The sequence below is a fragment of the Pseudomonas sp. GW823-FHT01D03 genome (assembly GCF_058798255.1).
In genome coordinates, this window is the sequence record NZ_JBXAKK010000001.1 from 3543151 (window position 1) to 3599487 (window position 56337).

General features: G+C 59.4%; 54 protein-coding genes and 1 pseudogene (2 of these 55 cut by a window edge). 30 read left to right on the forward strand and 25 right to left on the reverse strand.

All coding sequences use genetic code 11. The features are described from left to right. The 8 genes from AC1RBR_RS15245 to AC1RBR_RS15280 all read right to left on the reverse strand — a co-directional run. Nucleotides 1-72 carry the 5' end (the start) of a hypothetical protein gene (locus AC1RBR_RS15245; RefSeq protein WP_492565307.1) on the reverse strand. The gene continues 186 nt to the left of window position 1, outside the view, so the window shows 72 of its 258 coding nt (coding positions 1-72); its start codon is at nucleotides 70-72; its stop codon lies off the left edge, out of view. After that, nucleotides 69-278: a hypothetical protein gene (locus AC1RBR_RS15250; protein WP_095136379.1), complete on the reverse strand. Its 210-nt coding sequence runs from the start codon at nucleotides 276-278 to the stop codon at nucleotides 69-71. The genes AC1RBR_RS15245 and AC1RBR_RS15250 overlap by 4 nt, the downstream gene beginning before the upstream one ends. Before the next feature lie 260 nt (nucleotides 279-538). Next, nucleotides 539-718 (reverse strand): hypothetical protein, encoded by a 180-nt coding sequence (locus AC1RBR_RS15255; RefSeq protein WP_095136380.1) that lies wholly within the window; start codon nucleotides 716-718, stop codon nucleotides 539-541. Nucleotides 719-875: 157 nt separating this feature from the next. Continuing rightward, entirely contained in the window at nucleotides 876-2051 is a 1176-nt protein-coding gene (locus AC1RBR_RS15260; protein WP_492565309.1) for a lactonase family protein, read from the reverse strand. Continuing rightward, a complete protein-coding gene (locus tag AC1RBR_RS15265) occupies nucleotides 2048-2347 on the reverse strand; it encodes a DUF5629 family protein (RefSeq protein WP_492565311.1) in 300 nt (99 codons plus the stop codon). The genes AC1RBR_RS15260 and AC1RBR_RS15265 overlap by 4 nt, the downstream gene beginning before the upstream one ends. A gap of 167 nt (nucleotides 2348-2514) precedes the next feature. After that, complete coding sequence (locus tag AC1RBR_RS15270) at nucleotides 2515-4095, reverse strand: aldehyde dehydrogenase (NADP(+)) (RefSeq protein ID WP_492565312.1); 1581 nt, start codon at nucleotides 4093-4095, stop codon at nucleotides 2515-2517. Between the two features lie 9 nt (nucleotides 4096-4104). Next, nucleotides 4105-5097: an AraD1 family protein gene (araD1, locus tag AC1RBR_RS15275; protein WP_492565314.1), complete on the reverse strand. Its 993-nt coding sequence runs from the start codon at nucleotides 5095-5097 to the stop codon at nucleotides 4105-4107. A 158-nt stretch (nucleotides 5098-5255) separates the two neighbouring features. Beyond that, a complete protein-coding gene (locus AC1RBR_RS15280) occupies nucleotides 5256-6578 on the reverse strand; it encodes an MFS transporter (RefSeq protein ID WP_204896339.1) in 1323 nt (440 codons plus the stop codon). A 194-nt stretch (nucleotides 6579-6772) separates the two neighbouring features. Between AC1RBR_RS15280 and AC1RBR_RS15285 the strand changes: the two genes are divergently transcribed. Both AC1RBR_RS15285 and AC1RBR_RS15290 read left to right on the forward strand, forming a co-directional pair. Beyond that, a complete protein-coding gene (locus AC1RBR_RS15285; RefSeq protein WP_027613081.1) occupies nucleotides 6773-8509 on the forward strand; it encodes an IlvD/Edd family dehydratase in 1737 nt (578 codons plus the stop codon). A 186-nt stretch (nucleotides 8510-8695) separates the two neighbouring features. Next, the gene (locus tag AC1RBR_RS15290) at nucleotides 8696-9415 is read left to right on the forward strand and encodes a FadR/GntR family transcriptional regulator (RefSeq protein ID WP_007917986.1); all 720 of its coding nucleotides are present in this window, start codon (nucleotides 8696-8698) and stop codon (nucleotides 9413-9415) included. A 182-nt stretch (nucleotides 9416-9597) separates the two neighbouring features. On the opposite strand, the gene AC1RBR_RS15295 is transcribed toward AC1RBR_RS15290, so the two are convergent. After that, nucleotides 9598-11982: an efflux RND transporter permease subunit gene (locus tag AC1RBR_RS15295; protein ID WP_253151345.1), complete on the reverse strand. Its 2385-nt coding sequence runs from the start codon at nucleotides 11980-11982 to the stop codon at nucleotides 9598-9600. After that, nucleotides 11979-13022, reverse strand: a complete 1044-nt coding sequence (locus AC1RBR_RS15300; protein ID WP_115984927.1) for a WD40/YVTN/BNR-like repeat-containing protein — start codon at nucleotides 13020-13022, stop codon at nucleotides 11979-11981. The genes AC1RBR_RS15295 and AC1RBR_RS15300 overlap by 4 nt, the downstream gene beginning before the upstream one ends. Before the next feature lie 460 nt (nucleotides 13023-13482). On the opposite strand from AC1RBR_RS15300, the gene AC1RBR_RS15305 reads away from it, so the two are divergent. From AC1RBR_RS15305 to AC1RBR_RS15335, 7 genes are all read left to right on the forward strand, one after another. Beyond that, nucleotides 13483-14073, forward strand: a complete 591-nt coding sequence (locus AC1RBR_RS15305; protein WP_095136389.1) for an amino acid synthesis family protein — start codon at nucleotides 13483-13485, stop codon at nucleotides 14071-14073. A gap of 31 nt (nucleotides 14074-14104) precedes the next feature. Then, the gene (locus tag AC1RBR_RS15310) at nucleotides 14105-14938 is read left to right on the forward strand and encodes an alpha/beta fold hydrolase (RefSeq protein ID WP_492565317.1); all 834 of its coding nucleotides are present in this window, start codon (nucleotides 14105-14107) and stop codon (nucleotides 14936-14938) included. Then, entirely contained in the window at nucleotides 14935-16416 is a 1482-nt protein-coding gene (locus AC1RBR_RS15315; RefSeq protein WP_492565318.1) for an aldehyde dehydrogenase, read from the forward strand. The genes AC1RBR_RS15310 and AC1RBR_RS15315 overlap by 4 nt, the downstream gene beginning before the upstream one ends. A 12-nt stretch (nucleotides 16417-16428) precedes the next feature. Next, nucleotides 16429-16914, forward strand: coding sequence for a flavin reductase family protein (locus AC1RBR_RS15320; protein WP_204896335.1), 486 nt, complete (start codon nucleotides 16429-16431; stop codon nucleotides 16912-16914). A 134-nt stretch (nucleotides 16915-17048) separates the two neighbouring features. Next, nucleotides 17049-17438: a carboxymuconolactone decarboxylase family protein gene (locus tag AC1RBR_RS15325; protein ID WP_027613073.1), complete on the forward strand. Its 390-nt coding sequence runs from the start codon at nucleotides 17049-17051 to the stop codon at nucleotides 17436-17438. Nucleotides 17439-17496: 58 nt separating this feature from the next. Further along, a complete protein-coding gene (locus AC1RBR_RS15330; protein ID WP_007968636.1) occupies nucleotides 17497-18249 on the forward strand; it encodes a GntR family transcriptional regulator in 753 nt (250 codons plus the stop codon). Nucleotide 18250: 1 nt separating this feature from the next. Further along, on the forward strand, nucleotides 18251-18814 hold the full coding sequence (locus AC1RBR_RS15335; RefSeq protein WP_095136393.1) for an NUDIX hydrolase: 564 nt from the start codon (nucleotides 18251-18253) through the stop codon (nucleotides 18812-18814). 123 nt (nucleotides 18815-18937) lie between these two features. Here AC1RBR_RS15335 and AC1RBR_RS15340 read toward each other — a convergent pair whose 3' ends face one another. Next, entirely contained in the window at nucleotides 18938-19234 is a 297-nt protein-coding gene (locus AC1RBR_RS15340) for a DUF1330 domain-containing protein (RefSeq protein WP_492565321.1), read from the reverse strand. Nucleotides 19235-19303: 69 nt separating this feature from the next. Between AC1RBR_RS15340 and ribBA the strand changes: the two genes are divergently transcribed. The 5 genes from ribBA to AC1RBR_RS15365 all read left to right on the forward strand — a co-directional run bounded on the left by ribBA (nucleotide 19304) and on the right by AC1RBR_RS15365 (nucleotide 24661). Continuing rightward, entirely contained in the window at nucleotides 19304-20413 is a 1110-nt protein-coding gene (ribBA, locus tag AC1RBR_RS15345) for a bifunctional 3,4-dihydroxy-2-butanone-4-phosphate synthase/GTP cyclohydrolase II (RefSeq protein ID WP_492565323.1), read from the forward strand. Nucleotides 20414-20736: 323 nt separating this feature from the next. Continuing rightward, nucleotides 20737-21762 carry an ABC transporter substrate-binding protein gene (locus AC1RBR_RS15350; protein ID WP_492565325.1) on the forward strand — a complete coding sequence of 342 codons (1026 nt, stop codon included), beginning with the start codon at nucleotides 20737-20739 and terminating at the stop codon, nucleotides 21760-21762. Then, nucleotides 21759-22673 carry an ABC transporter permease gene (locus AC1RBR_RS15355; protein WP_492567245.1) on the forward strand — a complete coding sequence of 305 codons (915 nt, stop codon included), beginning with the start codon at nucleotides 21759-21761 and terminating at the stop codon, nucleotides 22671-22673. The genes AC1RBR_RS15350 and AC1RBR_RS15355 overlap by 4 nt, the downstream gene beginning before the upstream one ends. A 6-nt stretch (nucleotides 22674-22679) precedes the next feature. Beyond that, nucleotides 22680-23489, forward strand: coding sequence for an ABC transporter permease (locus AC1RBR_RS15360; protein WP_346833922.1), 810 nt, complete (start codon nucleotides 22680-22682; stop codon nucleotides 23487-23489). Nucleotides 23490-23506: 17 nt separating this feature from the next. Beyond that, complete coding sequence (locus AC1RBR_RS15365; protein WP_492565328.1) at nucleotides 23507-24661, forward strand: ABC transporter ATP-binding protein; 1155 nt, start codon at nucleotides 23507-23509, stop codon at nucleotides 24659-24661. A 130-nt stretch (nucleotides 24662-24791) separates the two neighbouring features. Here AC1RBR_RS15365 and map read toward each other — a convergent pair whose 3' ends face one another. Both map and AC1RBR_RS15375 read right to left on the reverse strand, forming a co-directional pair. After that, nucleotides 24792-25583 (reverse strand): type I methionyl aminopeptidase, encoded by a 792-nt coding sequence (map, locus tag AC1RBR_RS15370; RefSeq protein WP_492565330.1) that lies wholly within the window; start codon nucleotides 25581-25583, stop codon nucleotides 24792-24794. Next, nucleotides 25580-25807 (reverse strand): ParD-like family protein, encoded by a 228-nt coding sequence (locus AC1RBR_RS15375; RefSeq protein WP_025111624.1) that lies wholly within the window; start codon nucleotides 25805-25807, stop codon nucleotides 25580-25582. The genes map and AC1RBR_RS15375 overlap by 4 nt, the downstream gene beginning before the upstream one ends. A 399-nt stretch (nucleotides 25808-26206) precedes the next feature. On the opposite strand from AC1RBR_RS15375, the gene AC1RBR_RS15380 reads away from it, so the two are divergent. Beyond that, nucleotides 26207-27142 carry a Ppx/GppA phosphatase family protein gene (locus tag AC1RBR_RS15380; RefSeq protein WP_492565332.1) on the forward strand — a complete coding sequence of 312 codons (936 nt, stop codon included), beginning with the start codon at nucleotides 26207-26209 and terminating at the stop codon, nucleotides 27140-27142. Between the two features lie 328 nt (nucleotides 27143-27470). On the opposite strand, the gene metE is transcribed toward AC1RBR_RS15380, so the two are convergent. Next, nucleotides 27471-29759 carry a 5-methyltetrahydropteroyltriglutamate--homocysteine S-methyltransferase gene (metE, locus tag AC1RBR_RS15385; protein ID WP_492567246.1) on the reverse strand — a complete coding sequence of 763 codons (2289 nt, stop codon included), beginning with the start codon at nucleotides 29757-29759 and terminating at the stop codon, nucleotides 27471-27473. Between the two features lie 391 nt (nucleotides 29760-30150). On the opposite strand from metE, the gene AC1RBR_RS15390 reads away from it, so the two are divergent. The 3 genes from AC1RBR_RS15390 to AC1RBR_RS15400 all read left to right on the forward strand — a co-directional run bounded on the left by AC1RBR_RS15390 (nucleotide 30151) and on the right by AC1RBR_RS15400 (nucleotide 33652). Beyond that, the gene (locus AC1RBR_RS15390; protein WP_492565333.1) at nucleotides 30151-31527 is read left to right on the forward strand and encodes a pyridoxal-phosphate dependent enzyme; all 1377 of its coding nucleotides are present in this window, start codon (nucleotides 30151-30153) and stop codon (nucleotides 31525-31527) included. Then, on the forward strand, nucleotides 31524-32696 hold the full coding sequence (locus AC1RBR_RS15395) for a cystathionine gamma-synthase (protein WP_492565335.1): 1173 nt from the start codon (nucleotides 31524-31526) through the stop codon (nucleotides 32694-32696). The genes AC1RBR_RS15390 and AC1RBR_RS15395 overlap by 4 nt, the downstream gene beginning before the upstream one ends. Before the next feature lie 131 nt (nucleotides 32697-32827). Continuing rightward, a complete protein-coding gene (locus AC1RBR_RS15400) occupies nucleotides 32828-33652 on the forward strand; it encodes a hypothetical protein (RefSeq protein ID WP_492565336.1) in 825 nt (274 codons plus the stop codon). Nucleotides 33653-33675: 23 nt separating this feature from the next. Here AC1RBR_RS15400 and AC1RBR_RS15405 read toward each other — a convergent pair whose 3' ends face one another. Continuing rightward, the gene (locus tag AC1RBR_RS15405) at nucleotides 33676-34509 is read right to left on the reverse strand and encodes a hypothetical protein (protein ID WP_492565337.1); all 834 of its coding nucleotides are present in this window, start codon (nucleotides 34507-34509) and stop codon (nucleotides 33676-33678) included. Between the two features lie 985 nt (nucleotides 34510-35494). On the opposite strand from AC1RBR_RS15405, the gene AC1RBR_RS15410 reads away from it, so the two are divergent. The 3 genes from AC1RBR_RS15410 (at nucleotide 35495) to yecR (ending at nucleotide 37061) form a co-directional block, all read left to right on the forward strand. Further along, nucleotides 35495-36220 carry a hypothetical protein gene (locus tag AC1RBR_RS15410; RefSeq protein ID WP_492565338.1) on the forward strand — a complete coding sequence of 242 codons (726 nt, stop codon included), beginning with the start codon at nucleotides 35495-35497 and terminating at the stop codon, nucleotides 36218-36220. A gap of 184 nt (nucleotides 36221-36404) precedes the next feature. Then, nucleotides 36405-36719 (forward strand): hypothetical protein, encoded by a 315-nt coding sequence (locus AC1RBR_RS15415; protein ID WP_027613061.1) that lies wholly within the window; start codon nucleotides 36405-36407, stop codon nucleotides 36717-36719. A 33-nt stretch (nucleotides 36720-36752) separates the two neighbouring features. Next, nucleotides 36753-37061, forward strand: coding sequence for a YecR family lipoprotein (gene yecR / locus AC1RBR_RS15420; RefSeq protein WP_047598372.1), 309 nt, complete (start codon nucleotides 36753-36755; stop codon nucleotides 37059-37061). A 1-nt stretch (nucleotide 37062) separates the two neighbouring features. Here yecR and AC1RBR_RS15425 read toward each other — a convergent pair whose 3' ends face one another. Continuing rightward, the gene (locus AC1RBR_RS15425; protein ID WP_492565340.1) at nucleotides 37063-38688 is read right to left on the reverse strand and encodes an ATP-binding response regulator; all 1626 of its coding nucleotides are present in this window, start codon (nucleotides 38686-38688) and stop codon (nucleotides 37063-37065) included. 113 nt (nucleotides 38689-38801) lie between these two features. On the opposite strand from AC1RBR_RS15425, the gene AC1RBR_RS15430 reads away from it, so the two are divergent. The 3 genes from AC1RBR_RS15430 to AC1RBR_RS15440 all read left to right on the forward strand — a co-directional run bounded on the left by AC1RBR_RS15430 (nucleotide 38802) and on the right by AC1RBR_RS15440 (nucleotide 42035). After that, nucleotides 38802-39407 (forward strand): LuxR C-terminal-related transcriptional regulator, encoded by a 606-nt coding sequence (locus tag AC1RBR_RS15430; RefSeq protein WP_204896323.1) that lies wholly within the window; start codon nucleotides 38802-38804, stop codon nucleotides 39405-39407. An 85-nt stretch (nucleotides 39408-39492) separates the two neighbouring features. Then, nucleotides 39493-41736 carry a hypothetical protein gene (locus AC1RBR_RS15435; RefSeq protein ID WP_492565342.1) on the forward strand — a complete coding sequence of 748 codons (2244 nt, stop codon included), beginning with the start codon at nucleotides 39493-39495 and terminating at the stop codon, nucleotides 41734-41736. Between the two features lie 104 nt (nucleotides 41737-41840). Continuing rightward, nucleotides 41841-42035, forward strand: a complete 195-nt coding sequence (locus AC1RBR_RS15440) for a PLD nuclease N-terminal domain-containing protein (protein ID WP_027613057.1) — start codon at nucleotides 41841-41843, stop codon at nucleotides 42033-42035. A 96-nt stretch (nucleotides 42036-42131) separates the two neighbouring features. On the opposite strand, the gene AC1RBR_RS15445 is transcribed toward AC1RBR_RS15440, so the two are convergent. After that, nucleotides 42132-43130, reverse strand: a complete 999-nt coding sequence (locus AC1RBR_RS15445; protein WP_204896321.1) for a bile acid:sodium symporter family protein — start codon at nucleotides 43128-43130, stop codon at nucleotides 42132-42134. An 85-nt stretch (nucleotides 43131-43215) separates the two neighbouring features. Here AC1RBR_RS15445 and AC1RBR_RS15450 point away from each other — a divergent pair, with 85 nt between their 5' ends. The 4 genes from AC1RBR_RS15450 (at nucleotide 43216) to AC1RBR_RS15465 (ending at nucleotide 47821) form a co-directional block, all read left to right on the forward strand. Beyond that, nucleotides 43216-44004, forward strand: a complete 789-nt coding sequence (locus tag AC1RBR_RS15450) for an AraC family transcriptional regulator (RefSeq protein ID WP_492565344.1) — start codon at nucleotides 43216-43218, stop codon at nucleotides 44002-44004. Nucleotides 44005-44143: 139 nt separating this feature from the next. Beyond that, nucleotides 44144-45856, forward strand: coding sequence for an amidase (locus AC1RBR_RS15455; protein ID WP_492565345.1), 1713 nt, complete (start codon nucleotides 44144-44146; stop codon nucleotides 45854-45856). Between the two features lie 225 nt (nucleotides 45857-46081). Next, nucleotides 46082-46570 (forward strand): hypothetical protein, encoded by a 489-nt coding sequence (locus AC1RBR_RS15460; RefSeq protein WP_492565347.1) that lies wholly within the window; start codon nucleotides 46082-46084, stop codon nucleotides 46568-46570. Nucleotides 46571-46843: 273 nt separating this feature from the next. Next, nucleotides 46844-47821 carry a TerC family protein gene (locus tag AC1RBR_RS15465; protein WP_456019882.1) on the forward strand — a complete coding sequence of 326 codons (978 nt, stop codon included), beginning with the start codon at nucleotides 46844-46846 and terminating at the stop codon, nucleotides 47819-47821. 507 nt (nucleotides 47822-48328) lie between these two features. Here the strand turns inward: AC1RBR_RS15465 and AC1RBR_RS15470 are convergent. Together AC1RBR_RS15470 and AC1RBR_RS15475 are read right to left on the reverse strand one after the other, a co-directional pair. Then, nucleotides 48329-49429: a polyamine ABC transporter substrate-binding protein gene (locus tag AC1RBR_RS15470; RefSeq protein ID WP_492565348.1), complete on the reverse strand. Its 1101-nt coding sequence runs from the start codon at nucleotides 49427-49429 to the stop codon at nucleotides 48329-48331. Between the two features lie 295 nt (nucleotides 49430-49724). Further along, on the reverse strand, nucleotides 49725-51146 hold the full coding sequence (locus AC1RBR_RS15475; protein ID WP_492565350.1) for a purine-cytosine permease family protein: 1422 nt from the start codon (nucleotides 51144-51146) through the stop codon (nucleotides 49725-49727). A gap of 323 nt (nucleotides 51147-51469) precedes the next feature. Between AC1RBR_RS15475 and AC1RBR_RS15480 the strand changes: the two genes are divergently transcribed. Further along, nucleotides 51470-51955, forward strand: a complete 486-nt coding sequence (locus tag AC1RBR_RS15480; RefSeq protein ID WP_492565352.1) for a flavin reductase family protein — start codon at nucleotides 51470-51472, stop codon at nucleotides 51953-51955. A 158-nt stretch (nucleotides 51956-52113) separates the two neighbouring features. Beyond that, nucleotides 52114-53157 (forward strand): LLM class flavin-dependent oxidoreductase, encoded by a 1044-nt coding sequence (locus AC1RBR_RS15485; protein WP_492565353.1) that lies wholly within the window; start codon nucleotides 52114-52116, stop codon nucleotides 53155-53157. Between the two features lie 90 nt (nucleotides 53158-53247). On the opposite strand, the gene AC1RBR_RS15490 is transcribed toward AC1RBR_RS15485, so the two are convergent. The 6 genes and pseudogenes from AC1RBR_RS15490 to AC1RBR_RS15515 form a co-directional block, all read right to left on the reverse strand. Further along, a complete protein-coding gene (locus AC1RBR_RS15490) occupies nucleotides 53248-53556 on the reverse strand; it encodes a hypothetical protein (protein WP_492565355.1) in 309 nt (102 codons plus the stop codon). Nucleotides 53557-53858: 302 nt separating this feature from the next. Beyond that, nucleotides 53859-54143: a hypothetical protein gene (locus AC1RBR_RS15495; RefSeq protein ID WP_492565357.1), complete on the reverse strand. Its 285-nt coding sequence runs from the start codon at nucleotides 54141-54143 to the stop codon at nucleotides 53859-53861. Then, on the reverse strand, nucleotides 54143-54343 hold the full coding sequence (locus AC1RBR_RS15500) for a hypothetical protein (protein ID WP_492565359.1): 201 nt from the start codon (nucleotides 54341-54343) through the stop codon (nucleotides 54143-54145). Before AC1RBR_RS15500 ends, AC1RBR_RS15495 begins: the two co-directional genes overlap by 1 nt. Before the next feature lie 469 nt (nucleotides 54344-54812). Next, nucleotides 54813-55004 (reverse strand): hypothetical protein, encoded by a 192-nt coding sequence (locus AC1RBR_RS15505; protein ID WP_492565361.1) that lies wholly within the window; start codon nucleotides 55002-55004, stop codon nucleotides 54813-54815. Between the two features lies 1 nt (nucleotide 55005). Continuing rightward, on the reverse strand, nucleotides 55006-55698 hold the full coding sequence (locus AC1RBR_RS15510; RefSeq protein ID WP_492567247.1) for a toxin C-terminal domain-containing protein: 693 nt from the start codon (nucleotides 55696-55698) through the stop codon (nucleotides 55006-55008). A 60-nt stretch (nucleotides 55699-55758) separates the two neighbouring features. Next, a pseudogene (locus AC1RBR_RS15515) lies at nucleotides 55759-56337 on the reverse strand (two-partner secretion domain-containing protein) (its annotated part continues 10144 nt past the right edge of the window); the annotation flags it as partial.

Here is a 56337-nt window from a genome sequence, read left to right on the forward strand (position 1 = left end):
GAAGCCGAGTAACGCCGCGCCATTGGTCATCAGTGCCAGGCTGGCGATGACCCATAGTCTGTAGCCTTTCATGCGCCGCCCACTCCTGCGAGTTCAGCGCGATCAACCAGCACGTCTGCGCGGTGTTCGAACTGGATGCCGGGGTGTGCGACTTCGATCGGTGCGTCGAAGCTGTGTTGGGTTTGCGCGGCGATGCTGACAAACAGCACCAGGGCCAGGTAAAGACCGATGGCCAGGTAGGCGCCGCGCTTGGCTGAGGTGATGATTGAACTGGCCATGATGTGCTCCGTGGGCATGTTTCAGTGCCGTCAGGATCAATCAAAAAAGCCGCGGTAACCACTCAGGGTTTGCCATAGTAAACATCAGCTTGGTTGATTATTTAGGCCTTCTATCTCAGCGTTGGGGAAAACCTATCGAGCCGAGATTTTTGATCACGCATACGTGTAGGAGCTGCCGAAGGCTGCGATCTTTTGACTTTCAAGATCAAAAGATCGCAGCCTTCGGCAGCTCCTACAGGGAGTTGTTCGAAGCGGGCATTTCAGTGTTGGGCTTTGTGATCCAGTGCGGCGTAGAAGTTGGCGCTCTGTTGCAGGTATTTCTGGGTGTAGCTCTGGGTGTGGGATTTTTTGCCGGCGATTTCGGCGTTGGCACTGGCTGGCAATGCAACGGTGGCGGAGATGGCGGAAGCGGCGATGACAGAGAAAAGATTGAAGTTCATGGCGGTAACCCTCGTGTTCGGTTGGCTTGCTTTGCCCGGTTGGGCCGTGAAGCAAACTTAACGCTCGAGGGTTGATCGCTTGAAATGCTTTGTAGCATTACCGGATATCAGCGCGATTAATACAACGAGACAGGCCCCGAATACCGGGGCCTGTGGCTTATTGTCGCACTAGAAACTTCAGGTCGCTGGGGGCGTCCATCGGCAGTTTTTGCACGGTTTTGCCGAGCAGACCGGTCTTGGCATCGCGCTCGACGACGACAATTTCGTTGCTCTTCTGGTTGGCGATCAGCAGAAACTTGCCACTCGGATCAAGGCTGAACTCACGCGGGTGATCACCTTCCACCGAACGCTTTTGCAGTTCTTTAAGCTGGCCGGTCGCCGGATCGATGCCGAACACCAGCAACTGATTGGCAGTGCCGCGGTTGCTGACGTAGAGGAACTTGCCATCGGCTGACGCATGCAGCGCGGCAGCGGCTTTGTCCGAGGTCGGCTGACCGGCAGCCAGATCGACCATTTGCGTCTGCGTCAGCACGCCGTCGTGGTAGTCGAACACCGCGACCTGTGCGCTCATTTCCATGGTCAGCCAGGCATGCTTGCCGTCAGCACTGAACAGCAAATGACGCGGGCCGCTGCCGGCCGGCAGGCTCACCGAAGCGGTTTTTGCCGGGGTCAGCGGCAGGTCTGGATTGGCTTTCGGGTCGAATTTGTAAATGAAGACCTTGTCCGCCCCGAGGTCATTGGAGAACACGTAGCGGCCATCCGGCGAGGACACCGTGGAGTGCACGTGATTCGAGGCCTGACGCTCCGGATTGACCCGGCTCGCCGGGTGCGCGCTCATCTGCACCACCGGTTTGAGTTTGCCATCGGCGCCGACCGGCAACACCGCCAGGGTGCCACCCGGATCTTCGACCACCGAATAGTTGCTGACGAACAGATGGCTGGCATCGCCGCTGAGGCTCGAATGGGTCGGCTCGTTGCCCAGGCTCTGCACTTGGTTGATCAAGGTCAGAGTGTGGGTCTTCGGATCGATCGAGTAGCTGCTGACGCGGCCGACCGGATCTTTCTGGCCGGGGCCGTTTTCGTTGACCACGAACAGCTGCTTCTGGTCTTTGGACAGGGTCAGCCACGACGGGTTTTCGCTCTCCACCACTTGCAGCGGCTGGACGGCAATCTGGCCGGTGGCGCTGTCGAAGCTCATTCGATAGATGCCTTGGCTGGTGCCCGCGGTGTAGGAGCCGACCAGCAATTGATAGGTCTCGGCACTGGCACTGGAAAGGCCCATGGCACCGACGCTGCCGGCCATCAACAGCGGCCAGAATTTACGCATGTTCATTGATTGTCATCCTCGTCATCGCTGCTGACTACATCACCGAGGCAGACCAGACGGTGCTCGCCGGTGGTTTTGGTATCGTTGGCGTAGCCAATGATGAGCCAGCTCTGCAGGTCTTCATCAAACGTTGCTGCGTCAACCTGAGCCGGCGTGAATTCCCAATGCTTGGCCTCTCGGCCGTCGATGCATTCGATGTGCAGGTTGTCGTCATCGTCGAGGGCGAACTCGAAAGCATGCAGGCCGTCGATTTCGACCATGCCGCAGTGTTCGAGGGCGTTGAGAAGGGTTTGGGCAGTCATGGCAAACAGTCTTTCTAGGGGGGAAAGGGCCAATGATAGCTCATTGTCGCTGGAGATCCCTGTGGGAGCGGGCTTGCTCGCGAAAGCGGTGTGTCAGGCAATGAATCACTGACTGAAAGAATGCCTTCGCGAGCAAGCCCGCTCCCACAGGGGGTGTGCGGCGCGATTTACAACGCGTCGCGGGACGGCTTGCCGTCGACCAGGCGCTGAATGCGCAACGGATTGCCATTCTTCAGCGGTTCCGGCAGCAAGCTGTCGGGGTAGTTCTGGAAGCACACCGGGCGCAGGAAACGATCAATCGCCAACGTCCCCACCGAGGTGCCGCGCGCATCCGATGTCGCCGGATACGGTCCGCCATGCACCATCGAATCGCACACCTCGACCCCGGTCGGATAACCATTGAGCAGGATCCGCCCGACTTTCTGTTCGAGCAGCGGCGTCAGTTCCGGGAAGCCTTCGAAGTCGGCCTGTTCGCCGATCATCGTCGCTGTCAGTTGCCCGTGCAGGCCCTGCAACGCCGCGCTCAGCTCGGCCTTGTCCGCTACCTCGACGATCACCGTGGTCGGGCCGAACACTTCTTCCTGCAGCACTTCATCACCGTTGACCAACAGGCTGACATCGGCCTTGAACAGTTGTGGCTGCGCCTGGTTACCCTGCTGCGGATTACCCGCCAGATGCTCGATGCCGGAATGCGCCAGCAACTTTTTCAGACCTTTGCCGTAACTGCCGAGGGTGCCGGCGTTGAGCATGGTTTGCGCCGGTTGGTCGCCAATCAGCCCGGCGAGTTGCTGGACGAAGGCGCTGAACTGCGGCGAGCGAATACCGATGACCAGTCCCGGATTGGTGCAGAACTGCCCGCAGCCTTGCACCACCGAAGCGGTCAGGTCGCGGGCAATGGTTTCCGAACGCTCGGCCAAGGCTTGCGGCAGAACGATCACCGGGTTGATGCTCGACATCTCGGCAAACACCGGGATCGGTTGCGGCCGCGCCGCTGCCATGTCGCACAGTGCCCGACCGCCCTTCAGCGAACCGGTGAAACCGACCGCCTGAATCGCCGGATGCTTGACCAGCCACTCGCCGACGCCAGCGCCGTAGATCATGTTGAACACACCGGCCGGCATCGCGGTTTTTTCGGCGGCACGAATCAGTGCATCGGCGACAAGTTCAGCGGTAGCCATATGACCCGAGTGCGCCTTGAACACCACCGGGCAACCGGCGGCCAGCGCCGCAGCGGTATCGCCACCGGCCGTAGAAAACGCCAGCGGAAAGTTGCTCGCACCGAACACGGCCACCGGGCCGAGGCCGATGTGGTACTGGCGCAGATCAGGGCGTGGCAACGGCTGGCGATCCGGCAACGGCAGGTCGATCCGCGCGCCGTAGAAATCACCGCGCCGCAGGACTTTGGCGAACAGGCGCATCTGCCCGCTGGTGCGCCCGCGCTCGCCCTGAATCCGCCCCGCCGGTAGTGCGGTTTCACGGCAGACCAGCGCGACGAAATCATCACCCAAGGCATCCAGCTCATCGGCAATCGCGTCGAGAAACTGTGCGCGGCGCTCGGCGCTCAGGCTGCGAAAGGCCGGGTACGCTGCGGCGGCGGCTTTGGCGGCGGCATCGACTTCGGCTTCAGTCGCTTGAATGAAAGCGTACGGCAGCTGTTCGCCGGTGGTCGCGTCGACGCTTTGCAGTTTCACATTGCCCGCTGCGCTGCGCTGTCCGCCGATGTAGTTGTGGCCGAGAATCTGAGTCATGGGAGCTCCTTAAAGGGTACCGATGCTGTCCGGTTGAAAAGCCGCTGCTGCCGGGGCGATGCCGTTGACCAGCGGGGCGCCGAATTCGGCCTGGCTGATTTCAAACTGGTCGCCCGGTTGGGTGCGAATGCCATCGGCGAACGACAGGGTCGCGGTGCCGAAGAAGTGAATGTGCACGTCGCCCGGACGCAGGAACTGGCGATATTTGAAGTGGTGGTATTCAAGGTTGGCGAGGCTGTGGCACATGTTGGCCTCGCCGCTGAGGAATTCGTTTTGCCACAGCACCTCGCCGTTACGCAGGATGCGACTGCTGCCGGCCAGATGCTGCGGCAATTCGCCGGTGCGCAGTTCCGGGCCGTAACTGCAACTGCGCAGTTTCGAGTGAGCCAGGTACAGGTAGTTCTTGCGTTCCATGACGTGATCGGAGAACTCATTGCCCACCGCGAAACCGAGGCGATACGGTTTGCCGTCGTGGCCAATGACGTAGAGCCCGGCCATTTCCGGTTCCTCGCCGGCGTCTTCGGCAAACGGTGGCAACGGGAACGCCTCGCCCGGACGCACGACGATGCTGCCGTCGCCCTTGTAGAACCACTCCGGCTGCACGCCCGCCTGCCCCGCCGCCGGTTTGCCGCCCTCCACGCCCCATTTGAAGATGCGCATGGTATCGGTCATTTGCGCTTCGTCGCCGGCCTGCTGGTGCATCTTGTCCCGCGCCGAGGCGCTGCCCAGGTGCGTGAGGCCGGTGCCGCTGACCAGCAAGTGCGCCGGATCGGGATGGTCCAGCGGCGGCAGGATGCGCAAGTCTTTGAGCAATTGCGCATAGTCATGACTGATGCCCAGGCCATGGGTTTGTACTTGCTGCTCCAGGGTGCTGCCGGCCTCAATCGCGGCCAGCGCGAGATCGCGTACGCTGCGGGCGTCCTGCACTTCGCGGATCAGCCCGTTGTCGACCACGCCAACGCGGCGCTCGCCGTTGATCAATTCGAATTGAACCAGATGCATATGTCCTCTCCTGTAAACCAGTCTTGAATTCGGCGCCGATCCATTGTGGGAGCGGGCTTGCTCGCGAAAGCGGTGTGTCATTCAACGATGATGGTGGCTGACCCACCGCATTCGCGAGCAAGCCCGCTCCCACATGGGCTCCATGTTGTTCTGCAGATTCAGGTTCGGGTGGCGCCGCGTGCACTGGCGGCGAACTGCTCGACCGGCAGCACATGTTTACGCTCAAGCACCCGGTAAACGATTGCTGTAAGAATCAAACCGAATACCATCACCCCACTGAGGAAATACAGCCCCGAAGCCAGGTTCCCGGTGTATTCCTTCAACGCGCCGATCACGAACGGCCCGATGTAGCCGCCGAGGTTGCCCACCGAGTTGATCAAGGCAATCCCCGCCGCCGCGCTCGCCCCAGCGAAGAATCGTCCCGGCAAGGTCCAGAACACCGCCGTGCAGGAAAACAGCGCAAACGCCACCAGGCACAGCGCCGCCAGTTGCGCCACCGGCAGGGTCAGCCACGCGCTGAAGAACAAGCCCAGCGCACCCAATACATAGAGCACCGCCAGGTGGCCGTAGCGATCGTTCATGCGGTCGGAGCTGCGCGGCACGATCAGCAGGCCGACGATGCCGAAGATGTACGGTACCGACGAGACGAAACCGGTCACCAGATCGCTGCCGCCGAACTGTTTGATCAATGTCGGCAACCATAGGCCGAGGCCGTAAATGCTCAGGGTCACCGGCAGATAGAACAGCGCCAGCAGCAACACGCGTTTGTCCTTGAGTGCATGCAGCGGGTTGCCGTGACGGGTCTGGCCGTATTCCTGCAAATCCTTTTTCAGCTCGCCGGTCAGCCAGTCTTTCTCGGCCTGATCCATCCATTGCACTTGCTGCGGGCCGTCCGGCAGCCAGCGCAGTACCGGCCAGGTCAGCAGGATCGCCGGGGTGCCGATGACGATGAACAGCCACTGCCAGCCGTGCAGACCGAGGATGCCGTCCATACCGAGCAAGCCGCCGGACACCGGGCCGGTGATCATCATCGCGATCGGTTGCGAGAGGATGAACAGGCCGAGGATCTTGCCGCGATGGCGTACCGGGAACCATTGGGTGATGTAGTACAGAACGCCGGGGAAAAAACCCGCCTCCGCGGCGCCGAGCAGAAAGCGCATGACGTAGAAACTGTGCGGGCCCTGGACGAACGCCATGCCGATGGTGATCGCGCCCCAAGTGATCATGATCCGCGCGAACCAGCGCCGCGCACCGAAGCGCTCGAGCATCAGGTTGCTGGGGATTTCGAGAAGAAAGTAGCCAATGAAAAACAGCCCGGCACCGAGACCATAGGCCGCATCACCGATGCCAATGTCGGCACCCATGTGCAGCTTGGCGAAGCCGACGGCGGAGCGATCCACATAGGCGATCAGGTACAGCAGGATCAGGAAGGGAATCAGTTTCAGCGTGATGCGGCGGATCAGCCGCAGTTCCTGGCTCATGGGGTCGGTCTCCGATTGTTGTTTTTATAGAACCTCGGGGGACGCCTCTCGCGGAACACCGCCAGGGCCAATCCCTCCGTCGAAAACGACTATATAGTAATACTAATTACCCAACAACACTTCCAAACCGTCGATTTTGCGCTTATGTTTAGCCGTGACTCGTAAACAATAGTCTTACAATAAGAGAACAGATCATGTCTGAGAAGAAACCCACCCTGCGCTCGGCCCAATGGTTTGGCACTGCCGACAAGAACGGCTTCATGTACCGCAGCTGGATGAAGAATCAGGGCATCGCCGACCACCAGTTTCATGGCAAGCCGATCATCGGCATCTGCAACACCTGGTCGGAACTGACCCCGTGCAACGCGCATTTCCGCCAGATCGCGGAGCACGTCAAACGCGGAGTGATCGAGGCCGGTGGCTTTCCGGTGGAATTCCCGGTGTTCTCCAACGGCGAGTCGAACCTGCGCCCGACCGCCATGCTCACCCGCAACCTGGCGAGCATGGACGTCGAAGAGGCGATTCGCGGCAATCCGATTGACGGCGTGGTGCTGCTGACCGGCTGCGACAAGACCACCCCGGCATTGCTGATGGGCGCGGCCAGTTGCGACGTGCCGGCGATCGTCGTCACCGGCGGGCCGATGCTCAACGGCAAGCACAAGGGCAAGGACATCGGCTCGGGCACGGTGGTCTGGCAGCTCAGCGAGCAGGTCAAGGCCGGCACCATCACCATCGACGACTTCCTCGCGGCCGAGGGCGGCATGTCGCGCTCGGCGGGTACCTGCAACACCATGGGCACCGCGTCGACCATGGCTTGCATGGCCGAAGCACTGGGCACATCCCTGCCGCACAACGCGGCGATCCCGGCAGTCGATGCGCGACGTTACGTGTTGGCGCACATGTCCGGCATGCGCGCGGTGGAGATGGTTCGCGAAGACTTGCGCCTGTCGAAGATCCTGACCAAGGAAGCCTTTGAAAACGCCATTCGGGTCAACGCGGCTATTGGCGGTTCGACCAACGCGGTCATTCACCTGAAAGCCATCGCCGGGCGCATCGGCGTCGAGCTGGATCTGGACGACTGGACCCGCATCGGGCGCGGCATGCCGACCATTGTCGACCTGCAACCGTCCGGGCGCTTTCTGATGGAAGAGTTTTACTACGCCGGTGGTTTGCCGGCGGTGCTGCGCCGTCTCGGCGAGGCCAATCTGATCCCCAATCCGAATGCGCTGACCGTCAACGGTAAATCGCTGGGCGAGAACACCAAGGACGCGCCGATCTATGGCGAGGACGAAGTGATCCGCACCCTCGACAATCCGATCCGCGCTGACGGTGGCATCTGCGTGCTGCGCGGCAATTTGGCGCCGCTGGGTGCGGTGCTCAAGCCGTCCGCCGCTACGCCTGAGCTCATGCAACATCGCGGTCGTGCGGTGGTGTTCGAGAACTTCGACATGTACAAGGCGCGGATCAATGATCCGGAACTGGATGTCGATAAAGATTCGATTCTGGTGATGAAGAACTGCGGGCCGAAGGGTTATCCGGGCATGGCCGAGGTGGGCAACATGGGCCTGCCAGCCAAGCTGCTGGCTCAAGGCGTGACCGATATGGTGCGCATCTCCGACGCGCGGATGAGCGGCACCGCGTACGGCACGGTGGTTTTGCACGTCGCCCCGGAAGCGGCGGCCGGCGGGCCGTTGGCGGTGGTGCAGGAAGGCGACTGGATCGAGCTGGATTGCGCCAGCGGGCGTTTGCATCTGGATATTCCGGATGCCGAACTGGCAGCGCGCATGGCGGATCTGCAGCCACCGCAGCAATTGTTGGTGGGCGGCTATCGTCAGCTGTACATCGACCATGTGCTGCAGGCGGACCAGGGTTGTGATTTCGACTTCCTGGTGGGTTGCCGAGGGGCCGAAGTCCCGCGTCATTCTCACTGACCCCGCAGATCTACTGTAGGAGTGAGCCTGCTCGCGATAGCGGTCCGCCAGTTGGTACACATGCTGACTGACACACCGCCATCGCGAGCAGGCTCACTCCTACATTTGCTATGCATCAGCCTCAAGATCGCCGCACGCCTGCTATGATGCGCGGCATCTCCATCGCTCAGGATCGCGCCGTTCCCCATGGATTACCGCAAACCTTCCGATCGCAAAAGCATGCACTCGCGCATTGTCCAGGAACTGGGCATGCAGATCGTCTCCGGACGCTTTTTGCCCGACGACAAACTGCCCGCCGAAGCGCTGTTGTGCGAGGAATACGCGGTCAGCCGGCCGGTGTTGCGCGAAGCCACGCGAGTGCTGGTGGCCAAGGGGCTGGTGTATTCCAAACCGCGCGTCGGCACAGTGGTCAAGGCCCGCCGCGAGTGGCACATGCTCGACCCGGATGTGCTGCACTGGCTGATGCAAAGCAGCCCGCAGAATGAATTCTTCAATGTGCTGACCAGTGTGCGCAGCATCATCGAACCGGCCGCCGCCGCCCTCGCCGCCCAGCACGCGACCGAGGCTGACATCGCGGCCATCGGCGAAGCCTATCAACGCATGGAAGCAGCGCCGACGCCGGAAGCCTTGCTGCAACCGGATCTGGACTTCCACAGCCGCATCGCCGACGCGACCCACAATGATCTGCTGGCGAACCTGTGCAACATGCTTTCGGTGGCGATTGCCGAGGCGTTGAAGCATTCCAACCAGCGCCCGAATCTGCATGAACTGGCGCTGCCGAGGCACAAGGCGATTCTTACGGCGATCGAGAACCGTGATGCGCTGGGTGCAAGGCATGCAACGCTGGTGCAGCTGGATGATGCGCGCAGTGCGCTTAGCGTCGTGCTAGGCACCGAGCTCTCCTGACACACCACAATTCCCCTTGTAGGAGTGAGCCTGCTCGCGATAGCGGTGTGTCATTCCGTGATTCTCTACCTGATATACCGCTATCGCGAGCAGGCTCACTCCTACAAGGGATTGTGTGAAATTCGCAGGATAAAAAAAGCCGCAACCCCGAGGTTGCGGCTTTGTCGTTTCAAGCATCCGGATCAGTGAGCAAACAACGAGTTGCCCTTCTGCCCCGCCAGCTTCTCCGGCTTGATCAGGAACTTCGCCAGTGCCGGCAACAGCCACAGCGCACCGAACATGTTCCATAGCAGCATGAAGGTCAGCATCAGGCCCATGTCGGCCTGGAACTTGATCGCCGAGAAGATCCAGGTGCACACGCCGATGGCCAGGCACAGACCGGTGAACAGCACCGCTTTACCGGTGGATTTCAGGGTCTGGTAATAAGCTTCCTGCAATGGCAGCCCGGCGCGCAGGAAACTTTCCAGACGGCTGTAGATGTAGATCCCGTAGTCCACGCCGATCCCCACGCCCAGCGCCACCACCGGCAGGGTCGCGACTTTGACGCCGATGCCCATGAACGCCATCAGCGCGTTGCCCAGCACCGAGGTCAGGACCAGCGGCAGGACGATGCACAGGGTCGCCGCCCACGAGCGGAAGGTGATCATGCACATCACCGCGACGCAGATGTACACCAGGATCAGGATCGTCAGCTCGGCCTGTTTGATGACTTCGTTGGTGGCCGCCTCGATCCCGGCGTTGCCGGCGGCGAGGATGAATTCCAGACCGTCCTTGTTGTTGGCCGTGGCGAATTCCTGCACCGCGTGCACCGCGCGGTCGAGGGTTTCGGCCTTGTGGTCATTGAGGAAGATCAGCACCGGGGCCAGCGAACAGCTGTTGTTGTAAAGGCCGTCGGCGCGGGCGATCGAGTTGTTCAGCACGTCCGGGTTGCGCGACAGGGTTTCCCATTTCAGGTTGCCCTCGTTCATGCCCTTGATCATCTGCTTGGACACGGTCACCAGCGAGATCGCCGACTGCACACCCTCGGTGTTCTGCATCTTCCACATCAGCTCGTCGATCGGCGCCATGGCTTCGTAGCGCGAGCAGCCTTCGGCTTTGGTCTTGACCATCACCACCAGCACATCGGAGCTGGTCGAGTAATTGCTGATGATGAAGTTGTTGTCCTTGTTGTAGCGCGAGTCCGGACGCAGCTCCGGCGCCCCCTGATCAAGGTCGCCGATCTTCAGGTTCTGGCTGTACCAGAGGCCGCCGCCGAAGGCGATCAGCGCCAGCAGCACCGAGATGCGTGCGACTTTCGGGCTGGCGAAGTTCGACAACAGGCGCCAGAACGGATGTTCGCGATTCGCGTCTTTCTTGCTCTTGGCAATCGCACGCTTGCTGATGCCGACATAGGAAATCGCCACCGGCAACAGGATCAGGTTGGTGAACACGATCACCGCCACGCCGATGGACGCGCCGATCGCCAGTTCGCGGATCACCCCGATGTCGATGATCAGCAGGGTGATGAAGCCCACGGCATCGGCGAGAATCGCGATCATCCCCGGCAGAAACAGTTGGCGGAAGGTGCGCCGCGCAGCGGTCAGGGCGTTGTCCGCCTCACTCGATTGCAGGGCGATACCGTTGATCTTCTGCACGCCGTGGGAAATGCCGATGGCGAAGATCAGGAACGGCACCAGCATCGAATACGGATCCAGCCCGAAGCCGAAGAAGTGCATCAGCCCCAGTTGCCAGACCACCGCCACCAGCGTGGTGCTCAACACCGCAATGGTGCTGCGCAGGCAGTTGGTGAACCACAACAGCAGGATCAGAGTGATGACGAAAGCGATGCCGAAGAACATCACCACCATCACCAGCCCGTCGATCAGGTCACCGACCTTCTTGGCGAAACCGACGATGTGGATCTTGACGTTGGGGTTCTGCGCTTCGAACTTGTTGCGGATCTTGTCTTCAAGCTCATGGGAGAACTGGCGGTAGTCCAGTGCCAGCAACTTGCCCTGATCCTGCGGGTCCGGGTAGGACTCCAGCAACGGAATGTCGACAATGCTCGACTTGAAGTCGTTGGCCACCAGGCGTCCGACCTGCCCTGACTTGAGCACGTTGTTGCGCAGCAGATCGAGGCTGTCCTGCGAGCCGTTGTAGCTCTGCGGGATCACTTCCCCGCCGGCGAAACCCTCTTCGGTCACTTCGGTCCAGCGTACGCTCGGGCTCCACAGCGACTTGAGGCCGGAGCGGTCGACGCCGGAGATGTAGAACACCTCGTCGTTGATCTGCCGCAGGGTCTCCATGTACTCCTTGGAGAAGATGTCACCGTCCTTGGCCTCCACCGAAATGCGCACGGTGTTGCCCAGGTTCGCCAGATCGTTGCGGTGCTCCATCATCTTCTCGATGAACGGATGCTTGAGCGGGATCATTTTTTCGAAACTGGTGGACGGCCGGATCAGCGTGGCCTGCCAGAACAGAAAGACGCTGACCACCAGACAGATCAGGATCACTGCCGGGCGGTTGTTGAAGATCAGACGTTCGAGGAACGTCGCCTTGTCCTGCTGAGGAGTGATCAAGGAAGTCATAGCCCCGCCTTCTTATTATTGATTTCGGCGCCGTTTGGCTGCGTGGTGTGCACGCCACCCTGCCCGGTCAGAATCAGATTGCCGTCGCCGGCTGCCGTCACCGAGGACAGCGAAATGCGATCCGGGCGGTTGAAGACGCTGAAGGTTTCGCCGTTGTCGCTGCTGCTGATCACCGAACCGCCGTTGCCGACGATCACGATCGAGCCGTCGGCGAGCAGCGTGGCGCCGGACAGGCCGAATTCCAGCGCGCCGCGTGCGGCTTTCAGTTCAACCTGTTCCCAGGTGCTGCCGAAATCGGTGGAACGGTAGAGGTTGCCGCGCAAGCCGTAGGCCAGCAGTGTCTGCGGTTGCGCCGTACCGATCACGCCGAACAGCGAGCCTTCGTACGGGCCTTCGAGTTTTTCCCAGGTCTGGCCCCAGTCGGCGGAGCGGAACATGCTGCCCGACTCGCCGACGATGAACAGCCCGGCGTCCTTCACCGCCGCGATGGCGTTGAGGTGGAACTGGTCTTCGTTGTCGAGGCGGTCGCTGACGTCTTCCCAGTTTTTTCCGCCATCGGTGGTTTCCAGCAACGCGCCGTACGCGCCCACGGCAAGGCCACTGTTGACGTCCTTGAACCAGACGTCGAGCAGCGGCGATTCGCGCTTGAGATCTTCGAATTGTTTGCTCCAGGTCAGACCGCCGTCTGCGCTGGCGAGAATTTGTGCGTCGTGGCCGACCGCCCAGCCGTGCTGGTCATCGACGAAGTACACCGCCGTCAGCAGTTGCCGGGACGGCACTTTGGCCTGGGTCCAGGTCTTGCCCTGGTCGTCGGAATAGAGAATGTGTCCGCGATCCCCGACCGACACCAGGCGGTTGCCGGCGTGGACTACATCGAGCATCAGGCTTTTCGCGGCTTTGGCCGATTCGGTGGCATAGACCACGTCGGCTGGCGCCTCGGCGGCCATCACAGGTGCCGATAACGTGGCAAAGCCCAGCAAAGTGAGTGCTGTGGCCAGCAACGCGGTGTTGCGTAACGCCGGCGGGCGGCAACGACTCATAGACCTTCCCCTATTTATTATTGTTAGGCCATTCGGCCTTAGGGCGCCGCAAGGGTGCTCGTGGTGACTGATGGGTCACAAGCATAGCCGTGAAACCCGCAGTCCAGAGCGCCTTGGGAAGCTGGCTCATCCTATCGGGCTTTGGAAACGTCTGACAATCGGCGCCACGTTATCTTTTGTTAACCGGATGACCTCCTGTCAGCGGTGATTTCCATTGTGGGAGGGGGCTTGCTCCCGAAGGCGATGTGTCAGGCACCCGAGATGTCGACTGATCCACCGCTTTCGGGAGCAAGCCCCCTCCCACAGGAGTACAGCGGTGCTTGTGAGATCGAGGCAGGCAATCAATGCAGCGCCATTCGCCGGATGGATCCGGCAAATCTTGCGTAGGGGACTTGCACGATCGGTATTATGGTATACCATCAGACGCACAGACACTCTCAATCCCCCTACGGAGCAGCTCATGAGTTTCGAAATTCGCAAGATCGTCAGCTATGTCGAAGAAACCTTCATCGAAGGCGGCAAGGTCACTGACAAGCCAGTGACCATGGTCGGGCTGGCCGTGGTGATGAAGAACCCGTGGGTCGGCAACGGCTTCGTCGAGGATCTGAAACCGCAAATCCGCGCCAACTGCTCCGACCTCGGCGCCATGATGGTCGAGCGTCTGGTGGGCATCATCGGCGGCGCCGAGAAGATCGAGGCGTACGGCAAAGCGGCAGTGGTCGGCGCCGACGGCGAAATCGAGCACGCCTCGGCGGTGATCCACACCCTGCGCTTCGGCAACCACTACCGCGAGGCGGTCAAGGCCAAGAGCTACCTGAGCTTCACCAACAAGCGCGGCGGCCCGGGCACTTCGATTCAGATCCCGATGATGCACAAGGATGACGAAGGCCTGCGTTCGCACTACATCACCCTGGAAATGCAGATCGAAGACGCGCCGCGTGCCGACGAAATCGTCGTGGTGCTCGGTTGCGCCGACGGTGGTCGCCTGCACCCGCGCATCGGCAACCGTTACATCGATCTGGAAGAACTGGCCGCCGAAAAAGCCCAGTAATCACAATAAAAAGGCACTGCAGGAGCGCTCCATGATTCGGCTCACCGCTGAACTCACCCCGGCTGGCACCAGTTACCTGGCGACCGGCCAAGGCCAGCCCGTGGTCTTGATCCACGGCGTGGGCCTGAACAAAGAAATGTGGGGCGGCCAGATCGTTGGCCTGTCTGCCCAATACCGGGTGATCGCCTACGACATGCTAGGCCACGGCGCCAGCCCGCGCCCGGCCAGCGGCACCGGCCTGCTCGGTTACGCCGATCAGTTGCTGGAGCTGCTCGATCACCTGAATCTGCCTCAGGCAGCGGTGATCGGTTTTTCCATGGGCGGCCTGGTGGCGCGGGCGTTTGCCCTGCATTACCCCGAGCGCCTGCAAAGCCTGGTGGTGCTTAACAGCGTGTTCAACCGCAGCGAAGAACAGCGCGCCGGGGTTATCGCGCGTACCGCGCAGGCGGCTGAACACGGCCCGGATGCCAACGCCGAAGCGGCGCTGTCGCGCTGGTTCAGCCGTGAATATCAGGCGGCCAACCCGGCGCAGATCGCGGCCATTCGTCAGACCCTGGCCGGCAATGATCCGCAAGGCTACCTGACCACCTACGAATTGTTCGCCACCCAGGACATGTACCGCGCCGACGACCTCGGCAGCATTCAGGCGCCGACGCTGATCGCCACCGGCGAACTCGACCCCGGTTCCACCCCGGAAATGGCCGAGCAACTGGCCCGGTGCATCCCCGGCGCGAAGGTTGCGGTGCTGCCCGAGCAACGGCATATGATGCCGGTAGAGTCGCCGCGCCTGGTCAACCAGACGCTGCTGGAATTTCTCGACTACGCACACTCCCGACAAAACCATATAAAGGGGATCGTTGCATGACACTCGCACGCTTCCAGATGTGCATCGGCGGAGAATGGGTCGACGCCCTCTCCGGCAAGACTTTCGAAAGCCTCAACCCGGCCAGCGCCCAGGCCTGGGCCGAGTTGCCTGACGCCGATGAAGCTGACGTCGAACGCGCCGTGCAAGCGGCACAGACAGCCTTCGACAGCCCGGCCTGGCGCGGCCTCACCGCCACCGCGCGCGGCAAACTGCTGCGGCGTCTCGGTGACCTGATCGCAGAAAACAAGGAACAACTGGCGCAGCTGGAAAGCCGCGACAATGGCAAGTTGATTCGCGAAACCCGGGGGCAGGTCGGTTATCTGCCGGAGTTCTTCCACTACACCGCAGGCCTGGCCGACAAGCTCGAAGGTGGCACCCTGCCGCTGGACAAGCCAGACCTGTTTGCCTACACCGTGCACGAAGCGATGGGTGTGGTCGCCGCGATCATTCCGTGGAACAGCCCGCTGTACCTGACCGCGATCAAACTGGCGCCGGCCCTTGCCGCCGGCAACACCATCGTGATCAAGCCGTCCGAGCACGCCTCGGCGACCATCCTTGAGCTGGCACGTCTGGCCCTCGAAGCCGGAATTCCGCCGGGTGTGGTCAACGTTGTCACCGGTTACGGGCCGAGCACCGGCGCCGCCCTCACCCGCCATCCGCTGATCCGCAAGATCGCCTTCACCGGCGGCGCGGCCACGGCCCGGCATGTGGTGCGCAGCAGCGCCGAGAACTTCGCCAAGCTGTCGCTGGAACTCGGCGGCAAGTCGCCGAACATCATCTTCGCCGACGCCGATCTGGACAGCGCGATCAACGGCGCCATCGCCGGGATCTACGCCGCCTCGGGCCAGAGCTGCGTGTCCGGCTCCCGCCTGCTGGTGCAGGACGAAATCTACGACGAGTTCGTCAACCGTCTGGTCGAACGCGCCCAGCGCATCCGCATCGGCAACCCGCAGGAAGACCACAGCGAAATGGGCCCGATGGCCACTGCGCAGCAATTGGCGGTGGTCGAAGGGCTGGTGGCTGACGCCATTGCTGAAGGCGCGCGGTTGCGCACCGGCGGCAAACGTCCGACCGATCTCGGTGACGGCTGGTTCTACGAGCCGACGCTGTTCGAGTGCGACCGCAACTCGATGAAGATCATGCAGGAAGAAGTCTTCGGCCCGGTGGCTTCGGTGATTCGTTTCAAGGACGAAGCTGAGGCGCTGGCGATCGCCAACGACTCGCAGTTCGGCCTCGCCGCCGGTATCTGGACCCGCGATCTCGGTCGCGCCCATCGCCTCGCTCGCGACGTGCGTTCGGGAATCATCTGGGTCAACACCTACCGCGCAGTCTCGGCGATGGCGCCGATCGGCGGTTTCAAGAACAGTGGCTATGGACGCGAAAGCGGCATCGATTCGGTGCTGGCCTACACCGAACTGAAAACGGTGTGGATCAATCTCTCTCAGGCGCCGATGCCTGATCCGTTTGTGATGCGTTAGGAGTCCTGCGACATGATCGAACCCGGCATTTACAAAGACGTCATGAGCTCGTTTCCGTCCGGGGTCACGGTGGTCACCACCCTCGACCCGGACGGCGCCATCGTCGGCATCACCGCCAGCGCCTTCAGCGCGCTGTCGATTGATCCGGCGCTGGTGCTGTTCTGTCCCAACTACGCTTCCGACACCTACCCGGTGCTGCGCGACAGCAAGAAGTTCGCGATCCATTTGCTGTCCGCCGACCAGACCGCCGAGGCCTACGCCTTCGCCGGTAAAGGCAAGGACAAGGCCAAAGACATCCAGTGGCATTTGAGCGAACTGGGTAACCCGATCCTCGCCAAGGCCACGGCGATCATCGAGTGCGAGTTGTGGCGTGAATACGACGGTGGTGATCACGCGATCATTGTCGGCGCGGTGAAGCACCTGATTTTGCCCGAGCAACCGGTGACGCCGATGATTTATCACAAGGGCAAACTTGGGCCTTTGCCGACACTGGCCTGACGGATTCGCACAACCCCCTGTAGGAGTGAGCCTGCTCGCGATAGCGGACTGACATTCAACATTGATGTCGACTGATCCACCGCTATCGCGAGCAGGCTCACTCCTACAAGGGATTTGTGGTGACAGGAGGAATGATGAGCAACGAAAAGTACGAAAAAGGCCTGAAGATCCGCACTCAGGTACTGGGCGAAGCCTATGTGCAGCGCTCGATCGACAACGCCGACGACTTCACCCGCCCGCTGCAGGAAATGGTCACCGAGTACTGCTGGGGCCATGTCTGGGGGCGCGAGGGTTTGTCGCTCAAGGAGCGCAGCATGATCAACCTGGCGATGATCTCGGCGCTCAACCGCCCGCACGAACTCAAGCTGCATGTGCGCGGCGCCTTGCGTAACGGCCTGAGTCGTGAGCAAATACGCGAAATTCTGCTTCAGGTCGGTATTTATTGCGGCGTCCCGGCAGCCGTGGACAGTTTCCGGCTCGCCCGTGAAGCCTTCGCCGAAGCCGACGCCGAGGCCTCCAGTTAACCCCTCGGCTGTTTAGATGCCCGTCTGGCATGGACAGCCAACTTCAAGAGCGGACCCCATGAAACGCCAGCCACTCGACGACAGCTTCAAGGTCAATCGCAACCCCGTTACCCTGCGCGAAATCGTGCTGGACAAACTGCGTAGCGCGATCATGAATTTCCAGCTCATGCCCGGCGATCGTCTGGTGGAGCGCGATCTGTGCGATCGCCTCGGTGTCAGCCGTACGTCGGTGCGCGAAGCCTTGCGTCACCTGGAGTCCGAGGGTCTGGTCGAGTTCGCCGATGCCAAAGGCCCACGGGTGGCGATCATCACCCTCGCCGATGCGGTCGACATCTATGAGCTGCGCTGCGTGCTCGAAGGCCTGATCGTCCAGCTGTTCACCCTGCGCGCCAAGGCCAAGGACATCAAGGCCCTGGAAAAAGCCCTCGACGAGAACCGCAAGGCGCTCAAGGACGGCGAACTGCAACAGGTGATCGACTCGGTACAGGGCTTCTACGACGTGCTGCTCGAAGGCTCGGGCAACCATGTTGCGGCCACCCAGTTGCGCCAGTTGCAGGCACGCATCAGCTATCTGCGAGCGACCTCGGTGTCCCAGGAAAACCGTCGCGGCGCGAGTAACCACGAAATGGAGAAAATGGTCGAGGCGATCAAGAGCGGCGATCCACTGGCGGCGCATCAGGCCTGCGTCGATCACGTACGCGCCGCTGCGGCCGTGGCCCTCGACTACCTCAAGCGCAAACAGGAAGAGACCGGCGCCACGCCGAACATCACCCTGCCGATCGCGCTGAAAGAACCGCGCATAGGTCACTGACATGTTCAGCCCGAGCTTTTGCCCGAAATGCGGTGGCCCTGACCTCGGTCAGCAGGTACCGCCGGGCGATACGCACGAGCGCCTGATGTGCCGCGGCTGCGGCTACATCCACTACGTCAATCCGAAGATCATCGCCGGCTGCATCATCGAGCAGGACGGCAAATACCTTTTGTGCCAACGGGCGATCCCACCGCGTCCGGGCACCTGGACACTGCCGGCCGGCTTCATGGAAAGCGGCGAAACCACCGAGCAGGCGGCGCTGCGCGAAGTCTGGGAAGAAAGCGGCGTGCGCGCGGAAATCGTCTCGCCGTATTCGATTTTCAGCGTGCCGAAGATCAGCGAGGTGTACATCATCTTCCGCGCGATCGCGCTGGAGATCACCGGCCAGTTCGGCCCTGAGACCATGGACTATAAGTTCTTCGCCCCCGAAGACATCCCGTGGGAGCAGATCTATTACCCGGCGATCCGGCAGATTCTCGAGCGTTACATCGAGGAGCGTCAGGCCGGGGTGTATGGGATCTACATGGGCAATGATGACAGCGGCAAGATTCACTTTATCCGCTGACAACGTTTCGCTTTTTGTAGGAGTGAGCCTGCTCGCGATAGCAGTGTGTCAGTCAACATCGTTATCAACTGGCAGACCGCTATCGCGAGCAGGCTCACTCCTACAAGTGTTTTGCGGTGAGCCTTAGAGTGGGGCGATGCCTTCGACGATAACGATCTCCGCCCGCGCCCATTCCTCGCGATAACTTTTCGCTTCCTGATACGCCGCCGAGTGGTAGCACCCCACGGCCTTCTCATAGCTCTCGAACTCGATCACCACGCTACGCTGAGGAGTAGCCCTGCCCTCCAGCGCTTCGCTGCGCCCGCCCCGGGCCAGAAACTTCGCGCCGAACTCGGCGAACGCTGCCGGCGCGCGTTGGGTGTATTGGCTGTAGTGCTCGGCATCGTCGACATCCACGTGGGCAATCCAGTACGCCTTCATAGTGACCTCTTTGTTGATTTTGTATTATGGTATACCAATATTATTTGCAACCAACCCTGAGAGTCCAGCATGGCCTTCAACAGCATCGAAGAAATCCTCGAAGATTATCGTCTCGGCAAAATGGTGTTGCTGGTCGATGACGAAGATCGGGAAAACGAAGGCGACCTGCTGCTGGCCGCCGACTGCTGCACGCCCGAGGCGATCAGCTTCATGGCCCGTGAGGCGCGCGGGTTGATCTGCCTGACGTTGACCGACGAACACTGCCAACGCCTGGGCCTTGAGCAGATGGTGCCGAGCAATGGCAGCGTGTTCAGCACCGCGTTTACGGTTTCCATCGAAGCGGCGGTCGGCGTCACTACGGGCATTTCTGCTGCCGACCGCGCTTGCACCGTTGCCGCCGCCGTGGCGCCGAACGCTCGCGCAGAAGACCTGGTGCAGCCCGGCCATATCTTCCCGCTGCGCGCCAAGGAAGGTGGCGTGCTGACCCGCGCTGGTCACACCGAGGCTGGTTGTGATCTGGCACGTCTGGCCGGGTTCACGCCCGCCTCGGTGATCGTCGAAGTGATGAACGACGACGGCACCATGGCTCGCCGCCCGGATCTGGAAGTGTTCGCGCGCAAGCACGGGATCAAGATCGGCACCATCGCTGACCTGATCCACTATCGCCTGAGCACCGAGCACACCATCGAACGCATCGGCGAACGTGAGCTGCCGACGGTGCATGGCATGTTCCGTCTGATCACCTTTGAAGACCGCATCGAGGGTGGCGTGCACATGGCGATGGTCATGGGCGATCTGCGCCGCGAAGAGCCGACGCTAGTGCGCGTGCATGTGATTGATCCGCTGCGTGATCTGGTCGGCGCCGAGTACAACGGGCCAAGCAACTGGACGCTGTGGGCGGCGCTGCAACGGGTCGCGGCTGAAGGTCATGGGGTTGTGGTGGTGTTGGCCAACCATGAATCGTCGCAGGCATTGCTGGAGCGCGTGCCGCAATTGACCCAGCCGCCACGGCAGTTCAGTCGCTCGCAATCGCGGATTTATTCGGAGGTGGGTACCGGGGCGCAGATTCTGCAGAACCTGGGGGTGGGCAAGCTGCGGCATCTTGGGCCACCGCTCAAATATGCGGGGTTGACCGGGTATGACCTGGAGGTGGTTGAGAGCATCCCCTTCAGCGAATAACCCCGGGTAAAACCACGTTCCACTGTGGGAGGGGGGCTTGCTCCCGAAGGCGCCGTATCAGTCGACATCAATGTTGAATGACCCAACGCATTCGCGAGCAAGCCCGCTCCCACAATGGGTTTTGCGTTTCAAACCGATTTCCTCGAACTACAAAAAAGCAGCTCCGCCAGATAACCGGTAAGGCAAAGTGCTTGCACAAAGCTTGGAATACCATAATATGATATTCCATAGACCGGACGACCTGAAAAACCGTCCGGCTACTGCTCCCGACAGGCGGGCAACAACGCAAGCCCGCTCAAAAACACAACAATGAGGGCGTAAAAATGGTGTTGAACAAAGCTGCAACCGCAATCCTTTTTGCGGGACTGCTGAGCGTGACCGGCCAGGCTGCAATGGCGGCCGAAAGCGTGAACTTCGTCAGCTGGGGCGGTAGCACCCAGGATGCGCAGAAACAGGCCTGGGCCGATCCGTTCAGCAAGGCCAGCGGCATCACCGTGGTGCAGGACGGCCCGACCGACTACGGCAAACTCAAGGCCATGGTCGAAAGCGGCAATGTGCAGTGGGACGTGGTCGATGTCGAAGCCGACTTCGCCCTGCGCGCCGCCGCTGAAGGCCTGCTCGAACCCCTCGATTTCAACGTCATCCAGCGCGACAAGATCGACCCGCGTTTCGTCAGCGATTACGGGGTCGGCTCGTTCTTCTTCTCCTTCGTCCTCGGCTACAACGAGGGCAAACTCGGCGCCAACAAGCCGCAGGACTGGAGCGCCCTGTTCGACACCAAGACCTACCCCGGCAAACGCGCCCTGTACAAATGGCCCAGCCCCGGCGTGCTCGAACTGGCGCTGCTGGCCGACGGCGTAGCGGCCGACAAGCTCTACCCGCTGGATCTGGATCGCGCCTTCAAGAAACTCGACACCATCAAGAAAGACATCGTCTGGTGGGGCGGCGGCGCGCAGTCGCAGCAACTGCTGGCCTCCGGTGAAGCGAGCATGGGCCAGTTCTGGAACGGCCGGATTCATGCCCTGCAAGAAGATGGCGCACCCGTCGGTGTGAGCTGGAAACAGAACCTGGTCATGGCCGACATTCTGGTGATTCCAAAAGGCTCGAAAAACAAGGACGCGGCGATGAAGTTCCTGGCCAACGCCAGCAGTGCCAAAGGCCAGGCCGACTTCTCCAACCTGACCGCCTACGCCCCGGTCAACGTCGACAGCGTGGCGCGCCTGGACTCGGTGCTGGCCCCGAACCTGCCGACGGCCTACGCCCAGGATCAGATCACTCTTGATTTCGCGTACTGGGCCAAGAACGGCCCGGCCATCGCGACACGGTGGAACGAATGGCTGGTCAAATGAAAATGGCGGCCACTGCGCCCCGTCCTGCAACGGTGACCGGGAGCGCCACGGGCGCTGCCGGCTCGACCCCAACCTTCAGACAACGCTGGAAAGGTGCCGGCAATCTGGTCCCGGCACTGCTGTTCCTCGGCCTGTTCTTTCTTGCGCCGTTGATTGGCCTGCTGTTGCGCGGCGTACTGGAACCAACCCCGGGCCTCGGCAACTATGAACAACTGTTCGCCAACTCGGCGTATGCGCGGGTACTGCTCAACACCTTCTCGGTAGCCGGGCTGGTGACGATTTTCAGCCTGTTGCTGGGCTTTCCACTGGCCTGGGCGATCACCTTGGTGCCGCGCGGCTGGGGCCGCTGGATCCTCAACATCGTGCTGCTATCGATGTGGACCAGCCTGCTCGCCCGCACCTATTCGTGGCTGGTATTGCTGCAGGCCTCGGGGGTGATCAACAAGGCGCTGATGGCGCTGGGCATCATCGATCAGCCGCTGGAAATGGTGCACAACCTGACCGGCGTGGTGATCGGCATGAGCTACATCATGATCCCGTTCATCGTCCTGCCGTTGCAGGCGACCATGCAGGCCATCGACCCGATGATCCTGCAGGCCGGCTCGATCTGCGGCGCCAGCCCGTGGACCAATTTCTTCCGGGTGTTCCTGCCGCTGTGCCGGCCAGGTCTGGCGTCCGGCGGGTTGATGGTGTTCGTGATGTCGCTCGGTTACTACGTCACCCCGGCACTGCTCGGCGGGGCGCAGAACATGATGCTGCCGGAGTTCATCATTCAGCAGGTGCAATCGTTCCTCAACTGGGGCCTGGCCAGTGCCGGCGCTGCGTTGCTGATCGCGATCACTTTGGTGCTGTTCTACTTCTACCTGAAGCTTCAGCCGGAATCCCCGGTTGGCGCCAGTAACGCGAGGTAAGCCGACATGCTCCTGACTCCCAATGCGATGAGCCGGCGCATGCGTTTCGGCCTCTACGCCACCACCGGTCTGATCGGCCTGTTCCTGCTGTTGCCGATCGTCTTCATCGTGCTGCTGTCGTTCGGCTCGTCGCAGTGGCTGGTATTCCCGCCGCCGGGCTGGACGCTGAAATGGTACGGCCAGTTCTTCTCCAACGCCGACTGGATGAGCGCTGCGGCGGCCAGCCTCAAGGTCGCCGTGTTGACCACGATCTGCGCCGTGGCCCTCGGTCTGCCAACCGCATTTGCTCTGGTGCGCGGACGCTTCCCCGGTCGGGAAATGCTCTACGGCCTGTTCACCCTGCCGATGATCGTGCCGCTGGTGATCATCGCGGTGGCGGTGTACGCGCTGTTTCTCAAGCTCGGTTACACCGGGACCATGTTTGCCTTTGTGGTCAGCCATGTGATCGTCGCGCTGCCGTTCACCATCATCTCGATCATCAACTCGCTGAAGCTGTTCGATCAGTCGATTGAAGACGCGGCGGTGATCTGCGGCGCCTCACGCCTGCAAGCGGTGTTCAAGGTGACGTTCCCGGCGATCCGTCCGGGCATGGTCGCCGGCGCCCTCTTCGCCTTTCTGGTTTCGTGGGACGAAGTAGTGCTCAGCGTGATGATGGCCAGCCCGACCCTGCAAACCCTTCCCGTGAAAATGTGGACCACCCTGCGCCAGGACCTGACCCCGGTGATCGCCGTCGCTTCGACGCTGCTGATCGGCCTGTCGGTGTTGGTCATGGTCATCGCCGCCGCTTTGCGCCGGCGCAACGAAATCAGCGCCTGAGCGCCCAGGAGTACGACATGAGTGCCGTGATCAAAGACGCATCCCAGCAGAACGACAAACCCCTGGTCAGCCTGCGCAATCTGAACAAGCACTACGGCGACTTTGCCGCCGTCGACAACATCTCGCTGGACATCAAGGACGGCGAGTTCCTGACCTTCCTCGGCTCCAGCGGCTCGGGCAAAAGCACCACGCTGTCGATGCTCGCCGGGTTCGAAACCCCAAGCAGCGGCGAGATCCTGGTTAACGGTCAGTCGTTGGTCAACGTGCCGCCACACAAGCGCGACATTGGCATGGTGTTCCAGCGTTATTCGCTGTTCCCGCATCTGTCGGTGCGCGACAACATCGCCTTCCCGCTGGCGATCCGCAAACTCGCCGCCGCCGAACGTGACAAGCGTGTCGATGCGATGTTGAAACTGGTGCAGCTCGAACAATTCGCTCATCGCCGCCCTTCGCAACTCTCTGGCGGCCAGCAGCAACGCGTCGCCATCGCCCGGGCGCTGGTCTACGAGCCACGTATTCTGTTGATGGACGAACCGCTCGGTGCGCTGGATAAAAAACTGCGTGAAGACCTGCAGGATGAACTGCGCCAGCTGCATCGGCGCCTGGGCATCACCATCGTCTACGTGACCCACGATCAGGAAGAAGCCATGCGCCTGTCGCAGCGCATCGCGATTTTCAGTCACGGCAAGATTGTCGGCCTGGGCAGCGGTTATGACCTGTATCAGAATCCGCCGAATGCGTTTGTGGCGTCGTTCCTCGGCAACTCGAACTTCCTCAAGCTCAAGGCGCAGGGCAATGCGGCGGCTTCGTTTGAAGGACAGTCATTGTCGATTCGCCTGACCGCCGGGCTGCACACCGATCAGGACGTGTTGTTGATGGTGCGGCCGGAAAAGGCTGTGGCACTGAGCGTGCAACAGGCGAACGAAGAGCCGTTGGCGGCGGGTTGGAATGAGGTGTCGGCGCAGGTGGTGGAAGTGTTGTTTCTCGGCGAAAGCCAGACCTGCAGCGTGGTGACTTCGGGCGGTACTTCGATGACGGTGAAAGCGCTGTCGGCGGCGGGCATGCCGCTCAAGGCTGGCGATCCGGTGCGAGTGCGCTGGGCTACGGCGGACGCCTGTGTCTATACCGAATGGGCTGAAAGCGACCTCAACAAAGCGGCCGGTTCTCACTGAGAATCTCGGCAGCACCACAAATCCCCTTGTGGGAGCGGGCTTGCTCGCGAAGGCGGTGTGTCAGTCACTGTTTATGTTGAATGACACACCGCATTCGCGAGCAAGCCCGCTCCCACAGTTTTTGTGGCGCTTAGCTAATCGGCGTAATCCTTTCAATCTGATCCGGCCAGGCGGTGAGGATTTCGAAGCCTGTCTCCGTCACCGCAACCATATGCTCCCACTGCGCCGACAGCGAGCCATCCTTGGTCAGCACCGTCCAGCCATCCGGCATGTTCTTCACATGGCGCTTGCCGGCATTGAGCATCGGCTCGACGGTGAAGATCATCCCCGCCTTGAGCTTCATTCCCTGATTGGGGAAACCGTAATGCAGGATCTGCGGTTCATCGTGATAAACCTTGCCGATGCCATGCCCGCAATACTCGCGCACCACGCTGAAGCCTTCCTTCTCCGCCAACGTCTGGATCGCGTGGCCGATATCGCCCAGCGTGGCGCCCGGCTTCACCACACGAATACCCGCGCACATCGCGTCATAAGTGGTCTTGATCAGGTGCTGCGCCTCAGGTGTCGCCTCGCCGACCACGTACATGCGGCTGGTGTCGCCGAACCAGCCGTCCTTGATCACCGCGATGTCGAGGTTGACGATGTCGCCGTCTTTCAGCGGAGTGCCCGACGGGATGCCATGGCACACCACGTCGTTGACCGAGGCGCACACGGTTTTCGGAAAACCGTGATAACCAACGTTGGCCGGAATGGCCTTCTGCACGTTGACGATGTAGTCGTTGCACAACCGATCCAGCTCATCGGTCGTCACCCCGGCCTTCACATGCGGCACCAGCATCGCCAGCACTTCGGCGGCGAGTTTGCCCGCCGCGCGCGACTTCGCGATTTCCGCAGGGGTATTGATCTTGATCTGATTTCTCATGCGCTGACGGCTTCCTGAGTCAGTTGATGCAGATCCAGCCCGCCGTTCTGTTCGGCGCGGATCAGCAAGCGGCAAATGGCGCTGTGGTCGAGGTTGGGGTGCAGCTCGGCGAGCATGCCGATGCGCATCCAGTGCTCGGCCTGCGCGTTGATCGAGCGGCTGAGCGCGGTGCTGGAGATGCGCAGGTTCTCGTGCATGTCCTCTGAAATCTTTACGATGCCCATATATGGATCCGATACGAAGTGTATATGGATCGCATATTAGTCAAGCCTAACGCTGAATTGCAAATTGACTCCGCAAATCTACAAACACCATCGTGTAGGAGCTGCCGAAGGCTGCGATCCTTTGATCTTAAAAAACAAAATCAAAAGATCGCAGCCTGCGGCAGCTCCTACAGAATGCAAGGCATCAAATCGCAGGCAAAAAAAAGCTGCCAAATTCGGCAGCGAAAACTTTAAGAACACGCGATGTATTGGCCGCAGCATAGACGCCGGATAATGACAGTGTCATGACAGCCGCAAATCATTCAACCGCCCCTGCCCCGTCATCAGGATGTCATCAAGATCACGGCAGAATCCTCGCAAACCGTCTTGAGCCTTCGACGGATGTTTGCAGGGATTCCCATGAAAGAAGACGCCTCGCTGTTTGCCGCCATCGACCTGGGCTCGAATGCGTTTCGCCTGATGATCGGCCAGTCGGTTCGCAGTCGAAAAGGCTTCATGATTCAGGAAGTCAAAACCTTGCGAGAGCCGGTGCGGCTGGCCGAGGGCTTCGACGGCGGTGCACTGGATGAAATGGCGCTGGATCGGGGCTGGCAGGCATTGGCGCGGTTCGGCAAGAAACTGCGCGGCTTCGAGGCCGGCAAGGTGCGGGCAGTGGCGACCAGCGCGGTGCGCGAGGCCGACAACGCGCAGTTGTTTCTGGACAGTGCCGAACGCCATCTGGGTTTTCGCATCGACGTCATTTCCGGCCATGAAGAGGCGCAACTGGTCTACGCCGGCGTCGCTCATACCCTGCCGGATGCGCAAGACATGCGTCTGGTGGTCGACATTGGCGGTGGTTCCACCGAACTGATTCTCGGCCAGGGCTCGCAACCGCTGCTCACCGAAAGCATTGCCATCGGCAGCGGCACCCTGGGCGCACGCTATTTCCCCGACGGACGCATCGCGCCCGGTGCACTGCAGGAAGCCGAGCGCGTGGCGATCCTGCAATTCGAAAAAGTCGCCCGCCGCTATCGCGCGCAGGGCTGGCAGCAAACCATTGGCTCGTCGGGCACGGCGCGGATGCTGGCGAAGGTGCTCAAGGCTAATCGCTTGAATGACTTCGGTCAGGATGGCATCACCTATGGTGGGTTGTTGCGCCTGTCGCTGTTGCTGCTGAAGGTGAAGAACGTTCAACAACTGAAGCTCGCCGGTCTGCAACCACATCGCCAGAGCATCCTCCCGGGAGGGCTGGTGCTGATGCTGGCGGCGTTCAAGGTGTTTGGCATTTCGCAGATGGTGCCGTCGGAACCGGGGCTGCGCCTCGGTGTGTTGCACGGTTTGATGAGCCGTCACTGACACCCTGCACACTCCAGTGTGGGAGGGCTTGCTCGCGAAGGCGGAGTGTCAGTCGAAAATTATTTAGCTGACACTCCGCTTTCGCGAGCAAGGCCGTTCCCACAGGGACGGCGTTCTTTGCGCAACTCGGGATTTCGCAAATGGTGCCGTCGGAACCGGGTTTGCGCCTCGGTGTACTGCACGGCTTGATGAGCCGGCACTGACACCCTACACACTCCAGTGTGGGAGCGGGCTTGCTCGCGAAGGCGGAGTGTCAGTCGAAAATTATTTAGCTGACACTTCGCTTTCGCGAGCAAGCCCGCTCCCACAGGTTTTTTGGGTTGTCTTCTCAGGCCAGTTCTTTGCGCAGTTGCCGGGCAGCGTTGACCATGTGCACCAGCGCCGCCTCAGTCTCCGGCCAGCCACGGGTTTTCAAGCCGCAATCCGGATTGACCCACAACCGCTCTGGCGGAATCCGCTGCGCTGCCTTGCGCAGCAAGTTGGCCATTTCCGAAGCATCCGGCACCCGCGGCGAGTGGATGTCATAGACGCCCGGGCCGATCTCGTTCGGGTAGTCGAAGGCTTCGAAGGCATCCAGCAGCTCCATGTCCGAACGCGAGGTTTCGATGGTGATCACGTCGGCGTCCATGGCGGCGATGGACTCGATCACATCATTGAATTCGCTGTAGCACATGTGCGTATGGATCTGCGTTTCGTCGCGTACACCGGAGGCACACAGGCGGAACGCTTCGGTGGCCCAATCCAGATAGTGCTGCCATTGCGCGCGGCGCAGCGGCAGGCCTTCGCGGAATGCGGCTTCGTCGATCTGCACGATCTTGATCCCGGCGGACTCCAGATCCACCACTTCATCACGGATCGCCAGCGCCAGTTGCCGCGCCTGCACTTCACGGGACACGTCTTCGCGGGGGAACGACCACATCAGCATGGTCACCGGGCCGGTCAACATGCCTTTCATCACCTTGTCGGTCAGGCCCTGGGCGTAGCGGATCCAGTCCACGGTCATGGCTTGCGGACGACTCAAATCACCGAAGATCACCGCCGGTTTCACGCAACGCGAACCGTAGCTCTGCACCCAGCCGAAACGGGTGAACACGTAGCCATCGAGTTGCTCGGCGAAGTACTCGACCATGTCGTTGCGCTCGGCTTCACCGTGCACCAGCACGTCGAGGCCCAGTTGCTCCTGGATCTCCACCGCATGGCGGATCTCGCTGTACATGGCTTCGGTGTATTCAGCTTCGCTCAACTTGCCCTGCTTGAACGACTGACGCGCCAGACGGATCGACGCGGTTTGCGGAAACGAACCGATAGTGGTGGTCGGGAACAGCGGCAGATCGAGGCCGGCGCGCTGCTTGGCGATGCGCTGGGTAAACGGCGATTGGCGCTGGCTGTCCTGCGCGGTAATGGCCGCCACACGGGCCTGCACTGCCGGTTTGTGAATACGTGGCGAGGCGGCGCGGCTGGTCTGTACCGAGCGGCTTTGGGCCAAGGCGCGCAGCACTTTCGGCGCTTCCGGCTCGTTGACCGCCTGCGCCAGTACCGCGACTTCCTCGCACTTCTGCACGGCAAACGCCAACCAGTTTTTCAGCTCGGCATCGAGTTGGTCTTCGCGGTTCAGATCCACCGGGCTGTGTAGCAGCGAGCACGATGGCGCGACCCACAGCCGATCCCCCAGACGTTCATGCGCATGCTGCAAAGTCGCCAGCGCATTTTCCAGATCGCAACGCCAGACGTTACGCCCGTTGACCACACCCAGCGACAGCACTTTGTAGGCCGGCAGGCGATCAAGGATGGTCGGGTACTGTTCCGCTGCGCGTACCAGATCGATGTGCAGACCATCGACTGGCAGATTGGCGGCCAGGCCGAGGTTCTCTTCCAGACCACCGAAGTAAGTGGCGAGCAGTTTTTTCAGCGGATCGCGCTGGATCTGGTTGTAGGCACGCTCGAAGGCGTTCTTCCATGCCTGCGGCAGGTCGAGCACCAGAATCGGCTCGTCGATCTGCACCCATTCCACACCAAGGGCGGCCAGCCGCGCGAAGATCTGCCCGTACAGCGGCAGCAGGCGATCGAGCAGTTCCAGCTTGTCGAACTCGGCACCTTTGGCCTTGCCCAGCCACAGATAAGTCAGGGGGCCGATGATCACCGGTTTGACGTTATGCCCCAGTGCGCGGGCTTCTTCGACTTCTTCGAACAACTGTTCCCAGCCGAGCTGGAACTGTTGATCGGCGCTGAATTCCGGGACCAGATAGTGGTAGTTGGTGTCGAACCACTTGGTCATTTCCTGGGCGTGCGCACCGCCACGGCAACTGTCGCTGACGCCACGGGCCATGCTGAACAGGGTCTGCAGGCTGGCTTTGCCGTCATGTGGATGGAAACGCTCGGGAATCACGCCGAACATCAGCGAGTGGGTCAGCACCTGGTCGTACCAGGCGAAATCGCCCACCGGCAGCAGCTCGATGCCGGCGTTTTTCTGCAAGTCCCAATGGGCCTTGCGCAGCTGGCGGCCAACGTCACGCAGGCCAGCCTCGTTCAGTTCTCCTTTCCAGAACGCCTCTTGCGCTTTTTTCAGTTCGCGGTCGCGACCGATGCGCGGAAATCCGAGGGAATGGGCCAGTGCCATGACAAACAACTCCAATGTCTTGTTGATGGCGGCCATTGTCGGGATCGAGTGCTAGTGAGACAAACTCATTTTAATCTTGATGATCACAAGTTTCCCTCATGATCGGATATCAGCTGTATGCCCGCTGAAAACATCTTTGCCCTGCAGGATATTCATCCGCAGATCAAGCTTTGAGGGACGCTTGCGACGCCCTTTCAATACTCGATGGCGCCTTGATGTAAACCCTCTGAAACCGGGCCCTTGCAGGCTTCGATTCTGTTCTATGGTTAGATCGAAATGGCTGTATCTGCGGCGGGTTAAAGGTTGCGACAGATCAGGTCTGCGCCTATGTTGCACGCGAGCTTTTCCCCGCGAATGGAACGCGATCAACACCACTACAAGAGGTGAAGAAATGTCAAAGGATTCACGCCCTGCCGTACTTGGGCTGATCGGCAATACGCCGCTGGTACAAGTTACCCGCTTCGATACCGGCCTCTGCACACTGTTTCTCAAACTGGAATCACAAAACCCCGGCGGTTCGATCAAGGACCGCGTCGGTCTGGCGATGATCGATGCCGCTGAACGCGACGGGCGCCTGCAACCGGGTGGCACCATTGTCGAGGCCACCGCCGGCAACACCGGTCTGGGCCTGGCGCTGGTCGGCCGGGCCAAAGGCTACCGCGTGGTGCTGGTCGTCCCGGACAAGATGTCCACCGAGAAAGTCCTGCACTTGAAAGCCATGGGCGCCGAAGTGCACATCACCCGCTCGGACGTCGGCAAGGGCCACCCCGAGTATTACCAGGACGTGGCCGCACGACTGGCGAAAGACATTCCCGGCGCGTTCTTCGCCGACCAGTTCAACAACCCCGCCAACCCGCTGGCACACGAGTGCAGCACCGCGCCGGAGATCTGGGCGCAGACCGAACATGATCTGGACGCGATCGTGGTCGGCGTCGGTTCCGCCGGCACCCTGACCGGCCTGAGCCGCTTCTTCAAACGGGTACAGCCGGATCTGCAAATGGTCCTCGCCGACCCGGTGGGTTCGGTGATGGCTCAGTACAGCCGCGACGGCACTATGCCGACACCCGGTTCGTGGGCGGTGGAAGGCATCGGCGAAGATTTCATTCCGTCGATCACCGACCTCAGCAGCGTGCGCCACGCGTACTCGATCAGCGACGAAGAAAGCTTCGACCACGCCCGCCAGTTGCTGCGCGCCGAAGGCATTCTCGGTGGCTCGTCGACCGGCACCCTGCTCGCCGCCGCGCTGCGTTACTGCCGCGAACAGACCGAGCCGAAACGCGTGGTCAGCTTCGTCTGCGATACCGGCACGCGCTATCTGTCGAAGGTCTACAACGACCAGTGGATGACCGATCAGGGCCTGTTGCAGCGCAAGCGCTATGGCGACCTGCGCGATCTGATCGCCCGGCGTTTCGAGGATGGCCGGGTGATCAGCGTCGGCCCTGACGACACCCTGCTGACCGCGTTCCAGCGCATGCGTCTGGCGGATGTTTCGCAATTGCCGGTGCTGGTGGAAGGCAAACAACTGGTCGGCGTGATCGACGAATCCGACATACTGCTGGCGGTGCACGAAGACGCCGCACGCTTCAGTCAATCGGTCTCCAGCGTGATGACCGACAAACTGCAAACCCTCTCCCCCGGTGCCAACCTCGCCGAACTGGAAGCGGTGCTCAGTCGCGGCCTCGTCGCGATCATTGCCGATGCCTCGGGCTTCCACGGCCTGATTACCCGCACCGACATGCTCAACCAATTACGGAGATCCCTCGCATGAGTCAGCACGACGATAAATCCCAAGGCTTCGCGACCCGAGTGATCCACGCCGGGCAAGAACCTGACCCGACCACTGGCGCGCTGATGCCGCCGATCTACGCCAACTCGACTTACCTGCAAGACAGCCCCGGCGTGCACAAGGGCTTCGACTACGGGCGCTCGCACAACCCGACGCGTTTTGCGCTGGAGCGTTGCGTGGCGGATCTGGAAGGTGGCACCCGCGCCTTCGCTTTCGCTTCCGGGCTGGCGACGATTTCCACCGTGCTCGAACTGATCGATGCCGGTTCGCACGTCATCTCCGGCAATGACTTGTACGGCGGCACGTTCCGCCTGTTCGACAAGGTCCGTCAGCGCAGTGCCGGGCATCGCTTCAGCTACGTCGATCTGACTGACCTGGCGGCGTTCGAAGCGGCGCTGCAGGACGACACGCGCCTGGTGATTGTCGAATCACCGACCAACCCGCTGCTGAGCCTGTCGGATCTGGCCGCGATTGCGCGCATCTGCCGCGCACGCGGAATCATCAGCGTTGCCGACAACACCTTCGCCAGCCCGTATATCCAGCGCCCGCTGGAGCTGGGTTTCGACATCGTACTGCACTCGACCACCAAGTACCTGAACGGTCACTCCGACGTGATCGGTGGTATCGCGGTGGTTGGGCAGAATGCCGAACTCGCGGACAAACTCGGCTTCCTGCAAAACGCGGTCGGCGCGATTTCCGGCCCGTTCGATGCGTTCCTGACCCTGCGCGGGGTGAAGACTCTGGCGCTGCGCATGGAACGTCATTGCAGCAACGCGCTGGAACTGGCCAAGTGGCTGGAGCAGCAACCGCAGGTCAAACGTGTCTACTACCCAGGCCTGCCGTCGCACCCGCAACATGAGTTGGCCAAGCGGCAGATGCATGGGTTTGGCGGGATGATCTCGGTGGATCTGAACAGTGATCTGGAGGGCGCACGACGCTTTCTGGAAAACGTGAAGATCTTTGCCCTGGCCGAGAGCCTGGGCGGCGTTGAAAGCCTGATCGAGCATCCGGCGATCATGACCCACGCGACCATTCCCCCAGAAACCCGCGCGAAACTGGGTATCGGCGATGGCCTTGTACGTCTGTCGGTGGGGGTCGAAGACCTCGAAGACCTGCGCGCCGATCTGGCGTACGCGCTGACGAAAATCTGACCCTGCAACAACGACAAAGCCCGCAGCAATGCGGGCTTTGGTGTTCGAGTTGGCGGCCAGTGCTGGTCTCTGGCTTACAAGGTTTATCGGGCCTCTCACAGTACGAAAAAACCTCTCCTTGTAACCATTCGATGTTGCACTTTGAACCGAGCATTGCAGGCCACCATGCGGAAGTAGTGGCACTTAGCCTTGCCTCCGGGCAGAATCACTGGTCGGCGGAATATGCCCCAGGCACGTCGCGCTATTCACAGATCCGGCTCGAAATCCCAAGTCTATTTACTTTATATCTGCGCAATGAAAATGGAGTGTTCATGCAAACCTGGATAGCAATCGCTATAAGTTTCGTCGTAATCATTTGTGCATTCATGTTTCTTGCCTGGGTTCTGACGTCTGCACTTGAAGACTATTTCAAATCAAAATTGGAGAAGGATTTCAACGAAGACTTGATTCTGGCCATCAAAAACAGCCAGCCTTCATGGCCGCAAATCCTGCAAATTGCCGCTTCTCGCCAAGTCAGGAACGAGCGCATCTATTGGATTCTGCAACGACTGCTCAGGGAAATACTGACAGGAAGAAACACCGAGTTGAGTGCCCACAGAGATTTGGTAGAAAGCTATATCGCACAGATGAAAGAGACGGAGCCTTTCGAGGGCATGCCCAAGGAAATAAGAATCCACCTTGAGCGCCTGCGAGAGCAGTTGACGACCCCTGCACAGTCCATGGAACCGTTAGCCAACCAAATACGTGAACTGCTCGCCGTAAACGACAAAGAACGAAAGCAACAGAAGTACTACACGACAGGCGGATTTTTTATCGGTATTTTTGGACTCGCTTTTGCGATCTATCCATTGGTGTCTCCAAATACACCCTCGCCGCCCGTCACAGCGAGCACGCAACCGACATTGTCTGCCCCCCAGCGACCAGCCCCCCAACAGGACACTCTTTCCGGAAAATAGCGGGCGGCCGGCTATGTATTCGATTACACCAGATGTTCTAGCGCTGCGTAGCCTTCGGCGTCGTTGAGAAGGATATTGATCAGTTCGGCAGGTGCGAGATTGAACGACTCAGTCTTATAAGTCATGGCGAATACGCTTCTGGCCAGAATCGCACCAGCCGAAGTCAGCATTGCTTGGTCGCCCGAGCTTTCACGATCCGGAAAAAACGCCGACATGGTCGCGGTTCCCAGCGCACACATGCCTCGCGACGGACTAAAATAATCCCAATGCCAGCGTCCTTTTGAAGGGCAATACGTCGGATTATCGTCACCCAGCATGCCCCCCCATTCGTCGCTATCCCACATCCACTGCGCCGGGAGTAACAATCGCGGTTGCTGCCCAGTTTGAAACACCCGCACTTCATGAGTACGTGCGCTCCCCCATAACTCCATGTTCTGACGCCTGAAATAAGCGTTGGCCCGCTGGCGCAGATCATATGCCTTGAGCCTTTCCGCAATATGGGTGTTCACTTGTGCCTGCGTCGCTCCGTCAGCTACACCGAGTAATAAAGAACTCAAGTCCAAACCGCGCTCATGTAACGGGTAAACATTCAGGTAAGCCCTGCCTGCCAGCGGCTCTGGCAAGTCCGCTGAGCTATCGGCGTCGAAAATCAATGGAATGATCCTGACACCAACGTGATCAGCGATTTGCGTCAGCATCTGCAGTTCTCGATGCAAGCCAGAGTTGACCCGCTGCGCTGCGACCAGATAGTCGCTATCACAAATACAAACCACATTGATCGGCCGTTGCTCTAGAGCGCGGGCAATGACGTTGTCGATCGATTCACCGAATCCAATACTGTCCCGATCCCAGAACACTCGATATTTCCAATCAAGAGGCTCGATAATGCGCTGGCGTAACCATTCCTTTTACTGCAGCAACCCACCCCACGCATAGGAAATAAAAATCGCGTTTTTTTCTTCCTCTTTCAGCATTCGAGCAGATTCCTTTTAGTATGAGTGCCACCGACAGCCAGAATCGTGAGAGCAGCACAATGTCCGAGCAACAGTCTATAAACTCTCATTCAACGCATCACTCGCGGCGTCTTAATGATTTCGCATTCCGCCGCTACGGCGAGATCCCTTTCAGCGAGGCATAAAAGCGTCGGGGATCAACTTCGCCATCGGTTCCGTCGCTGACAACAGCTCCGGCCGTTTTGCCTGATCCCAATTGAACCTCGGCAAAACTGGATATCGGCGATGACATTGTGCGTTTTTCGGAGGACCTCGAAGACCTGCGCGCCGATCTGGCGTACGCGCTGACCAAAATCTGAACCTTCAACAACGACAAAGCCCGCAGCAATGCGGGCTTTGGTGTTCGAGTAGGCGGCCAGTGCTGGTCTCTGGCTTACAAGGTTTATCGGGCCTCTCACAGTACAAAAGCAACCATGGAAAAAGAGCGGTGCTTTGCTGCCTCACACGGCATAAGGGCTGGATCTCAGCGCGGAGATCTTTCTAACCGTGTACCCTTCGGAACGCGCCCCACGTCCCCTTGCTATCCGCTTGCGCATCAGTCTGCGTCTTCGCCTACACCTTTGAGGCTAGCAAAATCCATCGAATGATGGTCAGGTGTTTTTAGACTGATTTCCTTCAAGCGCACGTCTGCAAGGAAGTTAACCGACTATTGCTTGCTCCCCCACCAGCCATCGGCCGTGTTTGACGATCTATACTTTTCAGCTCGCTTTCGCAGTTTCATGCAATACGTCGACACCCGTGCGCGTTACCGTGCGCCCGTGCCAATCGCCAATCTGGTCAACCCCGGGCCAACGGAATGCTGTGTGGCTGATGGGTCGTGGAGAAAATCATGAAACACACGCTTTTATCAGGCGCCATCCTTGCGGTCGCGGCGACCGTGATGTTGCCAACGGTTTGGGCTGCGCAGCCGCAGGCTGTGGCCTCTGATGGTTCGGATCATGTCGGAGCCGGTGCAGTCGCCTCGGACGGCTCCGATCACGTTGGCGCTGGCGCAGTAGCCTCCGATGGCTCTGATCATGTCGGGGCCGGCGCTGTGGCTTCCGATGGCTCTGATCATGTCGGCGCCGGCGCAGTAGCCTCCGATGGCTTTGATCACGTCGGCGCCGGCGCAGTCGCCTCCGATGGCTCCGATCATGTCGGCTCTGATGCAGTCGCCTCGGACGGTTCGGATCACGTCGGCGCTGGCGCAGTAGCCTCCGATGGCTCCGATCATGTCGGCTCTGGTGCAGTCGCCTCGGACGGTTCGGATCATGTCGGCTCTGGCGCAGTCGCCTCAGACGGTTCCGATCATGTCGGCTCTGGTGCAGTCGCCTCAGACGGTTCCGATCATGTCGGAGCCGGTGCAGTAGCCTCCGATGGCTCTGATCATGTCGGGGCCGGCGCAGTGGCTTCCGATGGCTCCGATCACGTCGGCGCCAATAGCGTCGCTTCCGACGGCACCGACAAGGTCGGCGCCAACCGGTATGCCTACTCACGCGTCGGCGTCGGCTCTGATCGCGTCGCTTCGGCGCTGATGACCGGCAGCTATTCCGACCAGTTCAACTCCCCTCAGTAATCGGCGGGGGCGGCCCGTTCGGGTCGCCTCTCCCTCCGCCGCACTAGCACATTTGTGCTAATCGACCGCCCTGCCACGCGGCGCTATATTCCCTCGCAACCCCCGATGCTCCCCAACATTGCCGCTGTGCAGTGCGCGGGATCGTCGTGCCTGGAAATCAGAACAACACCAAGGAAGAAACACCATGAAACTGCATTCCAATTTGTGCAAAGTGGCGATCGTCAGCGCTCTGCTGCTTGGCGCCAGCGGTTGCCAGACCGCCAAACCCACCGAAGCCAGCATGAAAGAGCGCGCGCAGACGGTCATCGGCAAACCGGTGTCGAAAATCGACAACATCCGCAGCGACAGCACCCTCACCTACTACACCGCGTATACCCCGGCCGGCGAGTACAACTGCGAGTTGCCCAGCGGCGCGATTATCGCCGTGGCGAGCATGGGCATCATGACCCCGCCGCTGTCCTGCCTGCCCAAAGGCGCCTCGCCGATTCCGTTCCAGTAATCCCTCTTCCCCGGTAAAGGACTACGTTCCATCATGAAAACCCTGCTCGCAACTCTCACCCTCACCGCCCTCGCCCTGACGGGCTGCGCCACGCCCAAACAGTGGGAAGCCACCGGTGGCAGCAAGAACGACGGCGTGGTTCAGGTCTCCTATGAACTAGGCCAGTTTGAAAGCGGCCAGACCAGCGCCGCACAAGGCCTGACCGTCGCCTCAGAGCGCTGCAAAACCTGGGGCTACAAGAATGCCGAGGTGACCGGCTCGGAGAAAAACATCTGCCGCACCATGGGCCAGTACAACTGCCTGCAAACCACCATCACTCAAGACTACCTCTGCAAGCGCTGAGTCAAACCTGCTCGGCCGGCTCGGTTTGCCGGTCGCGCAGGGCCCGCAAGGTCGCGCGCAGCTCGGCCGGGCGTACCGGTTTGGACAGGATGGCAATTTGGCGGTCGTGCAAGGCCGCCTGTATTTTCTCGATGTCATGCCCGGTGATGATCATCGCCGGCACCGCAAAACCCCGCTGGCGCCGCACCTCGTCAATGCACTCGATGCCCGTGGCATGCGTACCCAGATCGTAATCGGCGACGATGATGTCGCAATCGGTGACCAGCCCCTGCCCGCTCAACTCGCCCTGCACCACGCAGCCCCAGCGCTCGAGCAGCGCCGACGTTGCCAGCAACACGTTGCGATCATCCTCCACCAGACACACCTTCAGCCCGGTCAGCAGGCCGGCCTGCCGCACATCGTCACGCATGGCCGGCATCTGCGGGGCCACGGCGACCGGCAAGCCATACAGGGTGACCGCCGTGCCACGTCCGAGCTGCGAGCGCAACGCCACATCGACGCCGATCAGTTGCCCCAGACGCTTGACGATCGACAGCCCGAGGCCGACGCCTTCCACGTCCTTGTCGCGCACCTGACGCACTCGATAAAACTCCTCGAAGACCTTCGGCAGATGCTCCTCGGCAATGCCGTTGCCACGGTCATAAATCACGATGGCCAGCCCGCTGCCGCGTTTGCGCACGCCGATCAGCACCGGGCGTTGCGCGCCGTACTTGAAGCAATTGGAAAGCACGTTCTGCACCATGGTCGCGAGCAACGCCGGATCGCTCTGTACCCAGTGCTGGCACGCGCGCAGACGCAACTCCACGCCGGCCCAGCGCGCCGCCTCGGCGTTCTGGCGGATCAGGTCGGCCAGCCACTCGCCGAGATTGAACACCTGCAACCTGGGCAGGATGCGCCCGTTGTCGAGGGTGTAGAGGTCAAGAATCGAACGGAACAACTGCGAGACGTTGAGCAGCGAACGGTCGATGTTGTCGACCAGTTGTCGCTCCTGCTCGCCCAGCCGCGACTCACGCAGGCACGCGGTGAACAGCCCGATGGAGTGAATCGGCTGGCGCAGATCATGGCTGGCCTGAGCGAGAAACCGCGACTTTTCCAGATTGGCCGCAACCGCCTCTTCGGAGGCCTTGCGCGTGCGCTCCAGCAGCAAGTGTGCGTAGAACGGGATCACCGTGCTGGTGAGCATCAACATCAGCACCATGTACGGTTGCGCCTGCCACACCGGCGTCAACCGATAGACCGCCAGCAACGCCAGCAGCGCCAACCCCGTGGCAATCGCCAGATAGCGCGAGCCATAGCGCATGCCGTTGCCCAGGTTGACCCAGATGATCACCGCGTACAGCGGCAACGCCGCTTCACCGCCGAGTACCAGGCCGAAACAGGTACCGGTGTAATCGTGAACCATGGCAAAAATCCGCCGCGCCGGGTAATGCCCCGGCCAGCTTGCAATGGCCTGGCGCAAGACAATCGACGCCAGCAGAAACAGCGAGATGTAGATCACCACCGGCAGATAGGTATCGAAGCGCTGCCCTGGCAATACGCCCAGCACGCAGATGTAAACCATGGCAATGCCGGCGATGATGATCCGCAGATTGGCCTGATCCAGCTCGGTGTTTTTCTCGAACTTCATGGGCAACGTCCTTGTGCGACAGTCGTCAGATTCAGCAACGGTCGGCAGGCAATCTGCGTTTGCGGTGCTAAGGTGCATGCCGTAAACCACGCTGATCCAGGGAGGGTCACGTCATGACATGCCGCATCATCATAGCCGACGATCACCCGTTGTTTCGCGAGGCCATGTTGCGCACCGTGCAGCGCCTGCTGCCCGAGGCGACTATCGAGGAGGCCGGCGACCTCGACGCCGTGCTGGCCTTGCTGCCCGACGGCAGCGAGCCGGACACGCTGATTCTCGACCTGCGCTTCCCCGGTCTGACCTGCATCAGCCAACTCGCCGAACTGCGCCGAAAACTGCCGCGCACCACGCTGATTGTGGTGTCGATGGTCGACGACGAGACGTTGATCGGTGAGGTGATGGCAGCCGGCGTCGACGGTTTCATCGGCAAGAACATCGCCCCGGATGAGATCGGCGAGGCGATTCTGGCGATCCGCGAAGGCGAAGTGCTGGTCAGGTTCGCCCCTTCCGGGCTGCTGCCGCTGGAGACCGGCACCGCCCTCACCCCGCGTCAGCAGGATGTGCTGCGGCTGATCGCCCAAGGCAAGACCAACAAGGAGATCGCCCGGGAACTGGATATCTCGCCGTTCACCGTGCGCATCCATGTGTCGTCATTGCTGCGCACGCTCAACGTGCCGTCACGGGCAGCCGCTGCGGTGAAATATTCGGGGGGTGGGTAGCCCTCACGCACATGCACGCCTCCCCCCAAAAAAACACGGCCCTGCCGTAAATCCGACCTTTTCACGCTGAGCCCTTCATTCGATCATGTCTCGCCTATCCGATTACACCGACGAAGCAATCCTCGAGATCATCCATGCCGCCGGCTACAAACGGCTCAGCGGCACACACAAAAATGGCCAATCCGTTCATGAGGTTCTTCACTCGTGCGGGATGGTGAACTTGAAGAACTCCAAAACGTTAGTCAGCGATAAACGCGGCTGCGTTTTCATTCCCTGCCATGAGCGCGGCAAGTTGAGCCTCTTGTATCTGAAGTCCATCGCCCGGGAACAGGGACTCGATGACGTGACGCACGCCCTTGAAGGGAGCGTGCCACTGAGTCATTTGAAAATCTCTGCCGGTGACACATTGTATTGGCGCAAGGGCAATCTGACGATGACCCAGAGCTGGAGCGTCGTTCGTTCGCGTGCATTGTCTTCAAAGAAAGGGACGTTCTTCCAACCGGACGAGACCCGAAGAAAGATGCCGTCCCCGGTGCTCACGCGTTCAACGCTTGAGGAGATCTGCGCGCCCAAAGGCCTTGTTCCTCCGCACCAGACTCCTGCTCGGCGAATGCAAAAGGTCGATTACGTTCATAGCGTCTGCGGCAAAGAAGTAACGCTCAGGTTCAGCGAACTCGACAGTTGGGATGCCACCCGCTGCCCACACTGCAATCCGTTCAAACGCGCCGCGCTTCTGGCCTTCAACGCATTCCTTGCGGATGTGGAAATGACTTTCGACGGCACTCTGCAACTGCTCGAAGGGAAATCCCAGGTCAATCGTAGCCAGACCCTGTCGATCACTTGCACCGTTTGTCATCAAGGCAATGCGCGCAAAAGTTACGACCTGATCCGGTACCGCGGTTTCACCTTTTGCGACAATCCGCACTGTCGCAACACGTATTTGCCTGAAGACCGGATTGGCGAAAACGACCAGTACTACATTGATCTGTTGCGCGACAGAGGCATCAGGAACTTCGCCGATGGACAAAAGCTGTTTCCCAGGGCGATGCGCTATCTGCGCTATCCCTCGAACACCTCCGGCAATGACGCAGACAAACTGACACGCAAGTACGAGATCGTGCAGCAAGCGTTGGACCTGCCCTCGAATGCCCGTCCCACCGAGTACACCGAGCAGCAATTGCGCGGTTTTTTCCAGACCGAAATCGATCACGGTGCGACGACCATCGGCCACATCCGGGCGAAGTTGCCCAACAGCGTCAACAACTTCATCACTCGCCGCAGAAATGCCGGAGACTTTATCCACCATCGCGTCCTCGCCGACATGGACATTCGCTTCAAGCGCAGCTACGAAATTGCCACGCTGCAAGACGCGCTTGAATGCGTACGCGATACCAAGTGCCTGAGTTGGGGGGAGTTCGTTTCGCGCTATCCAGGTGCGAGTGAAAGCATTATCGCGCAAGGCTTCAAAGAGGGAGTCATGGCCTCTTATGGCTGGATCCCGCTGGTCAACTATTCGCGCCTGACAGATCAGGCAATTCTGGACAAGGCCAACGAACTTTGTCAGGACGAAAAGCTCGACAGCCTGAGTCAACTGGAGCGCAGTTACAGCAGTCTGATCCTTAATATTCGCGAGCGCGGCCTGATGGGCGACCTCTGCGCAAAAATGGGCTTTCAGCTGCCTGCCGTATGGCAAGGCAAAAGCCTCGACGATATTGCGCAGCATATTCGCAACTCAGGGTTTACATCGTCTTCGGACTGGCACGCGTCTTCATCCGGGTCCTACAAGTACGCCGCGAGCCAGAACTGGGTCAGGGAAATCTCGAAGCTGTTCAACTGGGGTCAATTCAAAGGGCTGAACGGCTTTCGCTATGACTCTCTGCCAGAAACGATCGTGGCCAACATGCTGTACTTGGCGGACTACGACTTTGTCGATCATCCGCCAATCACCCGGTTCCCCGGCTATGGCGGAGGTCGGGCGATGGCCGATTTCCTCATCGATGCGGCGCCGCTCTGGATCGAGGTTTGGGCCTATCGCACCGAAGATGTGGTGAGGTATGCAAAATTCGAAGATTACCCGGCAAAACGCAAATACAAGGAACAGGGCTATCAGGCCCATGCAATGCCGCTATGCAGTCTGGAAGGTGGCTTGTTTTACCGGCCTCACACCCTCGACGGTATCGCTTACCGCCGCGGGATGAGCAGTTTTGTCCGGCATGCCTGCCAGCGCCTGACACAGCACGGGTTTCCCATTACCTATACCCAGGATCTGCTGACCGAACTCAGGCAATCGGTGCAGGGCCAGAGTGACTCACCGGTCATCGGGATGTGATATCAAACAGGTGTTCTGTCTGCCGGGGGCCGCACAAGGGGTGAAAGAAAATGAACCCTGTGGCCATCAGCTCACCTAACTGAAAGACCATCAGGAGGTAGCCCATGCAAATTGAACCCGTCTGGATCGTACTCGCCGTCGTTCTTGTGATCGTTGAATTGTGGGCGATCAACCGCGTGCGCAAGAGCGCAGGCAAAGGCAGCAACAAAGGCGTGTGGATTATCGCCATCGTGTTTGTGCCGTTGTTTGGCCTGATTGCCTGGGCACTGGCCGGGCCGAAACACGTGACTCAGGATTGACACATCCTCTGTAGGAGCTGCCGCAGGCTGCGATTTTTTGATCTTGAAAGTCAAAAGATCGCAGCCTGCGGCAGCTCCTGCAAAGAATGCAGTGTTTTATGGATCAACCTGCGCCATCAACTCCGGCACCGATTCCGGCCGCTTCGCGTAACGCTGCGCCAACACCGCGCAGACCATCAATTGAATCTGATGGAACAGCATCAGCGGCAGAATCAATACGCCGATGGTGCTGCCGGCAAACAGTACCTGCGCCATGGGCACGCCGGTGGCCAGGCTTTTCTTCGAACCGCAGAACAAAATGGTGATGCGGTCTTCCTGGCTGAAACCGAACGCCTTGCCAAGCAAGGTCGACGCCAACAGCACCAGCGCCAGCAGAATGCAGCAGACCACCACCAGCCCCAGCAGATCGACCAGCGGAATCTGGTGCCAGATACCTTCGTTGACCGCCTCGCTGAATGCGCCGTACACCACCAGCAGAATCGAACCCTGATCGACAAACTTCAGCCAGTTCTTGTTGCGTCCCACCCACGCGCCGATCCAGCGCCGAGCGATCTGCCCGGCGATAAACGGCAGCAGCAGTTGCACGCTGATTTTCAGGATCGCATCGAGGGTCGAACCGCCGTCACCGTGCACATCCAACAACAGCGTCACCAGCAACGGCGTAAGGAAGATCCCGAACAGGCTCGACGCCGCCGCACTGCAGATCGCTGCCGGGATATTGCCTCGGGCCAGCGAAGTGAAGGCAATCGCCGACTGCACGGTGGCCGGCAACGCGCAGAGATACAGCATGCCCATGTACAGCTTGTCGCCGATCAGCGGTGAGAGCAGCGGTTTCAGCGCCAGGCCGAGGAGCGGGAACAGCACAAACGTCAGGCCGAACACCAACAGATGCAAGCGCCAGTGGCCGGCCCCGGCGATGATCGATTCACGCGACAGCTTGGCGCCGTGGAGGAAGAACAGCAGCGCGATGGCGATATTGGTCAGCCAGCCGAACCCCACCGCGACCTGCCCGCTGGCCGGCAGAAAACTGGCCAGCAGCACGACGCCGATCAGGGTCAGGGTGAAGTTGTCGGGCAGGAATCTTGGGCGAGTCATGGGTCTGTTCATCCGGGGGTTGCCAGTACGTGACTGCGACTCTAACGTGAGCAGAAATTACCGACTAACGCCGAAGAGCCAACAGATGCCGCCTAAAGGACATGAGAAAAGCTTCCGGCGCAGCATTCCCGGGCTGCCCAGCCTGCCACGTCCGCTGTACGGGCGCACCGAATCGCTGCCCAATCGCGCACTGACCCGGCGTCACAGTCACCCGTGGGTGCAATTGTCGTACGCGATTCAGGGCGTGCTTGAAGTGCAGACCAGCGCCGGGCGTTTCGTCGCGCCACCGGAGCGTGCGGTGTGGATTCCGGCGGGCGTGCCGCATCGAGTGTTCAGCTCGCCGCACACCGAAATGCGCAGTTTGTATATCGATTGCAGCGTGGCCGGCTGGGCGCTTGAGCGCTGTCATGTGTTGGGCGTCAGCGACCTGCTGCGCGAGCTGATTCGCGCGTTCAGTCTGGTCCCGGTGGAATACGACGAGACCGGCGCGCATGGCCGCCTGGCCCAGGTGATCCTCGATCAACTGGCCGAAGCGCCGCAGATCGACCTGATGCTGCCGCTGCCGCAGGACAGCCGTCTGCGGCAGATCTATCAAAGCCTGGAGCAACATCCGGAACAGCAGACCACACTGCAGCACTGGAGCGAAAAATTCGGCGTCACCGAAAAAACCCTCAGCCGCCTGTTTTTACGCGACACCGGTCTGACCTTCCGCGCCTGGCGCCAGCGCTTGCGTTTGCTAGGTGCGCTGACTCCGCTGGAACGCGGCGAACGCGTCACCGACGTGGCTCTGGCCTGCGGTTATGACTCGACCTCGGCCTTCATCGCGGCCTTTCGGCAGCAGTTTGGCGAGACACCGGGGGAATTTTTTCGCTGAGTTTTGTCGATATTTATCGAATTAGCACATGCCATTCGGCAAAGTTCAGGGTAGAGTTTCGTCCATACGCAATTTTCTACACGTTTCGACCATAACCATAATGACCCACCCCTTTAGCGAACCTGTCGGCGGTAACAGCATGATCGAAGTCACTGAAGTCTCCATTGCTCAATTACGCGCGGCGCTCGAAGCCGGCCAGACCACCGCGGTTGAACTGGTGCAGGCCTATCTGGCCCGGATCGACGCCTACGACGGCCCGAACACCGCCACCGCACTGAATGCCGTAGTGGTGCGCAATCCCGAAGCACTGGCCGAAGCCCGGGCGTCCGACGCGCGCCGGGCCAAGGGCGAAACCCTCGGCCCGCTGGATGGTATTCCTTACACCGCCAAGGACAGCTATCTGGTCAAGGGTCTGACCGCTGCTTCCGGCAGCCCGGCCTTCGCCGATCTGGTGGCGCATCGCGACGCCTTCACAATCGAACGCCTGCGCGGCGCCGGGGCGATCTGCCTGGGCAAGACCAACATGCCGCCGATGGCCAATGGTGGCATGCAGCGTGGCGTCTATGGTCGCGCCGAAAGCCCTTACAACGCGGCCTACCTGACTGCACCGTTTGCTTCCGGCTCGTCCAACGGTGCCGGCACCGCCACCGCCGCGAGCTTCTCGGCGTTCGGTCTGGCGGAAGAAACCTGGTCAAGCGGCCGCGGCCCGGCGTCGAACAACGGTTTGTGCGCCTATACGCCGTCGCGCGGGGTGATCTCGGTGCGCGGCAACTGGCCGCTGACGCCGACCATGGACGTGGTGGTGCCGTACGCCCGAACCATGGCCGACCTGCTTGAAGTGCTCGACGTGGTGGTCGCCGAAGACCCCGACACCCGTGGCGATTTGTGGCGCCTGCAGCCGTGGGTACCGATCCCGAGCGTCGATTCGGTGCGCCCGGCCTCCTACGCCGAGCTGGCGGTAAAGTCCGATGCACTGGCCGGTAAACGCCTCGGTGTACCGAAGATGTACATCAACGCCGACCCTGAAGCTGGCACCAGCGAAGCCCCGGGCATCGGCGGCCCGACCGGGCAGCGCATCAACACCCGCCCTTCGGTGATCGACCTGTGGAAACAGGCCCGCGCCGCCCTGGAAGCGGCCGGTGCCGAAGTCATCGAAGTGGATTTCCCGCTGGTCTCCAACTGCGAAGGCGACCGCCCCGGCGCACCGACCGTGTTCAATCGCGGCATCGTCTCCAAGGAATTTCTGCAGCACGAACTGTGGGATCTGTCGGCATGGGCCTTCGATGATTTCCTGCGCGCCAACGGCGATCCGAAGCTCAATCGCCTGGCCGATGTCGACGGGCCGAAAATCTTCCCGCACGACCCGGGTACCCTGCCCAACCGTGAAGGCGATCTGGCCGCCGGCATGGACGAATACGTGCGCATGGCCGAGCGCGGGATCACTCCGTGGGACCAGATCCCGACCCTGCCCGATGGCCTGCGCGGTCTGGAAAAGACCCGCAAGCTTGATCTGGAAGACTGGATGGATGCGCTGAAACTCGACGCGGTGCTGTTCCCGACCAACGCCGACGTCGGCCCGGCAGATGCCGATATCAATCCGGAATCGGCGGACATCGCCTGGAGCAATGGCATCTGGGTCGCCAACGGCAATCTGGCGATCCGTCACCTTGGCGTACCGACCGTCACCGTACCGATGGGGATCATGGCCGACATCGGCATGCCGGTTGGTCTGACTTTCGCCGGTCGTGCTTACGATGACTCGAATCTGCTGCGTCTGGCCTCGGCGTTTGAGGCGACCGGTTCGAAGCGTCAGGTGCCGCCGCGTACTCCGCCGTTGGCTGCCCGCAAGTAACAAGGTGGGTTGGATTGAGGCTCGAAAGGGTCTCAATCCGCTTTCGGCTGCCTTGCCCTGTCACTCATCTCTGCATCAATACAACCCTGCCAACACACTCTCCCATAACTGGCAACTGACAGTTCTGACAGTAGCGGTCGAACAGGACGGCGAGTAACGTTCTCGCTCGATAGACTTTCCATTTGGAAAATCCCTGAAACCGTTCAGCACTGAAGGAACGCAACCATGAGCAATGCCATTCTGCTTAAACAACTTGGCGTCGATGAAAACTTGAAACCATTACCCATCGAAGTAAAACAACAACCCGTTGGTAAATACTACAAGGCCGAATTCACCCCTGATTTTCCGCCCATTCCAGGTTTCGAACCGAATCTGTTTGTTTATGCTTCCTTGGTTCCCGGCACAGTCAGTGTCATCGGCCGATATCACACAGCGGACGATTTCTACCAGATTACTATCATCATTGATCAGGAGCTCAAAAGCGGCAAATACCTGATTAAGAAAGATGACAAAAGCCTTGTGCGTGCCAACGTCATTGCCGCTGGAGGGATCATTTCGAGTGACGAGGGCGAAATCAAACTTGAGCGAGACAAAATAAAGGAATCAATATACGCAGACTTTGATTTCCAAATAGAGTCCGGTGGCAAGCCGCACAAAGTAAAAGGCAGATTAGAACTGCTGGCGTCGGGTCCTCTTGACAAACCTGCACAATAAAAAAGTCAGTCGCAATGACATATTAATGCCAAACGGGCAGGTGTCCGTCCGCAGTGTTTGGCAACTCTGCCTTCCCAATTAACTCGCACTGAAATTTCTCTCGTATTCACGCATCAATGCCGTTTGCCATCGCAAAGACGCCTGCCGCAAAAATGCCAGACACTTCGTTTTTATCGAACTTTGCCTCAGGAATATACGATTTTTCCTTGGCCTTCACTCCTCGCTAGCATGTCCCGGTCTGCCTCCAACGACATAAAAGACAGGGAGATTGCCATGCCCACTGACAATATCAATATCGGCGAACCGTGGATGTGGGGCGCGTTTATCGTCTTCGTCCTCGCCATGCTTGCACTGGATCTGTTCGTCTTCGGCGGACGCAAGGCACACCGCGTTTCAGTGCGGGAAGCATCCTGTTGGGTGATCGCCTGGTGCGCACTGGCCTTGGCCTTTGCCGGGTTGCTCTGGTGGTACTTGAACGGCGAGTTCGGCGCCGAAATTGCCCAACGCAAGACGCTGGAATTCCTCACCGGTTATTTGATCGAGCAGTCACTGTCGATCGACAACATGTTCGTCTTCGTGATGATCTTCAGCTACTTCGCCGTGCCACCGGAATTGCAGCGCCGGGTGCTGCTGTACGGCGTACTCGGGGCGATCGTGATGCGCGCGGCGATGATCTTCGCCGGGGTGTGGCTGGTGTCGCAGTTCGAGTGGCTGTTGTATGCCTTCGGGGTGTTCCTGATCATCACCGGGATCAAGATGCTGATGTTCGCCGAGCAACAACCGGACCTCGAAAAAAACCCGCTGCTGCGCTGGGTGCGCGGGCACATGCGGATCACGCAGGGCTTTCATGGCGAGCGCTTTTTCGTGCTGCAGAACGGCGTGCGCTGGGCCACGCCGATGTTCCTCGTGCTGGTGCTGATCGAGGCCAGCGACCTGATGTTTGCGGTCGACAGCATCCCGGCGATCTTCGCCGTCACCACCGATCCGTTCATTGTCTTCACCTCGAACATCTTCGCGATCATGGGCCTGCGCGCGCTGTATTTCCTGCTGGCGGACATGGCCGACCGCTTTCATTTGCTCAAGTATGGACTGGCGATTGTGTTGGTGTTCATCGGCGGCAAGATGACGCTGATGCCATGGTTTCACATGCCGGTGGAATGGTCGCTGGCGGTGGTGGGCGGGGTGATTCTGGGGTCGGTGGTGTTGAGTCTGATCGTCACTCGCAAGGAAGACCTCCAACGCACCGAATGACACAACATCTGCAGGCGTGAGCCTGCTCGCGCTGGCGGCGTGACATTAATGAAAATGTCGGCTGATCGGACGCCTTCGCGAGCAGGCCCACTCCCACAGTGGATTGGCGGTGAATGAAAGATCTGCGACTAGCCAAGATCCAGGGTGGGAGTGGGCTTGCTCACGAAGACGGCGGCACATCCAGCATCAATGTTGGCTGACACGACGCATCGCGAGCAGGCTCACTCCTACAGTGGATTGACGGTGAATGAAAGATCTGCGACTAGCCGAGAACCAGGGGTGGGCTTGCTCACGAAGGGGCCGGCACATCCAGCATCAATGTTGGCTGACACGACGCATCGCGAGCAGGCTCACTCCCGCAGTGGATTGGCGGTGGATGAAGGATCTGCGATTAGCCAAGATCCAGGGTGGGAGTGGGCTTGCTCACGAAGACGCCGGTACATCCAGCATCAATGTTGGCTGACACGACGCATCGCGAGCAGGCTCACTCCTACAGGGACCGCGTTGTTACTTGTCGGACTTGATGCTGGTCCACACTCGCGTGCGTACGCGTTCGAGTTTTTGCGGTAGTGGCTGGACGACATAGAGGGTTTTCAGGGCCTCAGGCGTTGGCGTCAGGTTCGGGTTGCCGGTGATTTCCTTGTTCACCAGCGGCATCGAGTCCTTGTTCACGTTCGGGTAGCCGAGGAAATCACTGATCGGCGCAATGACTTTCGGATCGAGCAAGGTGTTGAGGAACTCATGCGCCTCTTCGACATTCTTCGCGCTTTTCGGAATGGCGAAAGTATCAAACCAGATCGGCGCGCCTTCCTTCGGCAAACGCCAATCGACCACCACACCGTTACCCGCCTCTTTCGCACGGTTGCCGAACTGATAGAAGCTGCCCGAGTAACCGATGGCAACGCAGATGTCGCCGTTGGCGATGTCGGTCATGTACTTGGCCGAGTTGAAATAAGTCACGTACGGACGAATCTTCAGCATCAGGTCCTTGGCCTTTTCATAGTCGGCCGGGTTCTGGCTGTTCGGGTCGAGGCCGAGATAATGCAGGGCCAGCGGCAGAATTTCCGACGGCGAGTCGAGCATCGCCACGCCGCAGGATTTGAGCTTCTCCATGTTCTCCGGCTTGAACACCAGATCCCAACTATCGACCGGCGCGTTGTCGCCGAGCGCTGCTTTGACCTTGGCCGGGTTGAAGCCGATCAGCACCGTGCCGTACATGTAGGGCACGCCGTACTGGTTGCCCGGATCGTTGGCGTCGAGCAGTTTGAGCAGTGCCGGATCCTGATGGCTCCAGTTCGGCAGTTTCGACTTGTCGAGTTTCTGGAACACCCCGGCCTTGATCTGGGTGTCGATGAACTGGTTCGACGGCACCACCAAGTCGTAGCCGGAGTTGCCGGTGAGCAACTTGGCCTCCAGCGATTCGTTGGTGTCGAAGGTGTCCCAGGTCACTTTGATGCCGGTTTTCGCGGCGAAATCCTTGGGCACCGACGGCAAAACGTAATCCGCCCAGTTGTAGACCCGCAGCTCGCGCTGCTCGGCGTGTACCGCGCTGGCCAGCAGCGTCAGCCCACACACGGTGGCACCCAGAATGCGTTTCATCGTGACCATGGTTGTTTCCCCGATTGCGACGTGAGATCGATGGTTTTTATGTTCTGTACACGGCAGCGGCTGCAAAGATAGCCAAGGGCAAGGAAGGTTCAGCGTTTCGTTATGGCTTTGATTCTTGCCGACCGCGGGGCCGCGGCACAGTGGTTGACGGGCCAAAAGGGGATCGAAATGGCCAATTTGAATGTCCGCTGGAATGCGGAGTCCGGGAGGAGATCACTTGTAGTGAGGGGATTTATCCCCGATGGGTCGCGAAGCGGCCCCCTTTATATCTCAAAGGGCGCCGCACTCGCTGACTTCACGACTGCTTCGCAGCCGATCGGGGATAAATCCCCTCGCCACGTTGCTTCTGCGTCTGCCCGCGTGTGGCGAGGCAGTAATACAACGGCACCGTCACCACCAGGCCGAACAGCCACGACAGATCCGCACCGTCCACCAGATTGGCGTACGGCCCGACGTACAGCGAAGTATTGGCGAACGGCAGTTGCACAATGATCCCGATGAAATAGGCAATGATCGCGTGCGGATTGAAGCGCCCGTAAATACCGCCGTCCGCGCGAAAAATCGAGCTGATGTCATAGCTGCCACGCTTGATCAGGTAGAAGTCGATCAGGTTGATCGACGCCCACGGCACCAGTACCAGCAGCAACGCCAGAATCAGCCCGATGAACTGCGAAATGAAATCCGCCGAGGCCCCCAGCGCTACCACGCAGCAACCCGCCAGCACCACACTCGACAACACCACACGCACCTTGATGCTCGGCGTCCACTGACTGGCAAAGGTCTGGATCGAGGTGATGATCGACAGCACTGCGCCGTACAGATTCAACGCGTTGTGACTGATGATGTTGAGCAGAAACAGCACCATCAGAATCGGCCCGAGCCATCCGGTGGACTGCTTGACCGCGGCCATCGCCTCGGTGCCTTCCGGGGTCGCCAGCACTGCCACGGCGCCGAAGCTGAACGACAGAATCGTGCCCAGCGTCGCGCCCAGATAAGTGGCCCAGAACGGTTTGGCGATACCGATATCCGCCGGCAGGTAACGCGAATAGTCGGATACGTACGGCGAGAAGCTGATCTGCCAGATAATCCCCAGCGATACCGTCGCCAGCCAGCCCGACAGGTTGAAGCTGCCGCGCGTCAGGAAGTCTGCCGGCAAGTCGTGGGCGAAGATGTAGATGAAACCGGCGAGCAGCGCGCTGCCCATCACCCAGGTACCGATGCGGTTGAGCGTGTGGATGAAGTTGTAGCCGATCACGCCAATCGCCGTGGCCGCCAGTGCGCCAATCAGAATGCTCAGCGGCGCCGGTACCGACGGTGCAACGCCGACAATCGATTTACCGGCAAGCACGATGTTGGAAATGAAGAAACCGATATAGATGAGCGCCGCAAAGAACACGATCAGCAGTGCGCCGTAACGCCCGAACTGGCCACGGCTCTGGACCATTTGCGGAATGCCCATGCGCGGCCCCTGCGCCGAGGCCAATGCGATCACCACGCCACCGATCAGGTGCCCCAGCGCAATCGCCAGCAGCCCCCAAAGCAAATCGAGATGGAACACCTGAACCACCATGGCGCCGGTGACGATGGGCAGTGGCGCGATGTTGGTGCTGAACCATAAGGTGAAAAGGTCGCGGGCCTTCCCGTGGCGTTCCGCGAGTGGGACGTAGTCGACCGTGTGATTCTCGATCAACGGATCTTGCCGGGACATCTGGGACATATGCATGAACTCGAGTTTGTCTGTTCTTATCTTTGTATGAAGCCAAACCGGGGGGACTCTGGGTCGCCCCTCAGATGCAGACCATATTATGGTATTCCAAACATTTCACAAGACTGATCCGTAGTTTACGGCGCCATCTGATACGCCATCCTCACTGATACCGCGACCTGCAGGCCAGCCGAAAGCCCAATAAACGCAGAGTTTCCGACGAAAGCACCACGTTTATCGGTTCAGCCTAAAAGCCCTTGCAAAGAAAAAATACTGGTATACCATCAGACCAACAAATACATAAAAATCGCGTCACAACACCCGAGGACCGTCCAATGATCGATGCTGCCATCTACAAACAAGTCATGGGCTCGTTTCCGTCCGGCGTCACTGTCATCACCACGCTGGACGATGAGGGCCAGATCGTCGGCCTCACCGCCAGCGCCTTCAGTTCACTGTCGATGGACCCGGCCCTGGTGCTGTTCTGCCCCAACTACAGCTCCGATTCTTATCCCGTGCTGATCAAGAACAAACGCTTCGCGATCCACGTCCTGTCCGGCGGCCAGCAAAGCGAAGCCTATGCCTTCGCCCGCAAAGGCAAAGACAAGGCGCAAGGCATCGAGTGGACGTTGAGCGAGCTGGGCAACCCGATCCTGGCCAACGCGACGGCTATCATCGAGTGTGAGTTGTGGCGCGAATACGAAGGCGGTGACCACGCGATCATGGTCGGCGCGGTGAAGAATCTGATCGTCCCGGAGCAGCACACCGGGCCGCTGGTGTATTGCCACGGCAAGATGGGCGCCCTGCCCGTTCTGGCCTGAGCAAAATTTCAGCCCCACACGAATTCACTGTGGGAGGGGGCTTGCTCCCGAAGGCGATGTGTAAGCCACCAGAGATGTCGATTGACCCACCGCTTTCGGGAGCAAGCCCCTCCCACACAGTTTTGTAGCCTCAACAACAAAAGATCCGAGGAAGCGTCATGAAATTTTCCCTGTTCATCCACATGGAACGCTGGGACGAAAGCGTCAGCCACCGTCAACTGTTCGAAGACCTGACCGAACTGACCCTGATGGCCGAGGCCGGCGGTTTCAGCACCGTGTGGATCGGCGAACACCACGCGATGGAATACACCATCTCGCCAAGCCCGATGCCGCTGCTGGCCTACCTCGCCGCCAAAACCACCACCATTCACCTCGGCGCCGGCACCATCATCGCGCCGTTCTGGCACCCACTGCGGGTCGCTGGTGAATGCGCGCTGCTCGACGTCATCAGCAACGGACGCATGGAAGTCGGCCTGGCGCGCGGCGCCTATCAGGTTGAATTCGATCGCATGGCCGGCGGCATGCCCGCCTCCAGCGGCGGCCAAGCCCTGCGCGAAATGGTCCCGGTAGTCCGCGCCCTGTGGCAAGGCGACTACGCCCACGACGGCGACATCTGGAAATTCCCGACCTCGACCAGCGTACCGAAGCCGATTCAGAAGCCCAACCCACCGATGTGGATCGCCGCCCGCGACCCGGATTCGCACAACTTCGCCGTGGCCAACGGCTGCAACGTGATGGTCACGCCGTTGATGAAGGGCGACGAAGAAGTCCTCGATCTGAAGAACAAGTTCCAGACTGCGCTGGATAACAACCCGGATGTGCCGCGCCCGCAACTGATGGTGCTGCGCCACACCCACGTGCACTCGGCCGACGAACCGGACGGTTGGAAAGTCGGCGCCAAAGCCATCTCACGGTTCTATCGCACCTTCGATGCGTGGTTTGGCAACAAGGAGGTGCCAGTCAACGGCTTCCTCGCTCCGAGCCCGGAAGAGAAGTTCGCCGGGCGTCCGGAGTTTGAATTGGAGAGCCTGCACAAGACGGCGATGATTGGTACCCCGGAGGAGATTATTCCGCGAATCAAGTATTACCAGGAGCTGGGGGTGGATGAGTTCAGTTTCTGGTGTGACAACAGCTTGCCGCATGCAGAGAAGAAGAGGTCGTTGGAGTTGTTTATCAGGGATGTGGTGCCGGCGTTTCGCTGAGCGACTTGTAAAAAACCGGGCATCAGCCCGGTTTTTTATAGGCGTCTCCGAAACAGTTCAAATATCAAAGGAAATTTTGCAATCAACAATTCAATACTTGTAATCCGAAAAGAAAAATATCGCATACAAAAAGAAGGAAAAAATTGCCAATGCCGCCCGCCCGGCGGGGTCAGCATCCCTGCCCAATCCACCGGGTGCAATAGCAACCGTTGCCCCTCTTAAATAGTTATAAACACCTTGAGCAAACCATAACTGAACAACGAATATCGTAAAAAAACGCCCCCAACTGCCATTGAATTGAAAGTAGCCGTTGAGTAGTGCTGCAAGCAATAGCCCCACTCCCACCCAATCACGGTATTTGAATAGCCCGCTGATTATTGATTTACTTGTTATAGGCATCGACAGTTCTTTTAACGATATGATCCCAAAGGTTCTGCGTACCCAAAAAACTGGAAACTCTACCCGCAGTCACAGGCGATAGCTCTCTGATTTGACAGGTAAAATGGGTCACAGGTACAGGTAAACGGGGTCAGACCAAATTTTCGGAGTGCGTTCTAGGCGTGCTCTGTTCCCATTTAACTTTATTGCAGTAAGCAGATAGAACAACACCGGCGCGAGGCCGGTGCAACTCTAATCACTTTTACAGAAAACATCAATATGGGTTATGCAATCGAGGCTAGGCAAAATATCTAAACATCAAGTTATGGATATATGCCGAGCCGCTCAAGCTCAGAGAAAAAATACTCCACACCTTCCCGCACGCTATCTGTATCTTTCCTTATTACAACATTGTTACTTGTCGACATATTTAAAACAAAAGTATAAACATTACTCTCTCTTTCACCATCCACCTTAAAGATGAAAAAACCCTTATTTTTCATTGCCACCAACTCTAGTATTTGAATAAACTCCTCTAGCCCGACGCTATTCATACTTGGCGAACCGAAACGGGCTGCATACTTTTCAGAAAGCTCATAGAAAGACATTAATCCAGCCCTCTTAATGCTTTTGAAATATCTTGGACATTAGTCAGTTCCCCTGTCGCAACTTTATCCACCACATTCCAAATAATTTGTTTTGGCGGGCCATCCACGCCGTTTCTTATAATCAACTGCTCAACCACCTCAACGGCAGTCCGCTTGCTCCCATTATCAAACAGATGCCCGCCAGCAATATCCCTGATCATTGAGCCAACCTTATTAAAAAAACCATCATAATTGGCAGCATTTGCAATAGCCGTATCAACTTCTCTAAATAAAACCGAACCGCCAAACTGTGAATTTATAGCAGGGAGTTAACGGGGACAGACCACATTTTCCGAGTGCTTTCTAAACGTGGTCTGTCCCCATTTACCTTTATTCCTCCGTAACCTGAATGGAGGGGTCAATCCGCACATAAAACACTTTGGCCGTGTCATATGAAGGCGGGGTTTCCACAAACGTGAATGGCAATATTTTGAAAGACTTCAATTTTTTTATCGGGATGAAGGTTTTGTCGAAGTTGTGGACAGATCTATTTGTAAAAAATAAATCTGTCACCGTTAATCATTCGGACAAGGTTAACGGGGACAGACCACATTTTCCGAGTACTTTCTGAACGTGGTCTGTCCCCATTCACCCTCCTCCAGAAGGACTAGGCAAATAAATCCGCCCCCTTTACTGCTCGCAATTTACCAGCACGCAAGTATCACCAGACTTCACAACCAAGCTAATCGGTTTTTTAGTCATACCATCATCAGTTGATATCTCAACCAACAAATTTTGATTTTCGAAAGATTGCAACTCAACGATAAGTTGCTTAATAGTTTTTCCCCGACCAACCCAGCCGGGAGTTATTTTATCGTTCATATCAATCTCCAATGCGATTTAAGTTTGCATCGTAGGTTCCTGATCGTGTCTTTTTACTACCAAGAGCCTTAACTGAACCTGCCATCTTCCAAGCACCACCATTATGCCCATCAAGATCTCTAGTAATATAACGACTCCCTAGCTTAAATACCGCCTGGCCACCGTGTACTGTTTCGTTTATTTTTGCAAATCCTAGCATTTTCGCTGCCTGCTGAGCCTCTGCATTCGTTTTATATACAGGCTCAACTCTTACACGCGGACTCGTTGCACCGCCGCTGCCTGCACCTACCGGACTTTTGCCCAAGATCGCCATACCCAGCGTGATCTTCAGCTCAGTCAACATCGTTGCCCGCTCTTCCAGAGACAGCTGTCGTCCAGCCTGTTGATCAAGCCAACTGGTCTCCTTGGCCCATTGATCGACCCCTGCCAACTCGCTCGGCGTCAGCCAGCCCTCCTTGAGATTCTTCGCAAAAGCTATTTGCTTATCCGAAGTAAACAGCGCTCCCCAGCCATCAACGCCCTGCGATGGAACAGCAATTACCCCTGGATTCCCAGTGAGGAGCCCGGCCATATCGTAGGAAATATTACGCCGCAGGAAGTCCATCAAATCCTTGGCCACCGGTGCTGCCAGTGAAACCGCACTTTTCTGGATCGACTCTACACAAGCCCTGCTGTCACAGGCATTGATGGCCATCGAACGTTTGGTGGACAAGTCTTCGTATTGCGCAACAATCTCGTGAATGTTCTGTGCACTGCAGCCCTCAGTGGCCCGACAACCCTCAAGCTCTTTGAGTAGCCGTTCAGCAGAAGGGTGGTCGAGGTTGTTGTACTGCGTTGCGTTTGCCGTCACTGCAGCAGCGGATGACGCATTCCCCCCCGTAACGGCCGCCGTCAACACGCCAACCAGTTGAGACGCCGCCAGGAGCTTAGTAACCCCTTGTTGGTACTCAAGACGATTTTTGTCGACCCCGACCGGTAACAGCTTTTCAGCCAGGAAGTCCACAACCGCTTCATTTACCCCTGCAGCCAGAGCCCCTGTACGGAAGTCGCCCCCCATAGCCTCAGCCATCAGGCCGCCGAGAGCGGCGTGCATTGCGAGTTTCGTCAACTTACCGTTTTCAAACAGGGTTACATCACCGATCTTGCTGGCCCCGAGTGCCCCGCCAATACTGATCCCGGCTCCCAACGTCGCGTCGACCAGATTGTCCGTCAGACTACCGCCCATTACCGTTTTGGCCACCGTGTCGGCTGCAATCTTGATTGCCACTGTCTTGGCACCGGCCGAATCAAACGTCAACTCTGTAGGGTTAAAGCCGAACTGTGCAGCTATGCC

Coding starts and splice junctions, on each gene's coding strand:
- AC1RBR_RS15250 (WP_095136379.1), bottom strand. CDS start 278: ATGGCCAGTTCAATCATCACCTCAGCCAAGCGCGGCGCCTACCTGGCC.
- AC1RBR_RS15255 (WP_095136380.1), bottom strand. CDS start 718: ATGAACTTCAATCTTTTCTCTGTCATCGCCGCTTCCGCCATCTCCGCC.
- AC1RBR_RS15260 (WP_492565309.1), bottom strand. CDS start 2,051: ATGAACATGCGTAAATTCTGGCCGCTGTTGATGGCCGGCAGCGTCGGT.
- AC1RBR_RS15265 (WP_492565311.1), bottom strand. CDS start 2,347: ATGACTGCCCAAACCCTTCTCAACGCCCTCGAACACTGCGGCATGGTC.
- AC1RBR_RS15270 (WP_492565312.1), bottom strand. CDS start 4,095: ATGACTCAGATTCTCGGCCACAACTACATCGGCGGACAGCGCAGCGCA.
- araD1 (WP_492565314.1), bottom strand. CDS start 5,097: ATGCATCTGGTTCAATTCGAATTGATCAACGGCGAGCGCCGCGTTGGC.
- AC1RBR_RS15280 (WP_204896339.1), bottom strand. CDS start 6,578: ATGAGCCAGGAACTGCGGCTGATCCGCCGCATCACGCTGAAACTGATT.
- AC1RBR_RS15285 (WP_027613081.1), top strand. CDS start 6,773: ATGTCTGAGAAGAAACCCACCCTGCGCTCGGCCCAATGGTTTGGCACT.
- AC1RBR_RS15290 (WP_007917986.1), top strand. CDS start 8,696: ATGGATTACCGCAAACCTTCCGATCGCAAAAGCATGCACTCGCGCATT.
- AC1RBR_RS15295 (WP_253151345.1), bottom strand. CDS start 11,982: ATGACTTCCTTGATCACTCCTCAGCAGGACAAGGCGACGTTCCTCGAA.
- AC1RBR_RS15300 (WP_115984927.1), bottom strand. CDS start 13,022: ATGAGTCGTTGCCGCCCGCCGGCGTTACGCAACACCGCGTTGCTGGCC.
- AC1RBR_RS15305 (WP_095136389.1), top strand. CDS start 13,483: ATGAGTTTCGAAATTCGCAAGATCGTCAGCTATGTCGAAGAAACCTTC.
- AC1RBR_RS15310 (WP_492565317.1), top strand. CDS start 14,105: ATGATTCGGCTCACCGCTGAACTCACCCCGGCTGGCACCAGTTACCTG.
- AC1RBR_RS15315 (WP_492565318.1), top strand. CDS start 14,935: ATGACACTCGCACGCTTCCAGATGTGCATCGGCGGAGAATGGGTCGAC.
- AC1RBR_RS15320 (WP_204896335.1), top strand. CDS start 16,429: ATGATCGAACCCGGCATTTACAAAGACGTCATGAGCTCGTTTCCGTCC.
- AC1RBR_RS15325 (WP_027613073.1), top strand. CDS start 17,049: ATGAGCAACGAAAAGTACGAAAAAGGCCTGAAGATCCGCACTCAGGTA.
- AC1RBR_RS15330 (WP_007968636.1), top strand. CDS start 17,497: ATGAAACGCCAGCCACTCGACGACAGCTTCAAGGTCAATCGCAACCCC.
- AC1RBR_RS15335 (WP_095136393.1), top strand. CDS start 18,251: ATGTTCAGCCCGAGCTTTTGCCCGAAATGCGGTGGCCCTGACCTCGGT.
- AC1RBR_RS15340 (WP_492565321.1), bottom strand. CDS start 19,234: ATGAAGGCGTACTGGATTGCCCACGTGGATGTCGACGATGCCGAGCAC.
- ribBA (WP_492565323.1), top strand. CDS start 19,304: ATGGCCTTCAACAGCATCGAAGAAATCCTCGAAGATTATCGTCTCGGC.
- AC1RBR_RS15350 (WP_492565325.1), top strand. CDS start 20,737: ATGGTGTTGAACAAAGCTGCAACCGCAATCCTTTTTGCGGGACTGCTG.
- AC1RBR_RS15355 (WP_492567245.1), top strand. CDS start 21,759: ATGAAAATGGCGGCCACTGCGCCCCGTCCTGCAACGGTGACCGGGAGC.
- AC1RBR_RS15360 (WP_346833922.1), top strand. CDS start 22,680: ATGCTCCTGACTCCCAATGCGATGAGCCGGCGCATGCGTTTCGGCCTC.
- AC1RBR_RS15365 (WP_492565328.1), top strand. CDS start 23,507: ATGAGTGCCGTGATCAAAGACGCATCCCAGCAGAACGACAAACCCCTG.
- map (WP_492565330.1), bottom strand. CDS start 25,583: ATGAGAAATCAGATCAAGATCAATACCCCTGCGGAAATCGCGAAGTCG.
- AC1RBR_RS15375 (WP_025111624.1), bottom strand. CDS start 25,807: ATGGGCATCGTAAAGATTTCAGAGGACATGCACGAGAACCTGCGCATC.
- AC1RBR_RS15380 (WP_492565332.1), top strand. CDS start 26,207: ATGAAAGAAGACGCCTCGCTGTTTGCCGCCATCGACCTGGGCTCGAAT.
- metE (WP_492567246.1), bottom strand. CDS start 29,759: ATGGCACTGGCCCATTCCCTCGGATTTCCGCGCATCGGTCGCGACCGC.
- AC1RBR_RS15390 (WP_492565333.1), top strand. CDS start 30,151: ATGTCAAAGGATTCACGCCCTGCCGTACTTGGGCTGATCGGCAATACG.
- AC1RBR_RS15395 (WP_492565335.1), top strand. CDS start 31,524: ATGAGTCAGCACGACGATAAATCCCAAGGCTTCGCGACCCGAGTGATC.
- AC1RBR_RS15400 (WP_492565336.1), top strand. CDS start 32,828: ATGTTGCACTTTGAACCGAGCATTGCAGGCCACCATGCGGAAGTAGTG.
- AC1RBR_RS15410 (WP_492565338.1), top strand. CDS start 35,495: ATGAAACACACGCTTTTATCAGGCGCCATCCTTGCGGTCGCGGCGACC.
- AC1RBR_RS15415 (WP_027613061.1), top strand. CDS start 36,405: ATGAAACTGCATTCCAATTTGTGCAAAGTGGCGATCGTCAGCGCTCTG.
- yecR (WP_047598372.1), top strand. CDS start 36,753: ATGAAAACCCTGCTCGCAACTCTCACCCTCACCGCCCTCGCCCTGACG.
- AC1RBR_RS15425 (WP_492565340.1), bottom strand. CDS start 38,688: ATGAAGTTCGAGAAAAACACCGAGCTGGATCAGGCCAATCTGCGGATC.
- AC1RBR_RS15430 (WP_204896323.1), top strand. CDS start 38,802: ATGACATGCCGCATCATCATAGCCGACGATCACCCGTTGTTTCGCGAG.
- AC1RBR_RS15435 (WP_492565342.1), top strand. CDS start 39,493: ATGTCTCGCCTATCCGATTACACCGACGAAGCAATCCTCGAGATCATC.
- AC1RBR_RS15440 (WP_027613057.1), top strand. CDS start 41,841: ATGCAAATTGAACCCGTCTGGATCGTACTCGCCGTCGTTCTTGTGATC.
- AC1RBR_RS15445 (WP_204896321.1), bottom strand. CDS start 43,130: ATGACTCGCCCAAGATTCCTGCCCGACAACTTCACCCTGACCCTGATC.
- AC1RBR_RS15450 (WP_492565344.1), top strand. CDS start 43,216: ATGCCGCCTAAAGGACATGAGAAAAGCTTCCGGCGCAGCATTCCCGGG.
- AC1RBR_RS15455 (WP_492565345.1), top strand. CDS start 44,144: ATGATCGAAGTCACTGAAGTCTCCATTGCTCAATTACGCGCGGCGCTC.
- AC1RBR_RS15460 (WP_492565347.1), top strand. CDS start 46,082: ATGAGCAATGCCATTCTGCTTAAACAACTTGGCGTCGATGAAAACTTG.
- AC1RBR_RS15465 (WP_456019882.1), top strand. CDS start 46,844: ATGCCCACTGACAATATCAATATCGGCGAACCGTGGATGTGGGGCGCG.
- AC1RBR_RS15470 (WP_492565348.1), bottom strand. CDS start 49,429: ATGGTCACGATGAAACGCATTCTGGGTGCCACCGTGTGTGGGCTGACG.
- AC1RBR_RS15475 (WP_492565350.1), bottom strand. CDS start 51,146: ATGTCCCAGATGTCCCGGCAAGATCCGTTGATCGAGAATCACACGGTC.
- AC1RBR_RS15480 (WP_492565352.1), top strand. CDS start 51,470: ATGATCGATGCTGCCATCTACAAACAAGTCATGGGCTCGTTTCCGTCC.
- AC1RBR_RS15485 (WP_492565353.1), top strand. CDS start 52,114: ATGAAATTTTCCCTGTTCATCCACATGGAACGCTGGGACGAAAGCGTC.
- AC1RBR_RS15490 (WP_492565355.1), bottom strand. CDS start 53,556: ATGCCTATAACAAGTAAATCAATAATCAGCGGGCTATTCAAATACCGT.
- AC1RBR_RS15495 (WP_492565357.1), bottom strand. CDS start 54,143: ATGTCTTTCTATGAGCTTTCTGAAAAGTATGCAGCCCGTTTCGGTTCG.
- AC1RBR_RS15500 (WP_492565359.1), bottom strand. CDS start 54,343: ATGATCAGGGATATTGCTGGCGGGCATCTGTTTGATAATGGGAGCAAG.
- AC1RBR_RS15505 (WP_492565361.1), bottom strand. CDS start 55,004: ATGAACGATAAAATAACTCCCGGCTGGGTTGGTCGGGGAAAAACTATT.
- AC1RBR_RS15510 (WP_492567247.1), bottom strand. CDS start 55,698: ATGGCCATCAATGCCTGTGACAGCAGGGCTTGTGTAGAGTCGATCCAG.